Annotated in this window: 47 protein-coding genes (1 of these 47 running past the window's edge); 26 read left to right on the forward strand and 21 right to left on the reverse strand. The window is 68.0% G+C overall.

The features are described from left to right. Positions 1 to 336, forward strand: a 336-nt coding sequence (locus BLT64_RS18555; RefSeq protein WP_217633919.1) for a phosphate acyltransferase, incomplete at its 5' end; no start/stop codon positions are given. Here BLT64_RS18555 and pdxR read toward each other — a convergent pair. Both pdxR and tpa read right to left on the reverse strand, forming a co-directional pair. Continuing rightward, positions 320 to 1,819 (reverse strand): MocR-like pyridoxine biosynthesis transcription factor PdxR, encoded by a 1,500-nt coding sequence (pdxR, locus tag BLT64_RS18560; RefSeq protein ID WP_011750503.1) that lies wholly within the window; start codon positions 1,817 to 1,819, stop codon positions 320 to 322. The two genes, BLT64_RS18555 and pdxR, sit on opposite strands and share 17 nt — an antisense overlap. A 62-nt stretch (positions 1,820 to 1,881) precedes the next feature. Then, positions 1,882 to 3,261 (reverse strand): hypotaurine--pyruvate aminotransferase Tpa, encoded by a 1,380-nt coding sequence (gene tpa / locus BLT64_RS18565; protein ID WP_011750502.1) that lies wholly within the window; start codon positions 3,259 to 3,261, stop codon positions 1,882 to 1,884. A gap of 334 nt (positions 3,262 to 3,595) precedes the next feature. On the opposite strand from tpa, the gene BLT64_RS18570 reads away from it, so the two are divergent. From BLT64_RS18570 to BLT64_RS18625, 12 genes are all read left to right on the forward strand, one after another. Continuing rightward, complete coding sequence (locus BLT64_RS18570) at positions 3,596 to 4,807, forward strand: ABC transporter substrate-binding protein (RefSeq protein ID WP_011750501.1); 1,212 nt, start codon at positions 3,596 to 3,598, stop codon at positions 4,805 to 4,807. 64 nt (positions 4,808 to 4,871) lie between these two features. Then, the gene (locus tag BLT64_RS18575; RefSeq protein WP_041530460.1) at positions 4,872 to 5,726 is read left to right on the forward strand and encodes a branched-chain amino acid ABC transporter permease; all 855 of its coding nucleotides are present in this window, start codon (positions 4,872 to 4,874) and stop codon (positions 5,724 to 5,726) included. 2 nt (positions 5,727 to 5,728) lie between these two features. Beyond that, positions 5,729 to 6,700 (forward strand): branched-chain amino acid ABC transporter permease, encoded by a 972-nt coding sequence (locus BLT64_RS18580; protein ID WP_232290580.1) that lies wholly within the window; start codon positions 5,729 to 5,731, stop codon positions 6,698 to 6,700. A 1-nt stretch (position 6,701) separates the two neighbouring features. Then, the gene (locus BLT64_RS18585; protein ID WP_011750498.1) at positions 6,702 to 7,469 is read left to right on the forward strand and encodes an ABC transporter ATP-binding protein; all 768 of its coding nucleotides are present in this window, start codon (positions 6,702 to 6,704) and stop codon (positions 7,467 to 7,469) included. Beyond that, positions 7,466 to 8,170, forward strand: a complete 705-nt coding sequence (locus BLT64_RS18590) for an ABC transporter ATP-binding protein (protein ID WP_011750497.1) — start codon at positions 7,466 to 7,468, stop codon at positions 8,168 to 8,170. The genes BLT64_RS18585 and BLT64_RS18590 overlap by 4 nt, the downstream gene beginning before the upstream one ends. Before the next feature lie 11 nt (positions 8,171 to 8,181). Continuing rightward, entirely contained in the window at positions 8,182 to 9,441 is a 1,260-nt protein-coding gene (locus BLT64_RS18595; protein WP_041530667.1) for a Zn-dependent hydrolase, read from the forward strand. After that, positions 9,438 to 10,922, forward strand: a complete 1,485-nt coding sequence (locus tag BLT64_RS18600; RefSeq protein ID WP_011750495.1) for a M81 family metallopeptidase — start codon at positions 9,438 to 9,440, stop codon at positions 10,920 to 10,922. Before BLT64_RS18595 ends, BLT64_RS18600 begins: the two co-directional genes overlap by 4 nt. 8 nt (positions 10,923 to 10,930) lie before the next feature. Beyond that, positions 10,931 to 11,701: a FadR/GntR family transcriptional regulator gene (locus BLT64_RS18605; RefSeq protein ID WP_011750494.1), complete on the forward strand. Its 771-nt coding sequence runs from the start codon at positions 10,931 to 10,933 to the stop codon at positions 11,699 to 11,701. A gap of 139 nt (positions 11,702 to 11,840) precedes the next feature. Continuing rightward, positions 11,841 to 13,646, forward strand: a complete 1,806-nt coding sequence (locus tag BLT64_RS18610) for a sigma-54-dependent Fis family transcriptional regulator (protein WP_496559548.1) — start codon at positions 11,841 to 11,843, stop codon at positions 13,644 to 13,646. Positions 13,647 to 13,784: 138 nt separating this feature from the next. Beyond that, positions 13,785 to 15,938: a hydantoinase/oxoprolinase family protein gene (locus tag BLT64_RS18615; RefSeq protein WP_041530459.1), complete on the forward strand. Its 2,154-nt coding sequence runs from the start codon at positions 13,785 to 13,787 to the stop codon at positions 15,936 to 15,938. Positions 15,939 to 15,962: 24 nt separating this feature from the next. Continuing rightward, positions 15,963 to 18,278 (forward strand): hydantoinase B/oxoprolinase family protein, encoded by a 2,316-nt coding sequence (locus BLT64_RS18620; RefSeq protein ID WP_011750491.1) that lies wholly within the window; start codon positions 15,963 to 15,965, stop codon positions 18,276 to 18,278. 64 nt (positions 18,279 to 18,342) lie between these two features. After that, positions 18,343 to 18,843, forward strand: a complete 501-nt coding sequence (locus BLT64_RS18625) for an acetone carboxylase subunit gamma (protein WP_011750490.1) — start codon at positions 18,343 to 18,345, stop codon at positions 18,841 to 18,843. Between the two features lie 187 nt (positions 18,844 to 19,030). Here BLT64_RS18625 and guaD read toward each other — a convergent pair whose 3' ends face one another. Genes guaD through xdhA form a run of 4 tightly spaced genes read right to left on the reverse strand, consistent with a single transcriptional unit; the run spans position 19,031 to position 24,790 of the window. Continuing rightward, complete coding sequence (guaD, locus tag BLT64_RS18630) at positions 19,031 to 20,308, reverse strand: guanine deaminase (protein WP_011750489.1); 1,278 nt, start codon at positions 20,306 to 20,308, stop codon at positions 19,031 to 19,033. Continuing rightward, complete coding sequence (gene xdhC, locus BLT64_RS18635) at positions 20,296 to 21,039, reverse strand: xanthine dehydrogenase accessory protein XdhC (protein WP_011750488.1); 744 nt, start codon at positions 21,037 to 21,039, stop codon at positions 20,296 to 20,298. Before xdhC ends, guaD begins: the two co-directional genes overlap by 13 nt. Continuing rightward, positions 21,036 to 23,348: a xanthine dehydrogenase molybdopterin binding subunit gene (gene xdhB / locus BLT64_RS18640; RefSeq protein ID WP_011750487.1), complete on the reverse strand. Its 2,313-nt coding sequence runs from the start codon at positions 23,346 to 23,348 to the stop codon at positions 21,036 to 21,038. Before xdhB ends, xdhC begins: the two co-directional genes overlap by 4 nt. Next, complete coding sequence (gene xdhA, locus BLT64_RS18645) at positions 23,345 to 24,790, reverse strand: xanthine dehydrogenase small subunit (RefSeq protein ID WP_011750486.1); 1,446 nt, start codon at positions 24,788 to 24,790, stop codon at positions 23,345 to 23,347. The genes xdhB and xdhA overlap by 4 nt, the downstream gene beginning before the upstream one ends. 117 nt (positions 24,791 to 24,907) lie before the next feature. Here xdhA and BLT64_RS18650 point away from each other — a divergent pair, with 117 nt between their 5' ends. After that, a complete protein-coding gene (locus tag BLT64_RS18650) occupies positions 24,908 to 25,804 on the forward strand; it encodes a LysR family transcriptional regulator (RefSeq protein ID WP_011750485.1) in 897 nt (298 codons plus the stop codon). Between the two features lie 63 nt (positions 25,805 to 25,867). On the opposite strand, the gene BLT64_RS18655 is transcribed toward BLT64_RS18650, so the two are convergent. The 6 genes from BLT64_RS18655 to BLT64_RS18680 form a co-directional block, all read right to left on the reverse strand. Then, complete coding sequence (locus tag BLT64_RS18655) at positions 25,868 to 27,106, reverse strand: Hsp70 family protein (protein WP_011750484.1); 1,239 nt, start codon at positions 27,104 to 27,106, stop codon at positions 25,868 to 25,870. 63 nt (positions 27,107 to 27,169) lie between these two features. Then, positions 27,170 to 27,907 (reverse strand): sulfite exporter TauE/SafE family protein, encoded by a 738-nt coding sequence (locus BLT64_RS18660; protein WP_011750483.1) that lies wholly within the window; start codon positions 27,905 to 27,907, stop codon positions 27,170 to 27,172. A 164-nt stretch (positions 27,908 to 28,071) separates the two neighbouring features. After that, positions 28,072 to 28,497: a GlcG/HbpS family heme-binding protein gene (locus BLT64_RS18665; protein ID WP_011750482.1), complete on the reverse strand. Its 426-nt coding sequence runs from the start codon at positions 28,495 to 28,497 to the stop codon at positions 28,072 to 28,074. Between the two features lie 28 nt (positions 28,498 to 28,525). Then, on the reverse strand, positions 28,526 to 29,743 hold the full coding sequence (locus tag BLT64_RS18670; RefSeq protein ID WP_011750481.1) for a cyanate transporter: 1,218 nt from the start codon (positions 29,741 to 29,743) through the stop codon (positions 28,526 to 28,528). Then, on the reverse strand, positions 29,740 to 30,213 hold the full coding sequence (locus BLT64_RS18675; protein WP_011750480.1) for a nucleoside deaminase: 474 nt from the start codon (positions 30,211 to 30,213) through the stop codon (positions 29,740 to 29,742). The genes BLT64_RS18670 and BLT64_RS18675 overlap by 4 nt, the downstream gene beginning before the upstream one ends. 11 nt (positions 30,214 to 30,224) lie before the next feature. Next, positions 30,225 to 30,893, reverse strand: coding sequence for an ankyrin repeat domain-containing protein (locus tag BLT64_RS18680; protein WP_049792410.1), 669 nt, complete (start codon positions 30,891 to 30,893; stop codon positions 30,225 to 30,227). A gap of 296 nt (positions 30,894 to 31,189) precedes the next feature. On the opposite strand from BLT64_RS18680, the gene BLT64_RS18685 reads away from it, so the two are divergent. Next, entirely contained in the window at positions 31,190 to 32,578 is a 1,389-nt protein-coding gene (locus BLT64_RS18685; protein WP_011750478.1) for an L-cystine transporter, read from the forward strand. An 85-nt stretch (positions 32,579 to 32,663) separates the two neighbouring features. Here the strand turns inward: BLT64_RS18685 and BLT64_RS18690 are convergent, their stop codons facing one another. Continuing rightward, the gene (locus BLT64_RS18690) at positions 32,664 to 33,617 is read right to left on the reverse strand and encodes a LysR family transcriptional regulator (protein ID WP_011750477.1); all 954 of its coding nucleotides are present in this window, start codon (positions 33,615 to 33,617) and stop codon (positions 32,664 to 32,666) included. Positions 33,618 to 33,768: 151 nt separating this feature from the next. Between BLT64_RS18690 and araD1 the strand changes: the two genes are divergently transcribed. From araD1 to BLT64_RS18705, 3 genes are read left to right on the forward strand one after another with little or no spacing between them, the layout of a single operon-like run. Then, positions 33,769 to 34,752 carry an AraD1 family protein gene (gene araD1, locus BLT64_RS18695; protein ID WP_011750476.1) on the forward strand — a complete coding sequence of 328 codons (984 nt, stop codon included), beginning with the start codon at positions 33,769 to 33,771 and terminating at the stop codon, positions 34,750 to 34,752. Then, entirely contained in the window at positions 34,752 to 36,500 is a 1,749-nt protein-coding gene (gene araD, locus BLT64_RS18700) for an L-arabinonate dehydratase (protein ID WP_011750475.1), read from the forward strand. The genes araD1 and araD overlap by 1 nt, the downstream gene beginning before the upstream one ends. After that, positions 36,500 to 37,411 carry a Gfo/Idh/MocA family protein gene (locus BLT64_RS18705; RefSeq protein WP_011750474.1) on the forward strand — a complete coding sequence of 304 codons (912 nt, stop codon included), beginning with the start codon at positions 36,500 to 36,502 and terminating at the stop codon, positions 37,409 to 37,411. The genes araD and BLT64_RS18705 overlap by 1 nt, the downstream gene beginning before the upstream one ends. 39 nt (positions 37,412 to 37,450) lie before the next feature. On the opposite strand, the gene BLT64_RS18710 is transcribed toward BLT64_RS18705, so the two are convergent. The 3 genes from BLT64_RS18710 to BLT64_RS27750 form a co-directional block, all read right to left on the reverse strand. After that, the gene (locus tag BLT64_RS18710) at positions 37,451 to 38,434 is read right to left on the reverse strand and encodes an asparaginase (protein ID WP_011750473.1); all 984 of its coding nucleotides are present in this window, start codon (positions 38,432 to 38,434) and stop codon (positions 37,451 to 37,453) included. A 181-nt stretch (positions 38,435 to 38,615) separates the two neighbouring features. Continuing rightward, positions 38,616 to 39,143: a FadR/GntR family transcriptional regulator gene (locus tag BLT64_RS18715; protein WP_011750472.1), complete on the reverse strand. Its 528-nt coding sequence runs from the start codon at positions 39,141 to 39,143 to the stop codon at positions 38,616 to 38,618. 30 nt (positions 39,144 to 39,173) lie between these two features. Beyond that, complete coding sequence (locus tag BLT64_RS27750) at positions 39,174 to 39,308, reverse strand: GntR family transcriptional regulator (protein ID WP_232290567.1); 135 nt, start codon at positions 39,306 to 39,308, stop codon at positions 39,174 to 39,176. A gap of 394 nt (positions 39,309 to 39,702) precedes the next feature. Here BLT64_RS27750 and BLT64_RS18720 point away from each other — a divergent pair, with 394 nt between their 5' ends. Then, positions 39,703 to 40,893 (forward strand): multidrug effflux MFS transporter, encoded by a 1,191-nt coding sequence (locus tag BLT64_RS18720; RefSeq protein ID WP_011750470.1) that lies wholly within the window; start codon positions 39,703 to 39,705, stop codon positions 40,891 to 40,893. 4 nt (positions 40,894 to 40,897) lie between these two features. On the opposite strand, the gene BLT64_RS18725 is transcribed toward BLT64_RS18720, so the two are convergent. The 3 genes from BLT64_RS18725 to BLT64_RS18735 all read right to left on the reverse strand — a co-directional run bounded on the left by BLT64_RS18725 (position 40,898) and on the right by BLT64_RS18735 (position 43,805). Continuing rightward, positions 40,898 to 41,875: a siderophore-interacting protein gene (locus tag BLT64_RS18725; protein ID WP_011750469.1), complete on the reverse strand. Its 978-nt coding sequence runs from the start codon at positions 41,873 to 41,875 to the stop codon at positions 40,898 to 40,900. Positions 41,876 to 41,945: 70 nt separating this feature from the next. Further along, positions 41,946 to 43,007 carry a bifunctional DNA-binding transcriptional regulator/O6-methylguanine-DNA methyltransferase Ada gene (gene ada, locus BLT64_RS18730; protein ID WP_011750468.1) on the reverse strand — a complete coding sequence of 354 codons (1,062 nt, stop codon included), beginning with the start codon at positions 43,005 to 43,007 and terminating at the stop codon, positions 41,946 to 41,948. 93 nt (positions 43,008 to 43,100) lie between these two features. Further along, a complete protein-coding gene (locus tag BLT64_RS18735) occupies positions 43,101 to 43,805 on the reverse strand; it encodes a helix-turn-helix domain-containing protein (protein WP_011750467.1) in 705 nt (234 codons plus the stop codon). A 273-nt stretch (positions 43,806 to 44,078) separates the two neighbouring features. Between BLT64_RS18735 and BLT64_RS18740 the strand changes: the two genes are divergently transcribed. Genes BLT64_RS18740 through BLT64_RS18770 form a run of 7 tightly spaced genes read left to right on the forward strand, consistent with a single transcriptional unit; the run spans position 44,079 to position 54,812 of the window. Further along, on the forward strand, positions 44,079 to 46,796 hold the full coding sequence (locus BLT64_RS18740; RefSeq protein ID WP_011750466.1) for a nitrate/nitrite transporter: 2,718 nt from the start codon (positions 44,079 to 44,081) through the stop codon (positions 46,794 to 46,796). 14 nt (positions 46,797 to 46,810) lie between these two features. Then, positions 46,811 to 50,575: a nitrate reductase subunit alpha gene (locus tag BLT64_RS18745; protein ID WP_011750465.1), complete on the forward strand. Its 3,765-nt coding sequence runs from the start codon at positions 46,811 to 46,813 to the stop codon at positions 50,573 to 50,575. Further along, positions 50,572 to 52,089 (forward strand): nitrate reductase subunit beta, encoded by a 1,518-nt coding sequence (gene narH, locus BLT64_RS18750; RefSeq protein ID WP_011750464.1) that lies wholly within the window; start codon positions 50,572 to 50,574, stop codon positions 52,087 to 52,089. The genes BLT64_RS18745 and narH overlap by 4 nt, the downstream gene beginning before the upstream one ends. Continuing rightward, positions 52,086 to 52,775, forward strand: a complete 690-nt coding sequence (gene narJ / locus BLT64_RS18755) for a nitrate reductase molybdenum cofactor assembly chaperone (protein ID WP_011750463.1) — start codon at positions 52,086 to 52,088, stop codon at positions 52,773 to 52,775. The genes narH and narJ overlap by 4 nt, the downstream gene beginning before the upstream one ends. A 14-nt stretch (positions 52,776 to 52,789) precedes the next feature. After that, positions 52,790 to 53,491 (forward strand): respiratory nitrate reductase subunit gamma, encoded by a 702-nt coding sequence (narI, locus tag BLT64_RS18760; protein ID WP_011750462.1) that lies wholly within the window; start codon positions 52,790 to 52,792, stop codon positions 53,489 to 53,491. Between the two features lie 11 nt (positions 53,492 to 53,502). After that, a complete protein-coding gene (locus BLT64_RS18765; RefSeq protein ID WP_232290556.1) occupies positions 53,503 to 54,300 on the forward strand; it encodes a peptidylprolyl isomerase in 798 nt (265 codons plus the stop codon). After that, the gene (locus tag BLT64_RS18770; RefSeq protein WP_011750460.1) at positions 54,300 to 54,812 is read left to right on the forward strand and encodes a DUF2478 domain-containing protein; all 513 of its coding nucleotides are present in this window, start codon (positions 54,300 to 54,302) and stop codon (positions 54,810 to 54,812) included. The genes BLT64_RS18765 and BLT64_RS18770 overlap by 1 nt, the downstream gene beginning before the upstream one ends. Positions 54,813 to 54,871: 59 nt before the next feature. Here BLT64_RS18770 and BLT64_RS18775 read toward each other — a convergent pair whose 3' ends face one another. Both BLT64_RS18775 and ubiV read right to left on the reverse strand, forming a co-directional pair. Next, positions 54,872 to 56,086: an NnrS family protein gene (locus BLT64_RS18775; protein ID WP_011750459.1), complete on the reverse strand. Its 1,215-nt coding sequence runs from the start codon at positions 56,084 to 56,086 to the stop codon at positions 54,872 to 54,874. Between the two features lie 23 nt (positions 56,087 to 56,109). After that, positions 56,110 to 56,915, reverse strand: the 3' portion of a protein-coding gene (gene ubiV, locus BLT64_RS18780) for a ubiquinone anaerobic biosynthesis protein UbiV (protein ID WP_011750458.1). Its footprint extends 85 nt past the window's final position; 806 of the gene's 891 nt are visible here — the last part of the coding sequence; its start codon lies beyond the right edge, outside the window; its stop codon occupies positions 56,110 to 56,112.

Raw genomic sequence — 56,915 nt, forward strand, 5'->3', positions numbered from 1 at the left:
AGCCTCGGCCGCATCCGCGAGGCCCTGGCCTTGATCCGCGCCGCCGCACCGGGTCTCGAGGTCGACGGCGAGATGCAGTTCGACGCCGCGCTCGACGAGGCGATCCGGGCCAGGAAGGCCCCGGAAAGCCCGCTGACCGGACGGCCCAACGTCTTCGTCTTCCCCGACCTCGCCGCCGGCAATATCGGCTACAAGATCGCCGAGCGCCTCGCAGGCCTCACCGCCATCGGACCCATCCTGCAAGGCCTCGCAAAACCCGCAAACGACCTCTCGCGCGCCTGCTCGGTCAAGGACATCGTAAACGCAACAGCAATAACCGCTATGCAGACGAAATAGACACAAAAGCTCCAGAATGGGCCGACAACTCGCGCATCGCAGCCCCGATCCGGCCGATCCCTGCAGCAATCCGGTCCGCGGGGACCGACGAGTAGGCAAGACGGAAAAAACCGCCGCCCCGCGAAGGTGCGGCGAAGAATGCCGCGCCCGGCTCGATCAGTACGTCGCGCGTCTTGAGCAGGGCTGCGAGTTCGGCGGAATCCACCCCCTCGGGCGTCGCCAGCCAGAAGCTGGAACCGCCGGTCGCCTCGGGCGAGGCAAGCCGCAGCCCCTCATGCGCGATGGCGGCCAGCATCACCTCGCGCCGCTGCGCATAGGCGCGGCGCATCCGGTTCGCCTGCGCGTCGTAATGGCCGAGCGACAGGAAATGCGCCAGCGTCCGCTGCATATGGCCGGGCGGATGGCGCAGCACCATGCCGCGCAGCGCCCGCGCCTCGGCGATGAAGCGCGGATCGGCCACGACATAGCCCAGCCGCACGCCCGGAAAGACCGATTTCGAGAACGAGCCGATATAGATCACCGCCCCGGCCCGGTCGATGGCCTTGAGCGCGGGCGAGGGTGCGCCGGCGAAGGACATCTCGAATTCGTAATCGTCCTCGACCACCGCGAAGCCCTGGGCCTGGGCGCGGGCCAGCAATTCCTTGCGCCGGGCCAGCGGCATGGTGGAATTGGTCGGGCATTGGTGGCTGGCCGTGGTGAAGACTGCCGAGATGCCGGGCGGGATGGCGTGAGGCGGCAGGCCGCGGGCATCGACCGGGACCGGCAGGATGCGGGCGCGGCTGGCGGTCAGGATCTCGCGCTGGCCGGGATAGGAGGGGTCCTCGACCGCGCAGGAGGCGCCGGGGCGCAACAGCAGCTGCGCCACCAGCCACAGCGCGTTCTGCGCCCCCATGGTCAGCAGGATCTCGTCCCGCCCGGCGCTGATGCCGCGCCGGGGCAGGATCTGGCGGGCGATATGGTCGACCAGTTCCGGGTCGTCGGCGTCGTAGAGGTCGCCGGTGAGGCTGTCGAATTCGCGCCGCCCCAGCGCGCGCATGGCGCAGTCGCGCCAGGCGGCATGGTCGACCAGCGCCGGGTCGGCCTGGCCATAGACGAAGGGATAGGCGAAGCGGCGCCAGTCGCGCTCGCGATCCCGGCGCTGCGCCCGGCCGAAACGGCCTTCGAGCTGGCTGTCCCAGTCGAAGCGCGGCGCGTCGGGGGCCGGGGGCTCGGCCTCGAGCCGCCGCTCGATGCTGTCCGAGATGTAATGGCCGGATCGGTCGCGGCTGGTCAGGTAATCGGTCGAGACGAGCTCGGCGAAGGCCTGCGCCACCGTCACCCGCGCCACGCCCAAATGCAGGGCCAGCGCGCGGGTCGATGGCAGCTTTTCGCCCGGCCGAAAGCGGCCTGCCGTCACCGACGCGATGATCTGGCGCCGCAGCTGGACCTGCAGGGGCAGGCCGGCGGCATGGTCCAGGAAAAAGGCGTCGGGGGGAATCGGCATGGAGTGATCCGCGGCGGCTGACGGAGCTTATCAGTCCCCCGAATGCCGCCGCGGATCAAGGGTCAGGCAAAAACCTTGGTCAGGGCGTTGTCGATGGCATCGGTGATGCGGTCGATGTTGTCGGCCGTGGCGATCAGCGCCGGCGACAGGCAGAGCGTGTTGTTGAAGCCCGGCAACGACCGGTTGGTCGCGCCGATGATGACGCCCTGCGCAAGGCAATCCGCCACGACGGCCTGCACCTTCTTTTCGTCCATCGGCTCCTTGCTGGCGCGGTCCGCGACCAGCTCGGCGCCGCAGAACAGGCCCTTGCCGCGCACGTCGCCGATGACCTTGTGCTTCTCCATCAGCGCGTTGAGGTTCGCCAGCGTGCGCTCGCCCATGGCGACGGTGTTGTCGAGCAGCCCCTCGTCCTCGATGATGCGCATGTTCTCGATCGCCGCCACCGGCCCCGAGGTGCAGCCGCCGAAGGTCGAGATGTCGCGGAAGAAGCTCATGCCGTCCTCGGGCGCGTCCTTGAACATCTCGAAGACGCGCTCGGTGGTGACGGTGCAGGAGATCGCCGCATAGCCCGAGGCGACGCCCTTGGCCATGGTGACGAAATCAGGCTCGATGCCGTATTGCTGATAGCCGAACCAGGTGCCGGTGCGGCCAAGCCCGCAGACCACCTCGTCGATATGCAGCAGGATGTCGTATTTGCGGCAGATCTCCTGCACGCGCTGCCAATAGCCCTCGGGGGGCGTGATGACGCCGCCGCCGGCCGTCACCGGCTCCAGCACGATGGCGCCGACGGTATCGGGGCCTTCGCGCAGGATCACCTCCTCGATGGCGTCGGCGGCGCGCTCGCCGTAGTTTTCCACGTCCCATTGCTTGCGGTATTCAAGGCAATGCGGCACGCGCACGAAGCCGTCGGGGAAGGGGCCGTAGGCGATGGCGCGCTGGTCCTGGCCGCTGGTCGCCAGCGTGGCGATGGTGGTGCCGTGATAGTCGCGGTCGCGATAGAGGATCTTCCATTTCTTGCCGCCATGGTGGCGCGCCGCGATCTGGCGCACCATCTTGTAGACCTTCTCGTTCGCCTCGGAGCCCGAGTTCGAGTAATAGACCCGGGTCATACCCGGCATCTTTTCGATCAGCTTCTGCGCAAAGATCGCGCCCGGCACGGTGCCCGCCGCGCCGGCGTAATAGTTCAGCTTGACCAACTGGTCGCGGATCGCATCGGCGATGCTTTCGCGGCCATAGCCCACGTTGACGGTCCAGACGCCGCCCGAGACGGCATCGAGGAACTCGCGCCCGGTGGCGTCCCACAGCCGCATGCCCTTGCCCTCGACAAAGACACGCGGGTCGATGGTCTCATACTGCTTGTGCTGGCTCAGGTGGTGCCAGACATGGGCGCGGTCGGCCGCGACCACATGGGACATGTCGTTGGGGTTCAGATCGAGCGTCATGGCCGGACTCCTGCGGGTGAAGGGCGTTTCTCTCTGACTGCGCCCGAACGCGGCAAAGGGATAGAGCCAGATTGGGCGAATAGATGGAGCCAGTTTCTCATGGGCAGGGCCGAATCGGGTGGGGATTCGGGCCGGAAGCGCGCATTTTCCCGCTGCCGTTTCTGCGAGCGCGAAAGCATCGCTGCGCTGCAAAAACAATTAATCAATTGTTTTCACTGTGAAATATTCATGGCTGCGCGCGAAGCTGCTTATAGACAGATAATCCTATCTATCCGTATAGTTTGGAAAGTTGCCTCCCCAAGAACCAATGCAACGCCAACAACAGGGTTTCCTCATGCTCAATCGTCGTCGTTTCCTGACCACATCCACGCTGGCCGCCGCCTCGCTTGCCGCGCCGGGCCTTGTCACCCGCGCGCTTGCCCAGGGCGAGGCGCTGAAGATCGGCGTGCCGGTGCCGATCTCGGGCGCCTTCGCCGCCAACGGCAAATTCGCCACCATCGGCGCGCTTCTGGCCGCCGAAGAGGTCGCGGCCGCGCATGGCGTGCAGGTCTCGACCCTTGACCTCGATACCGAGGGCAAGCCCGCAACCGCCGTGCGCAAGGTGCAGGACGCGCTGGCGCAGGACGGGGTCAAGCTGTTCGCGGGCGGGATCCTGTCGTCGGAATCGCTGGCCATGGGCAAGGAGGTCGAGCGCGGCGGCGGCGCCTTCATGACCACCGCCGGCGCCGACGAGATCACCGGCGTCGATTGCAACAGGGCCACCTTCCGCTGGTCGGTGCCGACCTATGGCGCCATCAACGAGACGGTGCGCCCGATCATCGACGCGCTGCCCGACGCGAAGAAGTGGTATACGATCACCCCGCAATATGTCTTTGGCGACGGGCTTCTGAACGCTGCCAAGGACGTGTTTCAGGAAAAGGGCATCGAGCATGTCGGCAACAGCTATCATTCGCTGACCGACAAGGAATTCTCGGGCTACCTGACCAATGCCATCGCCGCCCAGCCCGACGTGCTGTTGCTGCTGAACTTCGGCGCGCAAAGCTCGGACACGCTGCGGCAGGCGGTCAGCTTCGGCCTCAAGCAACGCATGACCATCGTCGTCGCCTGGGCCTCGGGGCTGGAGCAGTTCGAGGCGCTGGGGCCGGATATCTGCGAGGGCGTCTATTTCGGCGCGCAATACTGGCACGGCGCCGACTCGGCGCTGAACCGCGAACTGGTCGCCAAGGTGCAGGAAAAGCACGGCTTCAACCCGAACTATTCCTTTGCCGGCAGCTATATCTGCTCGAAACTGCTGCTGGAGGCGGCGGTCAAGGCCGGCTCGCCGGACGGCGCGGGCATCGCCGCGGCGCTGAACGGGCTGAAATACCAGGGCCTGACCGGCGAGGAAGAGATCCGCGCCGCCGACCACCAGGTCATCAAGGACTATTACCTGCTCAAGGGCAAGGCCAAGGCCGACATGGCCGACAAGGACGATTACGCCGAGATCATCAGCGCCGGCAAATCGTTCCTGTCGCCCGAGGATGCCGGCTGCGCCATGCCTGCCTGATCCCCCGCCTCCCCGCGCGATCCCTGTCGCGCGGGGCCTTTTCGCCCGGTTTCAGGAGAAGCCCGTGATCTACCTTTTCCAGGTTCTGAACGGCATCGGTCTGGGGATGCTGTATTTCCTGCTTGCGGTCGGCCTCAGCGTCATCTTCGGCCTCTTGCAGTTCGTGAACTTCGCCCATGGCGCCTTCTACCTGCTGGGCGCCTATCTGACCTATGACCTGACCATGCGCGGCTTCAGCTTCTGGGCCGCCATGCCGCTGGCCACGCTGATCGTCGCCGGCATCGCCGCGCTGATCGAGGCGCTGCTGCTGCATCGCATCTACAAGCTGCCGCATACCTTCCACATCCTGGTGACGGTCGGCCTGGCGCTGGTCGTGCAGGAACTGGTGATCATCGCCTGGGGGCCGCTGGGCGGCTCGGTGCCCGCGCCCGAGGGGTTGCAGGGCGTCGTCATCCTGGGCGATTTCATCTATCCGCAATATCGGCTGTTCACCATCGGCTTCACAGCCGTCCTGGCCGGGCTGCTGTGGTGGCTTCTGGAGGGCACGCGGCTGGGCGCCATCGTGCGCGGCGGGTCCGAGTTGCCCTCGAACATGGCACTGCTGGGCTACAACACGCTGCGCATCAACACCGCCGTCTTCGGGTTCGGCGCCGGGCTTGCGGGGCTGGCCGGTGCGCTGGCCGCGCCGATCCGCGGCGTCGAGCCCTTCATGGGGATCGAGGCGCTGTCGGTGGCCTTCGTCGTCGTCGTGATCGGCGGCATGGGCAGCTATACCGGCGCGCTGGTCGCGGGCCTGCTGGTCGGCGTGGTGCAAAGCGTCATGACCACGCTGTGGCCCGAGGGTGCGCGGCTGATGATCTATGTCGGCATGGCGCTGGTCATCGCGCTGATGCCCCGCGGCCTGTTGGGGAGGGCATGAGCATGAACCCGCTCGACAAACCCTATGCACAGCTGGCGCTGGCGGTGCTGGCCGTGCTGGTGCTGCCGCTGTTCCTGAAATCCGGCATCCTCGCGACCGAAATCCTGATCTTTGCCATGGTCGTCGCCGCCTGCAACCTGCTTCTGGGCTATACCGGCCTGCTGTCCTTCGGCCAGGGCATCTTCTTCGGCATCGGCACCTATGCGGCGGGCATCTGCCTGACGCGCTGGCAGATCCCGGTGCCGGTGGTGCTGGCCAGCGCGGCGGTGCTTGGCGCGGCCACGGCGACGCTGGTCGGCTGGCTGTCGATCCGCCGGCAGGGGGTCTATTTCGTCATGCTGACGCTGGCCTTTTCACAGCTGTTCTATTTCGTCGCCTATACGTTCAGCGGCGTGACCGGCGGCGACAACGGCCTGTTGGGCGTGCCGCGTCCCTCGGTCGGCGGCACGGCGCTGAATGCGCCCTGGTCCTATTACACCTATGTCGCGGTCTGTTTCGTGGCGGTCTTCGCGATCCTGGTCATGGTCACGCAATCGACCTTTGGCCGCACCCTGCTGGCGATCCGCGAGAACGAGGGGCGCGCGGCCGCCATCGGCTTTCCCACCAAGCTGTTCAAGCTTGAGGCCTTCGCCATCTCGGGCGCGGTCACGGCCTTCGGCGGCGCGCTCCATGCCATGCTGATCGGCGTCGCGCCCTTGTCGAACATCGAATACCACACCAGCGAGCTGATCCTGATCATGACCATCATCGGCGGCAGCTCCAGCCTGTTCGGCTCGGTGCTGGGGGCGGGGTTCTACCTGCTTCTGGCCGATGCGCTTTCGACCGTCTGGCCGCGCTGGCTGTTGCTGCTGGGCCTGGTGCTGGTCACCGTGGCGCTGTTTCTGCAACGCGGGCTCTGGGGGCTGGTCGAGCGGGGCTACGACCTGGTCTTCCGCCGCGAACGGGCGCCCGAAACCCCGGCCGAGGAGCATTGAGATGACCGACATCGCATTGCAGACCCGCGGCCTTGGGGTAAAATACGGCAACTTCCACGCGCTGGCCGAGGTGGACCTGCAGATCCGCCGCAACTCGGTCCATTCGATCATCGGGCCGAACGGGGCGTGCAAGACCACGCTGTTCCACGCGCTGACCGGGCGGGTGCGGGCATCCTCGGGCCGGATCGAGCTGGACGGGCGCGACATCACCGACACCTCGGACGACGACCGGGTGCGGCTGGGCATCGCGCGCTCGTTCCAGGTGACCAGCCTGTTCCCGAACCTGGCCCTGCGCGAGAACCTGCGCCTTGCCGCCCAGGGCCGCACGCCGTGGCAGGCGCTCGCGCCCTGGCGGCGGGCCGAGGCCAATGCCGAGGCGCTGGCCATCGCCGACGAGGTGATCGAGCGGCTGGCGCTTGCCCCCGTGTCGAACCGGCTGGCGGGCGAGCTGTCGCATGGCCAGCAGCGGCGGCTGGAGGTCGGCATGGCCATGGCCGCGCGGCCGCGCGTCATCCTGCTGGACGAGCCGACATCCGGCATGGGCATCGACGACATCGAGGCGATGAAGCAGCTGATCCGCGACCTGGGCCGCGACCATACCGTGCTGTTCATCGAGCATAACATGGGCATCGTCATGAACATCTCGGACATGGTCACGGTGATGCGGCTGGGCCGCAAGCTGGTCGAGGGGCCACCGGCGCAGGTCCGCGACGACCCCGAGGTGCAGCGCGCCTATCTGGGCAACATGATCACGGGGGACATCGCATGACGCCGGCTTTGCGACTGACCGATCTGCACAGCTATTACGGCAAGAGCCACATCCTGCAAGGCGTCACGCTGGAGGTCGGGCAGGGCGAGATCGTCACCCTGCTGGGCCGCAACGGCGCCGGAAAAAGCACGACGCTGAAGACCGCCGTGGGGCTGATCACGCCCCGGCAGGGCCGCGTCGAACTGGCCGGCCGCGACATGACCGGCCAGCCGGCGCATCGCATCGCCGCCGCCGGGCTGTCGCTGGTGCCCGAGGATCGCGGCATCTTCCAGCTGCTGACCGTCGAGGAGAACCTGCGCATCGCCGAAAAGCGCGGCTCGCCATGGTCGCTTGGCGACATCTACCGCATCTTCCCGCGACTGGAAGAGCGCAGGAAGAACGGCGGCGGCCAGCTTTCGGGGGGCGAGCAGCAGATGCTTTCCATCGCCCGGGCGCTGCTGAACGGTCCCAAGGTGCTGATGCTCGACGAGCCGGTCGAGGGCCTGGCCCCGATCATCGTCGAGGAGATCGTCGCCCAGATCCGCCTGATCCGCGAGGCCGGCGTCCCGATCCTGCTGGTCGAGCAGAACCTGGCCGTCTGCAGCCAGCTTGCCGACCGGCATTACATCCTGGAACTGGGCCGCATCATGCATTGCGCCAGTGCCGACGAGTTCCGCAGCGACCCGGACACCATCGACCGCTACCTGGGCGTGAAGGCATGAAGGAAAACACCATGTCCAACCTGACAATCGACGCCGAAAGGCTGTGGGACAGCCTGATGGAAACGGCGCGGATCGGGGCCACGCCCGACGGCGGCATCGCCCGGCTGACGCTGTCCGAGGACGACCGCCGCGTGCGCGACTGGCTGCGCGCCCGATGCGACGCGCTGGGGCTGAGCATGACCGTGGACGAGGCCGGCAACATGTTCGCCACCCGTCCCGGCGCCCGTCCCGACCTGCCCGCCATCGCCATGGGCAGCCATCTGGACACCCAGCCCACCGGGGGCAAGTTCGACGGCGTGCTGGGGGTGCTGGCGGGGCTCGAGGTGCTGCGCACGCTCGACGCCGCCGGCTACCGGACCGAGGCGCCCTTGATGCTGGTCAACTGGACCAACGAGGAGGGCTCGCGCTTTTCGCCGGCCATGCTCGGCTCGGGCATCTGGGCCGGGGTCTATAGCCGCGAATACGGCGACGGGCGGGCAGATGCCCGCGGCGACACGTTCGGCGCCAGCCTCGACCGCATCGGCTATCGCGGCGAGGCCAGGGCGGGCGCGGTCCGCTTTGGCGCGATGTTCGAGCTGCATATCGAGCAGGGCCCGATCCTGGAAGCCGAGGGGGTCGAGATCGGCGTGGTGCAGGGCATTCAGGGCATGCGCTGGTTCGACCTGACCATGACCGGCACCGCGGCGCATACCGGCTCGACCCCGATGGGGATGCGTCGCAACGCGCTGCTGGGCATGGCGCGGGTGATCGAGGGTATCGACCGCATCGCCAAGGCGCATCCCGACGCGGTGGGCACCATCGGCTTTCTGGAGATCGGCCCGAACTCGCATAACGTGATCCCCGGCGAGGTGCGCGCCACCATCGACCTGCGCCACCCTTCAGACGCGGTGCTGGACCGGATGCAGGCCGAGGTCGAGGAACTGGTGCGCGATGCCGCCGAAGCGGTCGGGCTCACGCACCGGCTGGAGCAGATCTCGCGCACCGCGCCGGTGGTTTTCGATGCCGAATGCATCGCCTCGGTGCGGACGGGAGCGCGGGCGGCGGGCTATTCGACGCGCGACATCATCTCGGGCGCCGGCCATGACGCGGCCCATGCGGCGGCCGTGGCGCCGACGACGATGATCTTCGTGCCCTGCAAGGACGGGCTGAGCCACAACCCCGCCGAATCGACCGAGCCCGCGGAATGCGCCGCCGGCGCGCAGGTGCTGCTGGAGGCGGTGCTGGACTACGACCGCCGCATGGCCGAGGCCCGCAAGGGGGCGGCCGCATGACCCGCCTTGTCCTGGCCCGGCTGAACCACGAGACCAACACCTTCTCGCCGGTCAAGACCCCGCTGGCCGCCTTTGCCCCGAGATGGGGCGAGGATGCGCTGGCCGCGGCCGAGAGCTATCCCGCCGCCATCGGCGCCTTCCACGCCTTCGCCCGTCGCATCGGCGCCGAGGTCGAGGTGCCAGTGCTGGCCCATGCCATGCCCTCGGGGCCCGTTGAGGACGATGCCTTCGAGGCCATGGCACAGGCCATCCTGGCGGCGGTCGAAAGGGGCTGCGACGGCATCCTGCTGGACCTGCATGGCGCCATGGTCACCCGCAGCCATGGCGATGGCGAGGGCGAGTTGTTGCGCCGCATCCGCGCCGCCGCGCCGGGCGTGCCCATCGGCGTGGCGCTGGACCTGCATGGCAACATCACCGGAGGCATGCTGGAGCATTGCGACGTGATTGTCGGCTTCAAGACCTATCCGCATGTGGACATGGTCGAAACCGGAGAACATGTCCTGCGCCTGTTCGAACCGCTGCTTTCCGGCGCCCCGCGTCCGGCCATGGCGCTGTGCCATCCGCCGATGCTGGCGGCGACGCTGTGCATGAACACCACCACCGATTGCGCCATGACCGACCTGATCGCGCTGGCGCGGCAGGCCGAGGCGCGGCCGGGCGTGCAGGCGGCGACGGTCTTCGGCGGCTTTCCCATCGCCGACCTGGCCGAGACCGGCCTGTCCATCGTCACTGTCGCCGACACGCCGGAGCTTGCGCGCGAGGTGGCCCGGGAACTGGGCCGCGAGGCATGGCAGCGACGCGCCGAATACGTCTATGCCGAGGAGCCCTTGGTCCGATCCATCGCCCGCGCCGCCGCGCTGGCCGACGGTTCGGCGCCGGTGCTGCTTCTGGACCACGGCGACAACTGCATGTCGGGTGGCAGCTGCGACGTGATGGACGTACTGGAGGAGCTGATGGCCGCCGGGCAACAGGGCATCCTTGTCGGTCCCGTTGCCGATCCCGAAACCGTGGCCCGGCTTTTCGCGGCGGGCGAGGGGGCCGAGGCCGAGATCGCGCTTGGCAACAAGACCCCGGCCGAGGGCCTGCCCGCGCCCCGCCCGCCGCTGCGGCTGAAGGGTCGCGTGACGGCGCTGTCCGACGGGCACTATCGTGTCGCCGGGCCGATCTACAACGGGCAGGAGCTTTGCATGGGCCGTGCCGCCGCATTCGACACCGGCGCCGCGCGCATCGTGATCTGCGAGGAACCGCATGAGCCGCTGGACCTGGGCGTGTTCGCCAGCCTCGGCCTCGATGCCGCCAGCGCGCGCTTCCTGCACCTGAAATCGCGCATGTATTGCCGCCCGGTCTTCGAGCCGCTTGCGAAAGCCGTGGTGGAATGCGCAAGCTCGGGCGTAACCGCCTCGGATTACGATCTCTTTGCTTTCAAAAAATTGGCCCGGCCCATATATCCGCTGGACCCCGGGACAATCTGGCAAGACTGAAGGACCGCATGGATCAGGACGCACCGGCAGGCAGGGAACGCAGGCTGACCCGCATCAAGCTGTCGGATCAGGTGGCCGAGGACATCCGCCGCCGCATCGCCCGCGACGGGTTGCGCCCCGGCGACCGGCTGCCGCATGAGCGTGCGCTGATGGAGCATTACGGCTGCTCGAAAGGCACCATCCGCGAGGCGCTGAAAGCGCTGGAGGTCGAGGGGCTGGTGCGCATGCTCTCGGGTCCGAACGGCGGCCCCGAGATCCAGCCAGCCTCGATCGACATCGTCACCCAGCAGCTGCGACAATACCTGCATTTCCAGAAGATCGACTTCGCCCAGGTCTATGAGCTGCGCCAGTCGCTGGAGGTCAGCCTGGCGCGCAACGTCATCGGCAAGCTGGCGCCCGCGCATTTCCGCCGGCTGGAAGAGAACGTCCGCATCTGCGAAGAGGCGAACGCGGCGCAGGATCGCGCCCTGGTGCGCCGGGCCGAGACCGAGTTCCACGACATCCTCTGCGAAGCCTCGGACAACGTGATCCTGGTCTTCATGTGCCGCTTCCTGAACAGCATGCTGCGGGATCTGGTCAGCTATCGCAGCGAAAGCATGCGCGAGCACGAGATCTTCGGCGAGGCGAATATCGAAAGCCACAGGCAGCTTCTGGCCGCGTTTCGCGCCGAGGACGGCGATGCCGCCGCCCGCATCATGCACGAACACATGTGCTGCGCGGAAAGCTACATGCGCCGGCTGGACGCCTCGTTCCGCTCGGACCTTCTGAGCCGGTTCTGAACGCCAGAACGCGGCGGTGAGGCCGCGCATCCGTGGCGGACCCCGCCTGCGCAAGACCAGCACGGCGGCGCAACTGTTTTCTTGACATCACCGGGGTGCGGTCCCTTATCTTCCCCTACCTCACCAGAGGGCGCAGATGATGGCGGAAAGCATCCAGAAGGAGGACTGGGAACGCTTTCGTGCCTTGGGGAGCGTGCCCCCAAGCGTTCGAGAAGTCGTGCTCAGATCCTGGGTTCGGTCAAAGGAGGGCGCGAGGCTGCATGCGTTGCGGCAGGCGCCGTCATTGGGTCAGGACGAACTGAACAATCTTCGGTCCAGAAACACGCGCCTGCGCGAAGCCGCGAAACTCGCCGTCCGGCGCACCGGCTACATGCTCGATGACGCGGGCGCCATGCTGCTGCTCTGCGACCAGAAGGGCGTCGTGCTCGAGGCGGCGGGGGATGCGCGCGTGCTGTCGCGCGGCGCCGAGAACCACCTCCAGCCCGGCGGGCGGTGGGACGAGGCCGCCATCGGCACCAATGCGATCGGCACGGCGCTGCATCTGGGCAAGCCGGTCAGCATCACCGGGGTCGAGCATTTCTGCGAAGCGATCCACCACTGGTCCTGCGCCGCGGCACCGATCCACGACCCCGTGACGGGCAAGATGCTTGGCGTGGTGGATATTTCGGCCCCCGCCCAGGAACGGATGCGCCGGGGCGCGGCGCTTTCGGTCAGCCTGGCGCTGCAGATCGAAGAGGCGCTGCGCGCGCTGGAGTTGCAAGAGCGCGAGGCATTGATCGGCCATCTGCTTTCCTCCGGCATGGGCGCGGGTCGCGGGGGCGACATGGCCGTCTTCGACCGCTATGGCCGGCAGGTCTGGGCATCGGGCGCCTCCGAACGGCTCAGCACCAAGCTCGGGCCGGCGACCGCCGGTCTGGCCGAGGCCCCTGCGTTCGAGGGCGATCCGCACCTGCTGGCCGAGCGGTTCAGCGCCGCCTTGCCCGAAGCGGGCGTCGATCTGATCCTCAGCCGTGGCGAGGCGCTGGGGCTGGTCGTCAGCTTCCCGATCAGGCGCCGCGGCGAACGCAAGGACCGCATCGACCTGCCGGCCATTGCCGGCATAGGGTCGATGATGGCGCCGATCTGCGACGAGGCCGCGAAGCTTGTCGAAAGCGGCGTCCCCCTGGTGATCAAGGGGCAGGCGGGCAGCGGCAAGGAAACCCTGGCACGGGCGCTGCACGAGGCCGGCCCGCAGGCCCGGATGCCGTTGGAACTGGTGGATTGCAGCCTGCTGGAGCCCGCGATGCTGCGCGGCGCGCCGGGCGGCGAATGGCTGGCGCGGCTGTCCGACGGCGGCGGCACGCTGATTCTGGACGAGCCGGTGGAAACGCCCCTGCCGGTCCAGGTCGCGCTGGCGCAGTCGCTGGCACAGCTTCAGCGGGCCGCGCCGGTGCAGGTGATCAGCCTGTCTTCGGTGCCGCTTTCGGAACGCCTGGCGGCCGAGCGCCTGCGGGCCGATCTGCATTTCCGGCTCTCGGGCGCCGTGCTGCGGCTGCCTTCGCTCGCGGAGCGGCGCGCGGACCTGCCGGACCTGGTCAGGCATTTCTCGGAAACCTGTTCGGACCGACGGAAGGGCGTCGTCCGCTTCACGCCGGCCGCCATGCTGCGACTGCAAGCCTATGACTGGCCGGGAAACCTGCGCGAATTGCGCAATCTTGTCGAGGCGCTTTCAGCCACGTCCTTCAGCCGGCTCGTCGATGCGGCGGACCTGCCCCCGGCCATCGCGCGGGGCAGGCGACCGGGCCGCGAGGAGACGTTGCGCGACCGCGAGAGGGTCGAGATCCTCGATGCGGTGGCCGCATGCGGCGGCAACATGACCGAAACGGCGCGGCGCCTGGGGATCTCGCGCTCGACGCTTTACCTCAAGCTGGAACAATACGGGGTGCCGCGCGCCCGCAAGCACTGACGGCGCTTTCCGCACCGCGTCATTGCGTCCGCAGCATGTCCGGCACGATGTCCGAAAACCGGACAACACCCGCAGCCGCAGCGGCTGCATCCTTTCCATACGCCACGGGAAGGTGGCGCAATGGGAGGAGGAAAAACCATGCCATTGGACAAGGAATCGCATCGAAAGGTGCAGGTGCTGGGCATCGACGCCGGCGGCACCATGACCGACACGTTCTTCGTCGACAGCGACGGGGACTTCGTGGTCGGCAAGGCCCAGTCGACACCGCAGAACGAGGCGCTCGGCCTGATCGCCAGCTCGAAGGAGGGGCTGGAGCATTGGGGGCTGACGCTGGACGAGGCGCTGTCGGAAATCCAGACCGGAGTCTATTCCGGCACCGCGATGCTGAATCGCGTGGTGCAGCGCAAGGGGCTGCGCTGCGGGCTGATCGTCAATGCGGGGATGGAGGACTTCCACCGCATGGGCCGCGCGATCCAGGCCTATCTGGGCTTTGCCTATGAGGACCGGATCCACCTGAACACGCATTATTATGACGAGCCGCTGGTGCCGCGTCACCTGACCCGCGGCGTGATGGAGCGGGTGGACATGTCCGGCACCGTGGTCATCCCGCTGCGCGAGGAAACCGCCCGCCAGGCGGCGCGCGAACTGATCGCCCAGGATGTCGAGGGCATCGTGATCTCGCTTCTGCACAGCTATCGCAACCCCGCCCATGAGCGCCGGGTGCGCGACATCGTGCTGGAGGAGGTCGAGAAATCGGGCAAGGCGATCCCGGTCTTTGCCTCGACCGACTATTACCCGGTGCGCAAGGAGACCCATCGCACCAACACCACGATCCTGGAGGCCTATGCCGCCGAGCCTTCGCGGCAGACGCTGAACAAGATCTCTTCGGCCTTCAAGGAGAACGGCTCGAAATTCGACTTCCGGGTGATGGCGACCCATGGCGGCACCATCAGCTGGAAGGCCAAGGAACTGGCGCGCACCATCGTCTCGGGGCCCATCGGCGGGGTGATCGGCGCCAAATACCTGGGCGAGGTGCTGGGCTATTCCAACATCGCCTGTTCGGATATCGGCGGTACCTCGTTCGACGTGGCGCTGATCACCCAGAACGAGCTGACGATCCGCAACGACCCGGACATGGCGCGGCTGGTGCTGTCGCTGCCGCTGGTCGCGATGGATTCGGTCGGCGCGGGGGCGGGCAGCTTCATCCGGCTGGACCCCTATACCAAGGCGATCAAGCTGGGGCCGGATTCGGCGGGCTACCGGGTCGGCGTCTGCTGGGCCGAATCGGGGATCGAGACCGTCACCATCTCGGACTGCCACGTCATCCTGGGCTATCTGAACCCCGACAACTTCCTGGGCGGCCAGGTCAAGCTGGACCGCGAGCGCGCCTGGAACGCGATGAAGGAACAGATCGCCGATCCGCTGGGCCTGTCGGTCGAGGATGCGGCGGCGGGCGTCATCGAATTGCTGGACAGCGACCTGCGCGACTATCTGCGCTCGATGATCTCGGGCAAGGGTTCGACGCCGGGCAACTTCGTCTGCTTCAGCTATGGCGGCGCGGGTCCGGTCCATACCTACGGCTATACCGAGGGGCTGGGCTTCGAGGACGTGATCGTGCCGGCCTGGGCTGCGGGCTTCTCGGCCTTCGGCTGCGCGGCGGCGGATTTCGAATACCGCTATGACAAGTCGCTGGACATCAACATCGCCCCCGATGCCCCCGATGCGCTGAAGACCACGCAGGCCGAGACGCTGCAGGCCGCCTGGGAAGAGCTGAAGGAACGCGTCCTCGAAGAGTTCGAGATCAACGGCTACAGCCCCGACAAGGTGCAACTGCAACCGGGCTTCCGCATGCAATATCGCGGCCAGCTGAACGACCTGGAGATCGAAAGCCCGATCATGGAGGCGCGTTCGGCCGAGGACTGGGACCGGCTGGTCGAGGCGTTCAACGACACCTATGGCCGCGTCTACGCCGCCTCGGCGCGCTCGCCCGAACTTGGCTATTCGGTCACGGGCGCGATCATGCGCGGTACGGTGCCGATCCCCAAGCCGCGGATCCCGAAAGAGGAATTGCAGGGCGAAGCGCCGCCCGAAGAATCGAAGCTGGGCACCCGCAAGTTCTATCGCCACAAGAAATGGGTGAACGCGCAGCTTTACCAGATGGAGAAACTGCGCCCCGGCAACCGCATCACCGGCCCCGCGATCATCGAATCCGACGCCACGACCTTTGTCGTGCCGGGCGGCTTCGAGACCTGGCTCGACGGGCACCGGCTTTTCCACCTCAAGGAAATCTGACGGTCTCAGGGAGGAGATGAAGTCATGAACATTCAATCCAAGGTCGAGAACCGCGGCATCGTGCGCGGCGGCGAGACCCTGAAGGAACATCGCGACCGGCTGATGGAGGCCACGAAGCGGACCAGGCATTACGCCGGCCTGCAGCAGACGGAGCTGCGCGACAGCGACCCGATCAAATACAACAAGCTGTTCTCGCGGCTGCGTGCCGGGGTGGTGGACGCGCGCGAGACCGCCAAGAAGATCGCCGCCTCGCCCATCGTCGAGCAAGAGGGGGAACTGTGCTTCACCCTCTACAACGCGGCGGGCGATTCGATCCTGACCTCGACCGGCATCATCATCCATGTCGGCACCATGGGCGCGGCGATCAAGTACATGATCGAGAACGGCTGGGAGGATAACCCCGGCATCCGCGACAAGGACATCTTCTGCAACAACGACAGCCTGATCGGCAACGTCCATCCCTGCGACATCCACACCATCGTGCCGATCTTTCACGAGGGCGAGCTGATCGGCTGGGTCGGCGGCGTCACCCATGTGATCGACACCGGCTCGGTCGGGCCGGGCTCGATGTCCACCGGGCAGGTGCAGCGGTTCGGCGACGGCTATTCGATCACCTGCCGCAAGATCGGCGAGAACGACACGCTGTTCCGCGACTGGCTGCATGAAAGCCAGCGCATGGTGCGCACCACGCGCTACTGGATGCTGGACGAACGCACCCGCGTCGCCGGCTGCCACATGATCCGCGACCTGGTGCAGGAGGTCATCGCCGACGAGGGCATCGAGTCCTATTGGAAATTCGCCTATGAGGCGGTCGAGCACGGCCGGGTCGGCCTTCAGGCCCGCATCAAGGCGATGACCATTCCCGGCAAGTATCGCCAAGTCGGCTTCGTCGACGTGCCCTATGCGCATGAAGACGTGCGGGTTCCGTCCGACTTTGCCAAGGTCGACACGATCATGCACACGCCGTCCGAGATCACCATCCGCGGCGACGGCACCTGGCGGCTGGACTTCGAGGGCTCGTCCCGCTGGGGCTGGCATACCTACAACGCCCATCAGGTCAGCTTCACCTCCGGCATCTGGGTGATGATGACGCAATCGCTGATCCCGACCGAGATGATCAACGACGGCGCCGCCTACGGGACAGAGTTCCGCCTGCCCAAGGGCACCTGGATGAACCCGGACGACCGGCGCGTGGCCTTCAGCTATTCCTGGCACTTCCTCGTCAGCTCATGGACGGCGCTGTGGCGGGGTCTCAGCCGGGCCTATTTCGGCCGCGGCTACCTGGAAGAGGTGAACGTCGGCAACGCCAATACCTCGAACTGGCTGCAGGGCGGCGGCTTCAACCAGTATGACGAGATCCATGCCGTCAACTCGTTCGAATGCGCGGCGAACGGGGTCGGGGCCAGCGCGCATATGGACGGCATCAGCCATGCCGCCGCAGTGTGGAACCCGGAAGGCGACATGGGCGACATGGAGATCTGGGAACTGGCCGAGCCGCTGGTCTATCTGGGCCGGCAGATCAAGGCGAGTTCCGGCGGCGCCGGCAAGTATCGCGGCGGCTGCGGCTTTGAAAGCCTGCGCATGGTATGGAACGCCAAGGACTGGACGATGTTCTTCATGGGCAACGGCCATATCAGCTCGGACTGGGGGCTGATGGGCGGCTATCCGGCGGCCTCGGGCTATCGCTTCGAAGCGCATGACACCCGGCTCAAGGAGATCATCGCCGAGGGCGGCGCCATCCCGCATGGCGGCGACACCGACCCCGAGAACCCGACCTGGGAGGCGATGCTGCCCGATGCGCGGATCAAGCGCGACAAGCAGGCCATCACCACCGAGGCGATGTTCAAGGACTACGACCTGTATCTGAACTACATGCGGGGCGGTCCGGGTTTCGGCGATCCGCTGGACCGCGAGCCGCAGAAGGTGGCCGACGACGTGAACGGCGGCTACCTGCTGCCCCGCTTTGCCGAAAGCGTCTATGGCGTGATCCTTGCCCAGGCCGGCGACGGCATGCAGGGCGTCGATCAGGCCGCGACCGAGGCGAAGCGCAAGGCGATCCGCAAGGCACGGCTGGAGGAATCCGTCCCCACCCGGCAGTGGATGGAATCCGAGCGCGAGAAGATCCTCGCCAAGGATGCCGGCACCCATGTCCAGCAGATGTTCGCCGCATCCTTCAAGCTGGGCCCGCGCTTCGAGCAGCAGTTCCGCAGCTTCTGGAACCTGCCCGCCGACTGGAAGCTCATGGAGGCCGACCTGCCGATCCCGTCCTATGGGCGCGAATACTCCATGGACATCTCGGAACTGCCGGACGTGAAGACCGTCCAGTTCGTCGAGGAATGAACCGTCCCGGCGGCGTCTCCTGCGACGCCGCCGCCCCCGGAAGGCCAGTCAGACGGAGGTTCCCATGGCCTATACCAAGACCAAGATCAAAGACCTGGTGGACGGCAAGATCGACCGCGATACGCTGCACACCATGCTCTCCACCCCCAAGGACAAGGAGAGGTTCCAGACCTATATCGAGATCCTGCAGGAGCAGGTGGAATGGGACGATCCCATCATCCTGCCGCTTGGCCCCAAGCTGTATATCGTCCAGCGCAAGTCGGACAGGAAATGGATGATCCGCAGCCAGGCCGGCCACGATTTCTGCGAATGGGATCAGAACTGGAAGCTGCATGCCCGGATCCGCGTGCGCGAGACCGCCGAAAAGATGGAGGAGCTTTATCCCCGCCTGATGGCACCTTCGCCGGACTGGCAGGTGATCCGCGAATATTTCTGCCCGATCTCGGGCGACCTGCTGGATGTCGAGGCCCCCACGCCCTGGTATCCGGTGATCCATGATTTCGAGCCGGATATCGACACCTTCTACAAGGATTGGCTTGGCATGGCGGTTCCTGAACGGGCCTGAGACGTCCCCCGAACTCAGTCCCCGGAGTGGGGCGCCCGGAAATCGGGCGCCCCACTGTTTGCGTTCCCGCTGACCCCGGCCGAGGCACCCGCCGCCCCCCACGGGAACCATGAAGGCGCCTGTCGTAAACGGCTGGGATTGCGGGATCTGCGACGACCCGGCCGATGTCCCGGCCCATGGACCCGGTTCAGCCGAGCATGGGTTTCCCCGCGACATAGGTCTGCGCGATGGCGCGGTCGTCGCCGAGGATCTGCAGGATGAACAGCTCTTCGGCCAGGGTTTCGGCGCGGTCCATGCGCAGCGCCATCGCCGGCGTGGCGCGGCTGTCCAGCACCACCAGGTCGGCATCGCTGCCGGGGTCCAGCGTGCCGATCCGCTCGGCCATGCCGAGCGCCAGCGCATTGCCGCGCGTGACCCAATGGAAGGCGGCGAATGGATGCAGCTTCTGGCCGCGCAGTTGCAGGATCTTGTAGCCCTCGTTCAGGGTTTGCAGCATGGAATAGCTGGTGCCGCCGCCGACATCGGTGGCGATGCCGCTGACCACGCCCGCCGCGCGCAAGCCCGCCTCGTCGAAAAGCCCCGAGCCGAGGAACAGGTTCGAGGTCGGGCAGAACACCGCCCGGCTGCCGGTCTCGGCCATGCGGGCGATCTCGCGCGGCTCCAGGTGGATGGAATGGCCGAGCAGCAGCTTGTCCGACAGGAGCCCGTAGGTCTCGTAGATGTCGAGATAGTCGCGCGCCTGCGGATAGAGGCTGAGGGTGAAGGCGATCTCGTCGCGGTTCTCGGACAGATGCGTCTGGATGTGGCAGTCGGGATGTTCGCGCACCAGTTGCCCGGTCATCCGCATCTGTTCGGGCGTCGAGGTGATGGCGAAGCGCGGGGTGATGGCATAGCGCTGGCGGCCCCGGCCGTGCCATTTCTCGATGAGCCGCTTGCTGTCGTCATAGCCCTGCTGCGGCGTGTCCAGCACCGCCTCGGGGGCGTTGCGGTCCATCATCACCTTGCCGGCGATCATCGCCATGCCCCGCGCCTCGGCGGCCGAGAACAGCGCCTCGGCCGATTGCGGATGCACCGAGCAGAAGGCGACGGCGGTGGTCGTGCCGTGCTGGAGGAGCAGGTCGAGGAACTTTTCGGCCATCAGCGGCGCATGGCCCTGTTGGGCAAAGCGCGATTCCTCGGGGAAGGTATAGGTGTTGAGCCAGTCGAGAAGCTGCGCCCCCCAGCTGGCGATCACCTGCACCTGCGGGAAATGGATATGGGTGTCGATGAAGCCCGGCAGGATCAGGTGCGGCCGGTGGTCGATTTCCGGCAGGCCCGGCTCGTGCAGCGCGGCATAGTCGCCGATGGCGACGATCTTGCCGTCTTGGGTGATGATGGCGCCGTCCTCGTGATAGGTGAAGGCGTTCTCGACCTCGACCGGGTCGGCGTGGAAGGAGAGCGTGCGCCCCCGGATCAGCTGTCGCATGAGTATTTTTCGAACGGTGAAACGGTTTCGGTCAGCCGGCCGATGATCTCGGCGGCGGTGAAGGCGGCGATGACCTCGGGGCGCTTGTCGCGCGACCAGCCGGCGCCGATGGGGCAGGTCAGCCGGTCGGTGTCGAGCCCCTGGGCGCGGGCGAAGCGGCGGAACTGCACCAGCTTCGTCTTGCTGCCGATCATGCCGATATAGGGCGCGTCCATGCGGCGCAGAGCCTCGGCGGCAAGCAGGAAGTCCAGCGCATGGTCATGGGTGACGATGATATGGCTGGTGCCGAAGGGCGCTTGCCGGATCTCGGCCTCGGGCAGCGGCGTCAGGCGGGTCTCGCCGGTCGCTTGCGCCAGTTCGCCGGCGCGCTGGTCGATCAGGACCGGGCGCAAGGGCAGCAATGCCAGCGCCTTGGCAAGCGCCCGGCCGACATGGCCGGCGCCGAAGATCAGCACCTGCGGATGCTCGGGGCCGGCGGGGGCCTCGGCCACGCGGGTCAGGGTAAGCTCGACCCGGCCCCCGCAGCATTGGCCGATCTCGGGGCCCAGCGGCACGTCCATCATGGCCTGCGCCTCGCCGCGCGCCAGCATCTGCCGGGCGCGGTCGATGGCCATGTATTCCAGCTGGCCGCCGCCGATGGTGCCGCTGAGCCCCTCGGGGGCGACGAACATCGCCGCCCCCTTTTCGCGCGGGGAGGAGCCGCGCGTGCGGGTGATCTCGACCCGGATCATGGCCGCAGCCGCTCGATGGCCATCAGCACGCGCTCGGGTGTGGCGGGCGCGTCGATGCGCGGGTTCTCGGCATAGCCGTTGAACGACGCGACGGCCATGTTCAGCGCCTGGAAGACCGAGATGCCCAGCATGAAGGGCGGCTCGCCCACGGCCTTGGAGCGCTTGATCGTCGCCTCGCGGTTCACCGACCAGTCGGCCAGGTCGACGTTGAAGACCTTGGGCCGGTCGGAGGCCAGCGGGATCTTGTAGGTCGAGGGCGCATGGGTGCGCAGCCGGCCCTTGTCGTCCCACCACAGTTCCTCGCTGGTCAGCCAGCCGGTGCCCTGCACGAAGGCGCCCTCGACCTGGCCCTTGTCCAGCGCCGGGTTCAGGCTGCGGCCCACGTCATGCAGCACGTCGGCGCGCTCGATGACATATTCGCCGGTCAGCGTGTCGACCGAGACCTCGGAGCAGGCGGCGCCATAGGCGAAGTAATAGAACGGCCGGCCCTGCCCGGTATCGCGGTTCCAGTGGATCTTGGGCGTCTTGTAGAAGCCGGCGGCCGACAGCTGGATGCGTGCCAGATAGGCGGTCTTGACGAAATCCTCGAAGGGCATTTCCTCGGTGCCGATCTGCACCGTCTCGCCGATGTTGACCAGTTCCGGCGGCACGCCCCTGGCTTCTGCGGCGAATGCGGTCAGCCGCTCGATCAATTGCCGGCAGGCGTCCAGCGCCGCCATGCCGTTCAGGTCCGAGCCCGACGAGGCCGCGGTGGCCGAGGTGTTCGGCACCTTCTCGGTCGTGGTCTTGGTGATCTTGATGCGGTCGATGCTGACCCCCAGCGCCTCGGCCACCACTTGCGCGACCTTGGTGTTCAGGCCCTGGCCCATCTCGGTGCCGCCGTGGTTCAGGTGGATCGAGCCGTCCGAATAGATGTGGATCAGCGCACCGGCCTGGTTGTACCAGGTCGCGGTAAAGCTGATGCCGAACTTGACTGGGGTAAGCGCGATGCCCTTGCGGATCGCGCCGCCCTGTTCCTTCGCACGGGCGTTCCAGTCCAGCACGGCCTGGCGGCGGGCGTGGTAGTCGCTGCTGGCCTCCAGCTCCTCGAAGATGCGGGGCAGGATCTGGTCCTCGACCTCCTGGTGATAGGGGGTGAGCTGGCCGTTTTCGTAAAGGTTCAGCTTGCGGATCTCCAGCGGGTCGCGGCCAAGGGCATAGGCGATGTCCTCGACGATGCGCTCGGCCATGACCACGCCCTGCGGGCCGCCGAAGCCGCGGAAGGCGGTATTCGAGCAGGTGTTGGTCTTCATCGGATGGCTGCGCAGCTCGACCGCCGGGTAGTAATAGGCATTGTCGGCGTGGAACAGCGCCCGATCCGTCACCGGGCCCGAGAGATCCGAGGAAAAGCCGCAGCGGGCATAGAAATCGGCATCGACGGCGTGGATCTTGCCGGTTTCGTCATAGCCCGCCCGATAGTCGATGACGAAGTCGTGGCGCTTGCCGGTGATCGAGAAATCGTCGTCGCGGTCGGGGCGCAGCTTGACGGCGCGCTTGAGCTTCTTGGCCGCCAGCGCCGAGATGCAGGCGAACGGGTTCATCTGCGATTCCTTGCCGCCGAAGCCGCCGCCCATGCGCCGCACGTTCACCACCACGGCGTTCGAGGGCACGCCCAGCACATGGGCGACCATGTGCTGCACTTCGCTGGGATGCTGGGTCGAGACGTTGACGACGACCTCGTCGTCCTCGCCCGGGATCGAGAAGGCGATCTGGCTTTCCAGGTAGAAATGTTCCTGCCCGCCGACGGTCAGCCGGCCTTCGATGCGCCGGGGCGCGCGGTCCATTTCAGCCATGTCGCCGCGCTTGAGCTTCAGGGGCTTCGTCACATAGCCCATGCCGGCGTCGCGGGCCGAGATTGCATCGATGGCAAAGGGCAGTTCCTCGTATTCCACGCGGGCCAGCTGGCAGGCGCGGCGGGCCTGGTCGCGGGTCTCGGCCACCACGGCAAAGATCGGCTGGCCGTGGAACTGCACCTCGTCCTGGGCCAGCAGCGGCTCGTCGTGCAGTCCGGTGGGCGAGATGTCGTTATGGCCGGGAATGTCCGCGGCGGTCAGCACCAGATGCACGCCGGGGGCCTTGCGCACCGCGTCGAGGTCCATCCCGACGATGCGGCCATGCGCCACGGTCGAAAGCCCCAGATAGGCGTGCAGCGTGCCGACCGGCTCCAGCAGGTCGTCGGTATAGTCGGCCAGGCCGGTGACATGTTTCACGGCCGAATCGTGGATGATGGGCGTATGGGCGGCGCCCTTGACGAAAACGTCCTGTTTCATTCGACCCTCCTCAGGCGGTGGTCTGCGCCCTGCTGTTCAAGCCAGAAGCGGCGGAAGAAGTTGGCGGCGAGTTGCTGGCGATATTCCTTGCTGGCCCGCCAGTCGCTGAGCGGCTGGAAGTCGTTTGCGACCGCACGCGCGGCGGCCTCGAAGGTCTCGGCGGTGAAGGGCTGGCCCTTCAGCGCCGCCTCGGCCTGGGTGGCGCGTTTCGGTGTCGCGGCCATGCCGCCGAATGCCACGCGCGCGTCGATGATCGTGGCGCCGTCGGTTTCCACCCGGAAGGCGGCGGCCGAGGCGGTGATATCGGCGTGATGGCGCTTGGAGACCTTGTAGGCGGCGATCCTGGCCTCGCCTTTCAGCGGCACGGTGATCGATTCCACGAACTCGCCGGGGCGGCGGTCCTGCTTGCCGTATTCGATGAAGTAGTCCTCGATGGGCAGTTCGCGTGCGCCCTCGGCGCTGCGCAGCCGCAGGCTCGCGCCAAGCGCGATCAGCAGCGGCGGGGTCTCGCCGATGGGCGAGCCGTTCGCCACGTTGCCGCCGATGGTGCCGGCGTTCCTGACCTGCCAGCCGCCGATGCGCAGCCAGTAATCCACCGCCTCGGGGAAATGCTCGCGCAGGAAGGGCTCGAACTCGGAATAGGTCACGCCGGCGCCGATGGTGATGTGGCCGGGGGCGATCTCGATCCTCTTGAGATCCTGCAGATGGCCGATGAACACGGCCGGAGAGATGTTGCGCAGGAATTTCGTCACCCACAGGCCCACGTCGGTCGCGCCCGCGACGATGGTGGCCTTGGGGTTCTCGGCCAGGACCTGCGCCAGGTCGGCGGCATCGGCCGGCAGGATGGCACGATCCTCGCCGCGCGCCACCTCGACGCGTTCGCGCGGAATGGCATCGAGCGCGGCGGTGATGCGGTCGCGCTCGACCGTCAGCGCATCCATGTGTTGCCCGCCCGCCTCGCTGGCCGCGAAGGCCGCCTTCACGATCGGCTCGTAGCCGGTGCAGCGGCACAGGTTGCCTTGCAGCGCGGTCTCGATCGCCAGCATGTCGGGATGCGGATCGGACATCCACAGCCCGTAAAGCGCCATGACGAAGCCCGGCGTGCAAAAGCCGCACTGGCTGCCGTGATGCTCGACCATGGCGGCCTGGACCGGGTGCAGCCCGCCATCAGCGCCGCGCAGATGCTCGACGGTGACGACATGGCAGCCGTGGCACGAGGCCAGGAAGCGGATGCAGGCGTTGATCGGCTCGTAATGCAGCCGGCCCTGGTGCAACCGGCCGACCAGCACGGTGCAGGCGCCGCAATCGCCCTCGGCGCAGCCCTCCTTGGTGCCGGTCAGGCGGCGATTGAGCCGCAGGAAGTCCAGAAGTGTGTCGCGCGAGCCCGCCTCGGTCAGGCTGATCTCGGTGTCGTTCAGAAGAAAGCGCAATTCGTGGCCCATTCGGTCCTCGCTCGCATGGCTGGGTATGGGAAAAGCCTAGATGCGAATTGCTCTTTGCGAAATCTCGGATTGAGCATAAGACTTTCAGCGATTCCTTGAAAGAGGCGGGTTGAAGCCATGCCATATCTTGAAAGTCTGCGGGTTTTCGTCCGCGTGGTCGAGCTGGGCTCGATCACCGCCGGCGGTCGCGACCTGCGCATGTCGCCGGCGGTCGCCTCGAACCGGATCAAGGATCTGGAGACGCGATACGGGGTACGGCTGCTCAATCGCACCACGCGCAAGCTGGTGCCGACCGAGGTGGGGCGCGCCTTCTACGACAATGCTCGCCGGGTGATCGAGACGCTGGACGAGGCCGAGGCGGTGGTCTCGGGCTTTTCCGGCATGCCGCATGGCGCCTTGCGGGTGACGGCGCCGCTGGGCCTGGGGCGGCGGCTGATCGCGCCGCTGGTGCCGAAGTTCTGCGACGAATATCCGGGGGTCGAGGTGCGGCTGCGGCTATCGGACCGCAACGTGGACATCATCGCGGACGGGATCGACCTGGCCTTCTTCCTGGGCGAGCCGCAGGATTCGGCGCTGAAATGGCGGCGGATCGCGGAATGCCGGCGGGTGCTGGTGGCGACCCCGGCCTATCTGGAGCAGCACGGCCGCCCCGAGCGTCCCGAGGACCTGACCGCGCATAACTGCCTGCTGCTGCGCTATCCGCGCAGCCCGGAATATTACTGGGTGCTGCAAACCCCCGAGGGGCCGCAGAAAATGCTGGTGAACGGCAAGTTCGACGCCGATGACGGCGACGTGCTCAGCGCCTGGGCGCTGGGGGGCAGGGGGATCGTCAACCGCCCGCGCTACGAGGTGGCCGAACATCTCGCCTCGGGGCGGCTGGTCGAGGTGCTGCCGGAATACCCGCCGACCCCTTCGCAATTCGGGGTGCTGACGCCGCATCGGCGCCTGCAGGATCCCAAGGTGCGGCTGTTTGCGGATTTCATCGCCCGCGAGGTGCGGGGGATGTTCGCCTGAGGAGCGGCAGGCCGGCCACGGCGGGGGTGAGGCCGTTCCCCGATCCCCGCAGGGCGGGTGCCGTCAGCGTGCCGTCGCCAGCGCCAGCCCGTCCACCACGGCGGTAAAGGCTTCCGAGCGGCGCAGCTGCGCGCCGGGGCAAAGCCGCAGCGCCTCTTCGGCGACCAGGCCCATCAGGCTGGAGCCGCCGACCAGGATCACGCTGCCGACCTGGGCCGGCGCGATCCCGGCCAGCCGCAGCGTCTCGGCGGCGGCCTCGCGCAGATCGGCGCGATAGCCCGACAGCGCCGCGTCCAGCGATGCGGGCGAGATCGGCGGCGCCAGCCCCGGCTCGACGAAGCCCATGGCGATCCGTGCGCCCTCGCCGGCATTGGCGGCGATCTTGCCGCGCTCGACGGCAAAGGCCAGCTCATGGCCCAACTCTTCGTCCAGCACCGTGACAAGGCGCACCATCGCGGCGCGGTCCACCGCCATGCGGGCCATGTCGGCGGCCATGCGCCGCGTCTCGGGGACGTACAGAAAGGGGATCTTCGCCCAGGTCGCCAGATCGACATAGATCGCATTCGGCACCGGCAAGAGCCCCGTGCCCATCGCGCGCCGCAGTTCCCCGCCATGGCCCAGCACCGGCATGGCATGGCTCAGCGAGACCTGCTGGTCGAAATCCGTGCCGCCCAGCCGGATGCCGTGATTGGCCAGGATCTGCAAGCCGTCGCCCCGGCTGCGGAAGGCCGAGAAATCCGAGGTGCCGCCGCCGATATCGACAATCAACCCGATCTCGCCCGCCCGGCCAAGGCCGTGGCTGGCCAGCGCCGCCGCCTCGGGCTCGGGCAGGAAGGCGACCTCGTCGAAGCCCGCCGCCAGATAGCAGCCGCGCAGGTCGGCCTGGGCCTGCGCGTCGCGCCCGGGGTCGTTCGAGTGGAAATGCACCGGCCGGCCGGAAAGCGCGCCGCGAAAGCCTTGGCCCGTCGCCGCCTCGGCCCGCTCGCGCAGGGTGGTAAGGAAGGCGGCGACGATCTCGGCCAGCGTGCGGCGCTTGCCGGCGATCAGCCGCGATTCGTGGAAAAGCGCAGTGCCCAGCACGCTTTTCAGCGCCCGCATGTAGCGGCCCTCGGCCCCTTCGGTCAGTGCCTCGGCCGCCGCTGTGCCGATGCGCATGGCGCCGCCGCGCGCCGGAAAGAACACGGCGGTCGGCAGGGTCTCGGTTCCCGGCTCGATGGCGATGCGCCGCACCCGACCGTCCTGCAGGATCGCGGCGGCCGAGTTCGAGGTTCCGAAATCGATGGCGAGCATGTCGTTGCGCATTTCCGTGCCCCTGTCCGCAAAGGCCGGGCTGGTAGCCCTTTGCGCGGCAGGGTGCAAGCGGGGTCAGAGCATCCCGACCAGCGCCCGCGCGCCGGCAAGCCCGGCCGCCAGCGCCATGACGCCAAGCGCCAGGCCGCGATAATGCCGCGCCTCCAGCCGCAGAAACAGCCGCCCGCCGACCCATGTGCCCGAGACCAGCAGGGGCAAAAGCGCGAGGCTGAGCCCCAGCGTGGCGAGGTCCACCGCCCCGGCGACCGCCAGTCCCGGCAGGGTGATGAGCGCCGAGACGAAGAAGAAGATCATCATCGAGGCGCGGGCGCGGGCGACCGGGGTGCCGCTGGCGACGAAATAGGCCACCGTGGGCGGGCCGGGCATCGCGGCAAGGCTGCCGAACAGGCCCGACAGCACCCCGGCGGCCAGCGTCACGCCGGGGCCCGGCGCCACGCGGCGCTGCGGCTGGCGCAGCATCATGCCAAGTCCGGCCAGCGAGATCGCCGCGATGGCGAGCCGCCCGGCATCGGGGTCGAACAGCGCCAGCGCTGCGATGCCGAAGGGCATCCCCAGCATCGAGCCCAGCGACAGCCGCAGCACGGCTGCGCGGTCATAGCTGCCGTGCAGGTGCAGCAGGTCGTGAAAGCCGATCATCACCTGCAGCAGGATGGTGCTGGCCACCGCCATGCGGGGCTCGATGATCAGCGACATCAGCGGCACCGCCGCCAGCGCGAAGCCAAAGCCGGTCAGGCCGCGCAGGATGGCTGCGCCGAAGACGGCCGCGGCGATGGGCAGGAACCAGAGCAGCATGTTCTCTTGCAGGCAGGTAAGGCGATCCCGCGCCTTGGGACACGGGAGAACGCGCCTGCCTTAGCCGGCGTGCCGGCCGGCGTCCAGACCGGGTCCGGCCGGCGGCCCGCATGGTGTGGCCCGATGGGAACGGGCCGGTCCTGCCCGGCCCCGTCCCTCGGCGATCAGGCGCGATGCGCCCGCCAATGGTCGATGCCGGCCTGCGCCACCGCCTGGTCCTGGGCCGGCGTGCCGGACGAGACGCCGATGCCGCCGACGGTCTGGCCGTCGTGATCGACCGGCAACCCGCCGCCCACCACCATCAGCCGCCCGCCGATGGCCGAGGAGATGCCCCAGGCCGGCGCGCCCGGCTGGCTGGCGGCGCCGTATTCATGCGTGGCCTTGCGCGCGGCCGCGGCGGTGAACGCCTTGTCGACGGCGATGGTGGCCGATGTCACCTTGCCGCCATCCATGCGCGAAAAGGCCAGAAGCTGGCCGCTTTCGTCGGTGACGGCGATGCACATGGGCACGCCGATCTCGCGGGCATGGGCCTCGGCGCCGGCGATCAGCAGGCGCGCATCCGCCTGGTCCAGTCGGGTGATGGTCAGCATGGTTCTTCCTCCTCCTAGTCGAAATCGTTCACTCGGCCGGTGCTGCGCCCGGGCCGGCGCCTTGCGGGTCGGGTTGGCGCAGGGCACCGCGATAGCTGGCCGGCGACAGGCGCAGCGCCAGGACGCAGACCGCCAGCACGGCGGCAAGATGCATCGTCCAGCCGGGGGTGAAGCTGCCGGTCAGGTCGTGCAGCAGCGCCAGAAGCCAGGGCGGGATCGCGGCCAGCAGGAAGCCTCCGCCCTGCATCAGCGCCGCCAGCGCCCCGGCCTGCGCCGGATCGGGCAGGTGGTCCAGCGCCACGATCATCATCAGCGAAAAGCAGCCGCCAAGCCCGGCGCCCAGCAGGAAGGCGATGGGATAGGGTGCGGCCTCGGGGCGCAGGACCAGCATGGCGAAGCCCAGCGCCTGCATCGCAAGGCAGATCCCCAGCCACGGCCGCCGGTCGCTGCCGCGGCTGGCCAGGACCGGCGTGACCAGCGCCGAGACGGCTTGTCCCACCGCCAGCACCGCCAGCAGCCCGCCGCTGGCGCCCGCCGACCAGCCCAGGTCCTGGAATGCGGGCGCAAGCCAGGCGACGGACGAGGAATAGCCGCCGTTGATCAACCCGAAGCAGGCCATCAGCAGCCAGACCCGCGGCAGGCGCAGCCAGCGCCACAGTCCTTGCCCGCTGCCCTGCGGCTTGCGCGGCTCGCGCGGCAGGGCCAGCGCGACCAGCAGCGCGGTCAGTGCGGCGGGCAGGGCCAGCCAGCCAAGCGCCAGCCGCCAGCTTCCCGACCAGGCGGCGATCAGCGGCGCGGCCTGCGCGCCGAAGGCGCCGCCGCCCATCATCATCGCGGCGTAAAGCCCCATGGCCAGGTTGATGCCGCGCGGGAACTCGCGCTTGATGATGGTGGGAAACACCGCCTGCACCACCGCCGCGCCCACGCCTAGCAGCACGGCCGAGCCCAGCATGTCCAGCGCCGAATGCGCCCCGAGCCGCAGGCCCGAGCCCAGGCTCAGCACCAGCAGCGCCAGCACGGCGGCGCGTTTCGCGCCCAGCCGCGCCTGGATCGCCGGCCCGAGAAAGGCCCCGGCCCCCATCAGCAGGATCGGCAGCAGCGTCAGGGCCGACAGGCCCTGCATGGAAAGGCCGGTTTCGGCCGAGATCGGCGTCGCGACGGGGCCGACCCCGGTCAGGAACGGCCGCAGCGCCAGCCCGACCATGGCCACCACGGCCAGCATCAGCGGCTGCCTGTTCGCCTTCACGCCCGCTCCTGCCGTGCTTTCCAGTCGGCATAAAGATCGCCGGCGCCCTCGGGCCGCACGGGCAGGTGGCGGATGGCGATGGATTGCTGGTCGAGGGGCCTGGCCAGTTCTTCGTAAAGCGCGGCCGTGGACAGGCCGTAGGGTGCGCCGTCCTGGTTCGAATAGGCGTAATGCACCTTGGTCACGCCGGCCAGCCGCATGGCCGCCAGGCACATGGGGCAGGGCTGGCCGCTGGCATGGACCACGCAGGCCGAAAGATCGGGCGAGCCCAGCCGCAGCGCGGCGGCACGCAGCGCCACCAGTTCGGCATGGGCGGTCGGGTCATGGGTGGCGACGGTTTCGTTGACGCCGGTGGCCAGCACCTCGCCGTCCCGCACCACCACCGCGCCAAAGGGCCGGCCGCCAGCCTGCACGTTGCGATGCGCCAGCATCACCGCCTGCTCCAGATAGTGCTTCGCCTGATCGGACATCGCCCCTCACTTCACCTTGCGCCGGCGGCGACCAGCCGCGCCGCGATCGCGTCGAACCCCATGCGGCGGGCATGGGCCAGCGGCGAGACCCCCTCGCCATCGGGCAGGTTCACATCGGCGCCCCCTGCGATCAGCAGATCGACGATCTGCTGCTGGCGTGGGCCACCGTCGCTCAGGATGATCGCCTCCAGCAGCGCGGTCCAGCCCAGCCGGTTGACGTGATCGACATCGACGCCGGCTTCGATCAGGCGGCGGACGGTCTCGACATGGCCGCGCTCGGCCGCCGGGATCAGCGCCGTGCCGCCGAAGCGGTTGGTGCTGGCCAGATCGGCGCCATGCGCCAGCGACAGTTCAAGGATTTCCAGATGCCCACGCGCCCCGGCATAGAGATAGGGGCTGTCGTGGATGGCATCCCTGGCGTTCACGTCGGCACCGGCCTCGATCAGCGCCCGCGCCGCCTCGACCCGGTCGGCATGGGTCGCCACCAGCAGCGGCGTGCGCCCCTTTGCGTCGCGCAGGTCCACGGGCGCTCCACGCGCCAGAAGCGTGCGGATGGCCGAGGCATCGCCATCGGCGGCGGCGGTGAACAGGGCGGTCTCGTGCATGGTCTGCGCCTGGCCGGGCAAGGGGCCGGACAAGCCCAGGAAGAATGCGAAAAGGATCGCCGATAGCCTGCGCATGACCTGCCTTGCTGCTGCGATCCGGCCCGGCGGCGCGACCCGCACACCAGGGAAAGGATCGGTCCGACGCAGGCTATCGCGGCAATGCGGCAAAAATAATCCACGATATTTATATACTGTTTCAATACTTCATATGGTAATATGCGCAAAACCGGGGCGGAGGGCTTGCAGGACGCCGCCTGCTCCCTTATCGGCGGATGGCCGCGGATATGCGCGGCCTCCCCGCAGGCCATGGACTATACGCCGGACGCGCATTGTGGCTTGATGGATCAATCTGAAATTGCCGGAGACGCGCGATGGCATCCGTTCTCATCAACCTTCTGATCTTTGCCGCGCTGATTGTCGTGCTGGTCCGCCTCCAGGGCGGGCAGCTCTCGCTGTCGGTGCGGGTCTTCATCGCCCTGATCCTGGGCACGCTGTTCGGGATCGGGCTGCAACTCGTCCATGGCAACGGCTCGCCGGTGCTGCAGACCACGATCGACTGGATCAACGTGGCCGGCAACGGCTATGTGCAGCTGCTGCAGATGGTGGTGATGCCGCTGGTCTTCGCGGCGATCCTCAGCGCGGTGGCGCGGCTGCACGACGCTTCGGCGCTTGGCCGGATCTCGGTGCTGACGCTGGGCACGCTGCTCATCACCACCGCCATAGCGGCCTTCGTGGGCGTGGTGATGTCGCTGGCCTTCGGCCTGACCGCCGAGGGACTGGCCCAGGGCGCGGCCGAGACCGCCCGGCTGACCACGCTGGAGACCAGCTATGCCCCCCGGGTCGCCGACCTGACGGTGCCGCAGCTGCTCTTGTCCTTCATCCCGAAGAACCCCTTCGCCGACCTGACCGGGGCCAACCCGACCTCGATCATCGCGGTGGTGGTCTTTGCCGCCTTCCTGGGTGTCGCGGCCATCCGCCTGCTGCGCCGCGATCCCGAAAAGGGCCGCAGCCTGCTGGGCCTGATCGACATCCTGCAAGCCTGGATCAGCCAACTGGTGCGGCTGATCATGGTGCTGACCCCCTATGGCGTCATGGCGCTGATGACCAAGATGGCGGCGACCTCGAACGCGGCCGACATCCTGAACCTGGGCAAGTTCGTCGTCGCCTCCTATCTGGGGCTGGCGATCATGTTCGTGGTCCATGCCGTGCTGCTGAGCCTGACCGGGGTGAACCCGCTGACCTTCTTCCGCAAGATCGTCCCGGCGCTGACCTTCGCCTTCTCCAGCCGCTCCAGCGCCGCGACCATCCCGCTCAATGTCGAGATCCAGACCCGCCGGCTGGGCGTGCCGCAGACCATCGCCTCGTTCTCGGCCTCCTTCGGGGCGACCATCGGCCAGAACGGCTGTGCCGGGCTCTATCCGGCGATGCTGGCGGTGATGGTGGCGCCGACGGTCGGCATCAACCCGCTGGACCCGGCCTGGATCATGACGCTCTTGGCCATCGTCACGCTGTCCTCGGCCGGGGTCGCGGGCGTGGGCGGGGGCGCGACCATGGCGGCGCTGATCGTGCTGCCGGCCATGGGCCTGCCGGTGACGCTGGTGGCGCTGCTGATCTCGGTCGAGCCGCTGATCGACATGGGCCGCACGGCGCTGAACGTCTCGGGCTCGATGACGGCGGGCACCGTCACCTCGCAGATCCTCGGCCAGACCGACAAGGCGGTCCTGCAAAGCCGCGAAGAGCGCAGCCTGCAAAACGCCTGACGACGCGCCCGGCGCCGCCCGTCCCGCGCGGCGCCGGCTTCTTCGTTCCCCAAATACTCATGCGGCGGCGCGCCCTGTCGCCGCCTCAGCCGAATGCGTCCCGCACCGGGCTTTGCGACAGTGCCACCAGCTTCTCGCGAAGTCGCATCGCCAAGGGCGACAAGGGCCGGCGCTTCAGGTCCAGCAGGTAATAGGGCGAGACGCGGATCTCATGCGGCACTTGCAGCACGGCGAAACCCGCCCCGACCGGCGGCCGGATCAGCAGTTCCGCCACCTCCTCGGACATCGGCGCCACGGCATCGCCCTGCGCCAGATAGGCGATGGTCAGAAGCAGCGAGGGGCTGTTGACGATGTTTCTCGGCTCGGACAGCCCGACATCGGCAAAGGCCGCCAGCGCCGCCTCGCGGATCGGGGCGCCGCGTTGCTGCATGATCCATTCCTGGCCGGCAAGCTCGGTCAGCGTGACCGAGGGCGAGCGGCTCAGCGGATGGCTGGCCCGCACCAGGAAGGCCACCTTCTCGTCCCGCATCGGCAGGATGTTGAAATCCCGGCTGTCGAATTCCGGCAAGATGCGGGCCAGCACGAAATCCATCTCTTCGGCCGCCAGGTGCAGCAGCAATTCGCGCGAAGGCATGACATCGACGGTGATGTCGGCCTCGGGCGCGCCCTGCTTGATCTCGCGGATGGCCGAGACGAGGTAGCTGACCGCCGGCCCGGTCACCGCGCCCACGCGCAGCGCGCCGCCGAACCCCTCGCGCAGCGCCTGCACGTCCGAGGCCATGCTGGACATCTCGCGCAGGATGACGCGGGCGCGGCGCAGCACGGTGCGGCCGATCTCGGTCGGCTCCATGCCCTTGGGCTGGCGCAGGAACAGTTGCGCGCCGATCTGGTTCTCGATCTCGGCCAGCATGCGCGAGGCGGCGGGCTGGGTCATGCCGATCCGCTCGGCCGCCAGTTGCAGCTGGCCGGTTTCGGCGATCTGCTGGATCAGCCGCAATTGGGCGGGTTTCAGCATCAGGCGGGCGGGCGGGAATGGCATGACGATTCCGATATGCAAATTGCAAGCGATGTAATTTTACCATCATGTCCTTTCATGGCTAGATCAAGCCCGACCGTCAGGAGGGGACGGGGATGCGGCCGCGCCGCGGGCCCATTCCCCGCGTCCTGACCGATCGCTGAGGGGGGCTGCCATGTTTCTGTCGCAATTGCTTTTGCCGGATGGCGGCCGTGCGGTGGCCTTGCGTGACGGCGATGCCGCGCATCTGGTTCCGGGCGTGGACAGCACCCGCGCCCTGGCGCTGGCCGCCATCGCCGCCGGGCGCGGGCTGGCCGACGAGGCTGCGCACCGCGGCCAAGGCGCGGCGGTGGACCTGGCCGCCGCGCTTGCCGAGGGGCGGGTTCTGCCGCCCGTGGACCATCCCGACCCGGCGCATCTGCATCTGACCGGCACCGGGCTCACGCATCTGGGCTCGGCCGCGACACGGGACGCGATGCATGGCGCGCCCGATGCGGGCGAGCTGACCGACAGCATGAAGATGTTCCGCATGGGGCTGGAGGGCGGCAAGCCGCGCCCGGGCGAGGTGGGCGTGCAGCCGGAATGGTTCTACAAGGGTAACGGCCATGCGGTGGCGGCGCCGGGCGCGGCGCTGGCCTCGCCCGACTTCGCGCTGGACGCGGGCGAGGAGCCCGAGATCGCCGGGCTCTACCTGATCGGCCCGGACGGCACGCCCTTTCGCCTGGGCTTTGCGCTTGGCAACGAGTTCTCGGACCATGTGACCGAGCGCGGCAACTACCTGTGGCTCGCGCATTCCAAGCTGCGGCCGGCCAGCTTCGGCCCCGAGATGCTGCTGGGCGATCTGCCGCAGCATGTCGAGGGCACCAGCCGCATCCTGCGCGACGGGGCGGTGCTTTGGGAAAGGCCCTTCCTGTCGGGCGAGGCGAACATGAGCCACAGCATCGCCAACCTGGAGCACCACCATTTCAAATATCCGCTGTTCCGGCAGCCGGGCGACATGCATGTGCATTTCTTCGGCACCGCCACGCTGTCCTTTGCCGACGGCATCCGCTGCCGGCCGGGCGACGTGTTCCAGGTCGAGGCGCCCGCGCTGGGCCTGCCGCTGCAAAACCCGCTGGCGGCCGGGGCCGACCTGCCGGCCCGCATCGAGGTGCTGTGATGACGCGACCCTTCACCCCCGCGCCCTGGCCGCGCAAGCTGCGCTCGCAGCATTGGTATGGCGGCAATTCGCGGGACACGATCTATCATCGAGGATGGTTGAAGAATCAGGGCTATCCCCATGATCTGTTTGACGGAAGGCCGGTGATCGGCATCCTGAACACCTGGTCGGACCTGACGCCCTGCAACGGCCATCTGCGCGAACTGGCCGAGAAGGTGAAGGCGGGCGTCTGGGAGGCCGGAGGCTTTCCGCTGGAGGTGCCGGTGTTTTCGGCCAGCGAGAACAGCTATCGCCCGACCGCGATGATGTATCGCAACCTTGCCGCCATGGCGGTCGAGGAGGCGATGCGCGGCCAGCCCATCGACGGCGCCGTGCTGCTGGTCGGCTGCGACAAGACCACGCCCAGCCTGCTGATGGGGGCGGCCTCGACCGACATCCCCTCGATCGTCGTTACCGGCGGGCCGATGCTGAACGGCTGGTTCCGGGGCGAGCGCATCGGCTCGGGCACGCATCTGTGGAAATTCTCTGAAGCCGTGAAGGCGGGAGAGATGACGCAGGCCGAGTTCCTCGAGGCCGAGGCGAGCATGTCGCGGTCCTCGGGCACCTGCAACACCATGGGCACCGCCTCGACCATGGCCAGCATGGCCGAGGCGCTGGGGATGGCGCTGTCGGGCAATGCCGCGATCCCGGCGGTCGACTCGCGCCGCCGCGTCATGGCGCAGTTGACCGGCCGGCGCATCGTGCAGATGGTCAAGGACGACCTGAAGCCCAGCGACATCCTGACCCGCGCCGCCTTCGAGAATGCGATCCGCACCAACGGCGCCATCGGCGGCTCGACCAATGCGGTGATCCACCTGCTGGCCCTGGCGGGCCGGGTCGGGATCGACCTGACGCTGGACGACTGGGACCGGTTGGGCCGCGACGTGCCGACCATCGTGAACCTGATGCCCTCGGGCCGGTACCTGATGGAAGAATTCTTCTATGCCGGTGGATTGCCGGCGGTTCTTCAGAGATTGGGAGAAGCCGGGCTGCTCGATCGCGAGGCGCTGACCGTCTCGGGCCGCACGATCTGGGAAGAGGTGCGCGAGGCCCGGAACTGGAACGAGGACGTCATCCTGCCCGCCGACCGGCCGCTGACCGAACAGGGCGGCATCGCGGTGCTGCGCGGCAACCTGGCGCCGGGCGGGGCGGTGCTGAAGCCCTCGGCCGCCAGCCCGCATCTGCTGGTGCATCGCGGCCGCGCGGTGGTCTTCGAGGATATCGACGATTACAAGGCCCGCATCGAGGACGAGGCGCTGGACATCGACGAGACCTGCATCATGGTGCTGAAGATGTGCGGCCCGCGCGGCTATCCGGGCATGGCCGAGGTCGGCAACATGGGCCTGCCGCCCAAGGTGCTGAGGAAGGGCATCACCGACATGGTGCGCATCTCGGACGCGCGCATGTCGGGCACCGCCTATGGCACCGTGGTGCTGCATGCCTCGCCCGAGGCGGCGCGGGGCGGGCCGCTGGCCGTGGTGCGCGACGGCGACATGATCGAGCTGGACGTGCCGAACCGGCGGCTGCACCTGGACGTGCCGGAGACCGAGATCGCCCGCCGCCTCGCCGATTGGCGGAACCCGGCGCCAAGGCCGCCCGGCGGCTATGCGCAACTGTTCCACGACCATGTCGAGGGGGCCGAGACCGGGGCGGATTTCGACTTCCTGCGCGGCTGCCGCGGCCGCGAGGTCGGAAAGGACAGCCACTGATGCGGATCGCGCTTGCCGGTATCGGAAAGATCGCGCTGGACCAGCATGTTCCGGCCATTTCCTCATCCCCGGACTGGGCGCTTGCGGCCACCGTCTCGCGCCATGGCGGTCTCGAGGGCGTGGAGAACTTTGCCCGTATCGACCAGATGCTGGCGGCCCGGCCCGACATTTCCGTGGTCTCGCTCTGCCTGCCGCCGGTGCCGCGTTTCGCCATGGCCCAGGCGGCGCTGCGGGCGGGCCGCCATGTTATGCTGGAAAAGCCGCCCGGTGCAACGCTGGCCGAGGTGCATGTCCTGCGCGATCTGGCGCGCGCGCAGGGGGTCAGCCTCTATGCCACCTGGCATTCGCGCGAGGCGCAGGCGGTGGCGGCCGCCAGGGCGTGGCTGGCCGGCCGCGTGATCCACGAGGGTCGCATCACCTGGCGCGAGGACGTGCGGGTCTGGCATCCCGGCCAGGATTGGATCTTCGAGGCCGGTGGCATGGGCGTCTTCGATCCCGGCATCAACGCGCTGTCGATCCTGACCCATATCCTGCCCGAGCCGGTGCATGTCACCGAGGCCGAGCTGGATTTCCCCGAGAACCGCCAGGCCCCCATCGCCGCGCGCCTGGCGCTGTCGGGAAACATCGCCGCCGATTTCGACTTCCGCCAGCAGGGCCCGCAGACCTGGGACATGGAATTCGTCACCGACGCCGGCCGCCTCGCGCTGCGCCTGGGCGGCAATGTGCTGGAGATCGACGGCCGGCCCGCGGGCGGCGCGGGCACGATCATGGGCGAATATCCCGCGCTTTACGCGCGTATGGCGGATCTGGTGCGCAAGGGTGCATCCGACGTCGACCTAGCCCCCATGGTGCTGGTCGCCGACGCCTTCACCCGCGGGCGGCGGAATCTCGTGGAAAAATTCGAGTTTTGATTCGCATCGCGGATCGCCTTGGCTTCCGTGCGGGCGGCTTCACGCCGGCACGGTCTCGGGCGCGGTTTCGAAGGCGCGGGCGATCTCGGCCTCGGAGCAGCCATTGGCCAGCATTGCCGCTAGCAGGATGCGCGCCTGCCCGGGCCGCAGCAGCCGGGCATGGATGGCGCCCGCGCGCCGCATGTCATGGCCGCCCCCGCCGCCGCCATAGATCGGCGACAGCAGGCCTTCGGGCACGCGGCTGGACACCACCACCATCACCCCTTGCGCCCGGGCGCGCGAGATGGCTGCGACCAGTTCGGGCGTGGCATTGCCCGAACCCAGGGCCGAGACCACGATGCCCTGCGCGCCGGCGGCAAGGCTGGCCTCGAGATGCAGCCCGTCGCTGCCGGGATGGGTGGCGACGATGTCGACGCGCAAGCCGTCGACCGGGGCCGGCAGCGGACGGGTGACGGTCGCGCCCTCGTCGGCCACGCGGCGGAAGGCGTCGGGCGCGTCCGAGGTGAACTTGTAAAGCCCCCAGACCGGCAGCACCCGGCCGCCGAAGGCCAGCGTCACGCCCCCCGGGCGCGGCGGCTGCAATGCGGTGCGGACGGCATCCGTCAGGTTGCGCGCCCCGTCCGAGCGCGGATGGTCCGAGGCGAATTGCGCCCCCGTGAACACCACCGGCTTGCGCGGCGCATGCTGCAATTGCACCAGCAGCGCGGTCTCTTCCATCGCATCGGTGCCGTGCAACGCGACGATGCCGGCGATGCGGGGATCGGCCAGTTCGGTCGCCACCGCATCGCTGATGCGCTGCATGTCGGCCAGCGTCAGGCTGGCGGAGTCCTTGGCCAGCACCTCCTGCGGACGCAAATCGACCGCCATGGACGGCAGCAGCGCCAAAAGATCCTCGGCCCTCAGGCTGGGGCTTGCGGCGCCGTCCGCGCCGCGGCTGCTGGCGATGGTGCCGCCGGTGGCGAGCACCGCCAGCAGCGGGATCTGTCCGGTCCCGGTCACGACATGAGCCGCATGGTTCAGCAATCCCTCCCTTGCAGATCCTTGGCCGGACGGGCGCGCCCGCCTTGCCGCAATCTGTCTGACAGCTCGCGATAACCACAGCCGGCGACGGGGTCAAGCCGTCCCGCGCCCGCGCATGCATGATCTTGCGCACCGGGGCCGAAAGACGATGCTTCATTGCCGGGGCGGGGGCGAAACCGGAAGATCAGGAATTGGCGGGGCGCTGGCTGATGATCCAGGTCATCGCTTGCTCCACCTCGTGCAGGTGGTCGCGCATGGCGGTCCGCGCCTCGGTCTCGGAGCCGGCGGCGATGGCCTCGGCGATGCGGCGATGTTCGTGATTCGAGGTCACGCGGCGATCCGCCATCAGGTTCACCAGTTCGGACTGGCGCATCAGCGAGTCGCGGGAATCGGTGACGATGCGGGCGAACAGCCGGTTGCGGGCGGCCTCGGCGATCAGGCAGTGGAAATCGGAATCCAGCCGCACCCATTTCAGCGCATCCTCCTGCCGCTCCATGCTGTCGCAGAGCTGCAGGAGCCGGGCCATGTCCTCTTCGCTGCGGCGCAGGGCGGCCCAGCCGGCGGCGGGGATCTCGATGAAGGGGCGGGCCTCGATCAACTCGCGCGCCGAGTAGTTGCCATAGGCGAGTTCCGGCGCCTGCCGGTCCGAGATCACGAAGCTGCCGCTGCCGCTGCGGCTGCGCGTCAGACCCAGCGTCTGCAGCGAGCGCATGGCCTCGCGGATGATCGGGCGGCTGACGCCTTAATGCTCGGCCAGCTTGGCCTCGGAAGGCAGCCGGATGCCGACCGGCAAGCGGCCGGCCAATATCGCGCCTCGCAGATCCTCGAACACCGTCTCGGCGGCGTTTTTCCGACTGACCGGGCTCTTTTGGGACAACCAATCAGCCACCTTGTTCATGGCGCCAATGTTGCATGTCAGGCGCACCTGTCAAGCCATGCCTTCGGAGGCTGCGATTTTTACCAATACAGGATGGCCGCGCCGAGCAGTCCCAGCAGTCCGGCGACCTGCGCCATGAAAATCAGGTGATAGATCCTCATCCGCGTGCTCCGCGTTCAGAATCCGGGGGAAATCGCCTTTCATCCTGCCGGCGGCTGCGTGGCTTGGGAAGCCTGATTCCGGGCAGGCTGAACATTTATCAAGTCCCGGCCTTGCGGCCGCGCGGGGTTGCGCCCGTCCTTGCGGTATGGCAGTCAGGGTCGGCGGCGGCGAACGACCCTTGGCGCGATTCTGCGCCCAAACTCCCCATATCTGACACATCACAGGTTTTCCGATGCGTGATCCCCTGTTCCGCATGGCCCTGCTTCTTGGCCTGCTTTCCGCTGTCGGTCCGTTCGCGATCGACATGTATCTGCCCGCGCTGCCGCAGGTGGCCAGCGACCTGCACACCTCCGAGGCGGGCGCGGCATTGACGCTGACCTCGTATTTCATCGTCTTCGGCATTGCGCAGATGATCTATGGCCCGATGTCCGATGCGGTCGGGCGCAAGAGGCCGCTGGTGATCGGCGTGGCGATCTTTCTGGTTGCCACCGTGGCAGCGAGCCTGGCACCGACCATCGGCTGGCTGATCGCCGCTCGCGCCGTGCAGGGCCTGGGTGCCGCGACGCTGATGGCGGTGCCGCGCGCGGTGATTCGCGACATGGCGACCGGCCCCGCGGCGGCGAAGATGATGGCGGCGATCATGATCGTGATCTCGGTCTCGCCCATGCTGGCGCCGCTGACCGGCTCGGCGGTGATGGCCTGGGGCGGCTGGCGCGAGATCTTCGCCGTGCTCGCCGCCGCCGCGTTGCTGAGCCTGGCGCTGATCCTGTTCGTGCTGCCCGAGACCCTGCCGGCCGAGCGGCGCCGGCCCGTGCGGCTTGCCGCCATGGCGGCGGGGGCGCGGCGGCTGCTGACCGACCGCCGCTTTCTGGGCCTGACCATGATCGGCGGCTTCGGCATGGCCAGCTTCTTCGTGTTCCTGGCTTCGGCGAGCTTCGTCTATACGCGGCAATACGGGCTTAGCCCGACCGGGTTCTCGCTGGCCTTCGCGGTGAATGCGGTGGGCTTCTTCTCGGCCTCGCAATTCGCCGGCCGGCTGGCGGAGCGCTTTGGCATGGAGCGGGTGATCTCGCTGGCGATCACCGGCTTTGCCGGGCTGGCGCTGGTCCTGTCGCTGGTGGTGCTGGCGGGTTTCGACGGGCTGCCCGTGGTCATCGCCGGGCTGTTTCTGGCCAATGCCTGCCTGGGGCTGGTCATGCCGACGGCCATGGTCATGTCGCTGGACCCGCATCCCGACATCGCCGGGCTTGCCTCGTCGCTGGGCGGCACGATCCAGATGCTGACCGGCGGGCTGATGATCGCCGTGACCGGGCCGTTCCTGAACAACACCGCGGCGACCATGGTGCCGGCGATCGCGCTTTGCGCGGCGCTTGCCTGGGGGGCTGCGGCGGCCTCGCTGCCGCGGCTGCGCATCCTGGCCTGAGGGTTCAGCCCCAATAGGCGGCGGCGGTGAATTCGCGGCGGGACAGGCCGCGCGCGGCAAGCCGCCGCCGCGCCTCGCGGGCTTCATGCGCGGGGCCGGCGAACCAGACATGACGGTCCTGCGCCGCATCGAAGCCGGCGGCGTCCAGCGCGGCCAGCAGGTCGTCGCAGCGGCTGACGCGCGGGTCGCGGGCCAGTTCGGCCAGATCCGCGGGCGCGGCGCGCAGGACGGCCTGCACCTCGCCCCGCGCCTGGTCCAGCATCCGCGCGATGGCGGGCAGGGCGGTCTCGTCGCCAAAGAGCCACAGCCGGCCGGCTTCGGGGCAACCGCCGCCGCCGGGGCCGATCAGCCCGACCGGATCGCCGGGCCGGGCGCGATCCGCCCAGTCGCAGGTCGGGCTGTCCGCATGGCGGAAGATGTCGAAATCCACCCAGTCCCCGCGCTGCGCGGCGACGGTATAGACGGCGCGATGCGGCGCATCCGGCCCCTCGGGCCAGACGGTGCGGCCGCTGGCGGCGATGCGCGGCCAATGCGGCTTGCGCCCGGCCGGCGGCAGCAGCAGGCGGAAATGCAGCGAGCCTTCGCCGAAGCGGGCGGCATCCTCGCCCGAGACGCGGACGCGCAGGAAGCCGGGGGTGCGCGCCGCGACCCCGACCACCCGCATCAGCGACAGGCCGGGGGCCAGCGCGCCCTCGTCGACATTGTCCCAGCGGATGCTCAGGCCCTGCTCCTCGAACAGCGTGGTGGCGGTGTCCTGCAAATTGCCGATCAGCCGCCGCTCGGGCGCGCTGAGTTCAAGCCGGGCCGAGGCCCCGTCACGCACCAGCGCCAGCTCGCAGCCCCAAAGATGCAGCGCCAGGCTGTCGGGGGTCTCGATCAGGTCGATCTCCCATTCCGCGGCGCGGGCCTTGAGCGCGGCCGCCGCCGCCCCCGAGGCCGAGCCGAGGATCCCGGTGCTGCGATAGGGTCTGATCGGGAACATGGCAGGTCTTTCCGGCAGCCAGCATCGCGGCCGGATATATACCCAAGCGAAACTCTCGGCAATACGGTGCCTATGCCGCCCCCTCGCGGTCGAGCAAGGCGCGCTTGCGCGCCACGCCCCAGCGATAGCCCGACAGCGCGCCGTCGCTGCGCACGACGCGGTGGCAGGGGATGGCGACGGCGATCGGGTTCGCGGCGCAGGCTTGCGCCACGGCGCGGCTGGCCTGCGGCTCGCCGATGCGGCGGGCGATCTCGGCATAGCTGGCGGTGGTGCCGGGCGGAATCTGGCGCAGGGCCTGCCAGACGCGCTGCTGGAAGGCGGTGCCGCGGATGTCCAGCGGCAGGTCCAGCCCGATGCCCGGCGCCTCGATGAAGCCGACGATGCGGGCGACCAGCGCCTCGAATTCCGCGTCGCCGCCGATCAGGGTGGCTGCCGGAAAGCGGTCCTGGAAGTCGCGCAACAGCGCCTCGGGGTCGTCGCCAAGCGCGATGGCGCAGATGCCGCGGCGGCTTTGCGCGACCAGGATGGCGCCAAGCGCGCATTGTCCCAGCGCAAAGCGGATCTCGGCCCCCGCGCCGCCCTTGCGCCAGGCCGAGGGCGTCATGCCCAGCATCCCGTCGGCGCCTTCATAGAAGCGGCTGCTCGAGTTGAAGCCCGCCTCGTAGATCGCGCCGGTGACGCTGGCGCCTTGGGCCAGGCGGGCGCGCAGACGGCCGGCGCGATGTGCGGCGGCATAGGCGCGGGGCGTCAGCCCGATAATCGCCTTGAACTGGCGGTGAAAGTGGAACGGGCTCAGCCCCGCTGCCTCGGCCAGCGCCTGAAGGGTGGGCGGCGTCTCGGCCTGCTCGATCAGGCGACAGGCGGCGGCGACCAGCGCGGCATTGGCCTCGGCGGCCGATGCACCCCTGGGGTTGCAGCGCCGGCAGGGGCGAAAGCCCGCCGCCTCGGCCTGATCGGGCGAGGCGTAGAGGGTCACGTTCTGCGGCTTTGCCCGCCGCGACGGGCAGGAGGGGCGGCAATAGACCCCGGTGGTGCGCACGGCATAGACGAAGCTGCCGTCGGCCGCCGCGTCGCGCGCCAGCACCCGCTGCCAGCGCGGGTCGCTTTCGGTCGGGATCGGGGTGTGGTCCATGGCAGGAACCTTTCTGCTGCGTCATTCCTGCTATCATATCTAGGGCCGGCCGACGACCGCCGCACTCCGCCGCTTGCGGTCAAATCCGCGCTTTCAGGGGATGTTCAGCGCCGTATCCAGCAGGGTGTTGGGCTGGACCAGCGCCGCCAGCGCGGCGGGGTCGGTAATGGTGACGCGCATGCCGTCGATATGCACGCCATGGTCGCGCAGCGCCTTGAAGGCGCGCGACAGGCTTTCCGGCGTCATCCCCAGATACGAGGCCAGCAGCCGCTTTTCCTGCGGCAGCACGAAGCCCTGCGCGCCGCCGGTATCGAGCGATCTTTGCCACAGATAGGCGCCCAGCCTTTCGCGGGCGTTGCGCAGCTTGAGGTTCTTGGCATGGCGGACGAAGTTGCGATAGCCCTCGGAAAGCTCCTGCACCGTGGCCAGGGCAAAGCCGTGGTCGCGGGCAAAGGCGGCGCGCACGTCCACCGCCGGGATCAGCACGATGCGAGAGCGCCGCAAGGTGCGCGCCGACATCAGATAGGGCGCGTCGCGCATGCAGGCGGCCAGGATGAAGGTGGCGACCGGCTGGACCACGGCCATGGTGGTGTCGCGGTCCTGCCAGTTGGCGTAAAGCTCGACCGCGCCTTCCAGCACCACATGCAGGAAATTCGCGACCTCGCCCTGACGGATCAGTTCCAGTTGCGCGGGAAAGACCTGGTCATAGGCCGCATGCATCAGCGCGTCGAAGGCCGGGCTGGTCATGTTGCGAAACAGCGGCAGGTTGCGGATGTCGTTGCGGTCCTCTTCGCGCATATGGGTCGTCCTGCGTGGTGTTTGTGGAATCGGCGTCACGCTTGCAAAAATCTTGATTTAAGTCAATCATCAAATCAATATTTGTCACGAACAGTGGCGGCATATGCAGGCTGACGATTTGAGAAGTCACCAGATCGGACAGTGCAGAATCCAAATCCGGTCGGTTTTCCCGGGCCGGCCGGACAAAGTTGATCCAGATCAAACCTCGCGAAAGGGGCCCGTGCTGGGTGAGCGTCGAAACAGCGCGCGAAAGTCCCAATCGGAGCATCCGCCATGCCGGACCCAAGTTCCTTTCCCCCGATGCAGCAGCAAAAGGCGCTGTGGCTCAGCACCACCGCCTTCACGCTGTGCTTCGCCGTCTGGACGATCTTTTCCATCATCGGCATCACCATCAAGGAAGAGCTCGGCCTGACCGAGTTCGAATACGGTGTGCTGATCGCCACGCCCATCCTGACCGGCTCGCTGGTGCGGCTGATCCTGGGTGTCTGGACCGAACGCTATGGCGGGCGGCTGGTGTTTTCGCTGCAGATGCTGTTCACCGGCATCGCCACCTGGGCGCTGACCTGGGCCGAGAGCTATGCCGGCTTCCTGCTGGCCGCGCTGGGCGTGGGCATGGCGGGCGGCTCGTTCATCATCGGCGTCGCCTATGTCTCGAAATGGTTCCCGGCCCAGCGGCAGGGCACCGCGCTCGGCATCTTCGGCATGGGCAACGTGGGCGCGGCGGTGACCAAGTTCATCGCGCCCTTCATCCTGGTCGCCTGGGGCTGGCAGGCCGTGGCGCAGATCTGGGCGGTGGGCATCGCGCTGATGGGCGTGGTCTTCCTGCTGGTCGCCCGCGACGATCCCGATTTCGAGGCCCGCCGCGCCCAGGGCATCGCCGCGCCGACGCTGGCCGAGCAATTCGCGCCGCTGAAGAGGCTGCAGGTCTGGCGCTTCGCGCTTTACTATTTCTTCGTATTCGGCGGTTTCGTCGCCCTGGCGCTGTGGCTGCCGCATTACCTGACGCAGGTCTATGGCGTCGACCTGCGGGTCGCGGGCATGGCGGCGGCGGCCTTCAGCCTGTCGGCCAGCATCTTCCGCGCCTATGGCGGCGTGCTGTCGGACCGTTTCGGCGCGCGCACGGTGATGTATTGGACCTTCGGCTTCAGCGCCCTGTTCCTGTTCATGCTGTCCTATCCGCCGACCGACTATACCATCCGCGGCAAGGACGGGCTGATCTCGTTCTCGACCGAGATGGGGCTCTGGCCCTTCGTGGTCACGCTGTTCGCGCTGGGCTTCTTCATGAGCCTGGGCAAGGCTGCGATCTTCAAGCATATCCCGGTCTATTACCCGAACCATGTCGGGGCGGTCGGCGGGCTTGTCGGCATGATCGGCGGCCTGGGCGGCTTCATCCTGCCCATCGTCTTTGGCGCGCTTCTGGACCTGACCGGGATCTGGACCTCCAGCTTTGCGCTGCTGTTCCTGGTGGTCGTCGTCTCGATGGCCTGGATGCATCTGTCGATCCGCGCCATGGAGCGCCGCGCGCAGGGCCGGGCCCTGGACCGGCTGCCGAACTTTCCCGAACTGGCCGAGGTGCATGACCCCGAGCGCACGGTGATGCCGCGCGTGCTGGACGACTGGCGCCCCGAGAACCCGACCTTCTGGGCCGAGCAGGGCCGCAAGATCGCCAGGCGCAACCTGTGGATCTCGATCCCCGCCCTGACGCTGGCCTTCGCGGTCTGGATGGTCTGGTCGGTGGTGGTGGCCAAGCTGCCGCTGATCGGCTTCGACTTCACCCAGGACCAGCTGTTCTGGCTGGCGGCGCTGCCGGCGCTGTCCGGCGCCACGCTGCGCATCTTCTACAGCTTCATGGTGCCGATCTTTGGCGGGCGGCTGTGGACCACGCTGTCCACCGCCTCGCTGCTGATCCCGGCCATGGGCATCGGCTATGCGGTGCAGGATCCCTCGACGCCCTATCTGATCTTCGTGGTGCTGGCGCTGCTTTGCGGGCTGGGCGGCGCGAACTTCGCCTCGTCCATGGCCAATATCAGCTTCTTCTTCCCCAAGGCCGAAAAGGGCAACGCGCTGGGGCTGAACGCGGGCCTGGGCAACCTGGGCGTATCGCTGATGCAGTTCCTGGTGCCCATCGTCATCACCGCCGGCGTTTTCGGCGCCATGGGCGGCGCCCCGCAAGAGCTTTCGGACGGCGGGCGGCTGTGGATGCAGAACGCGGGCTTCGTCTGGGTGCCCTTCATCATCGCCTCGACCATCGCGGCATGGCTGGGCATGAACGACATCACCGATGCCCGCGCCAGCTTCCGCGAGCAGGCGGTGATCTTCACCCGCAAGCACAACTGGGTGATGTGCCTGCTCTATATCGGCACCTTCGGCAGCTTCATCGGCTATTCGGCGGGCTTTCCGCTGCTGACCGGCCTGGCCTTCCCGGACGTGAACGCGCTGCAATTCGTCTTTCTCGGCCCGCTGGTCGGTGCGCTCAGCCGCGCAGGAACGGGCTGGCTGTCCGACCGGGTCGGCGGCGGGCGGGTGACCTTCTGGGTCTTTGCCGGCATGATCGCCTCGGTGGGGCTGGTCATCGTCTCGCTGCAGGCGCTGTCCTTCTGGGGCTTCTTCGCGGGCTTCATGGCGCTGTTCTTCTTTACCGGGGTCGGCAATTCCTCGACCTTCCAGATGATCCCGGTGATCATGCGCAAGGAAGTCGCGCGGCTCGAGCCGCAGCTTTCGCCCGAGGATCGTCGCCGCCAGTCCGACCGCGAATCCGCCGCGATCATCGCCTTCACCAGCGCGATCGGCGCCTATGGCGGGTTCTTCATCCCCAAGGCTTACGGCAGCTCGATCGCCCTGACCGGATCGGCGCTTGGCGCGCTCTGGGCCTTCCTGGGCTTCTATGTGCTGTGCCTTGCCGTGACCTGGGTGTTCTACACCCGTCCGGGCGGCCTTCTGCACGACATCGAACGCGGCCGCGCCCCTTCCGGCGCCGCCACCCCCGCCTGACATAGGAGACAGCCATGAGCCATCTGCTGGACCGCCTGAACTTCCTGAAACCCACGCGCAAGGACGTGTTTTCGGAAGGGCATGGCCAGACCACGACCGAGAACCGCGACTGGGAGGACACCTATCGCTCGCGCTGGCGGCACGACAAGATCGTGCGCTCGACCCATGGGGTGAACTGCACGGGCTCATGCTCGTGGAAGATCTATGTCAAGTCCGGCATCGTCACCTGGGAAACGCAGCAGACCGACTATCCCCGCACAAGGCCGGACCTGCCCAACCACGAGCCGCGCGGCTGCGCGCGCGGCGCCTCATACAGCTGGTATCTTTACTCCGCGAACCGGGTAAAGACGCCGCTGATCCGCGGCCGGCTGATGAAGCTGTGGCGCGAAAAGCGCAAGACCATGACGCCCATCCAGGCATGGACCGCGATCCAGAACGACCCGCAGGCCCGCGAAAGCTATACCCGCATCCGCGGCAAGGGCGGCTTCGTGCGCGCGACCTGGGACGAGGCGACCGAGATCACCGCCGCCGCCAACGCCTATACCGCCCGGACATACGGCCCCGACCGGGTCTTCGGCTTTTCGCCGATCCCGGCCATGTCGATGATCTCCTATGCGGCGGGCACGCGCTACCTGTCGCTTCTGGGCGGCACCTGCATGTCCTTTTACGACTGGTATTGCGACCTGCCGCCGGCCAGCCCGCAGACCTGGGGCGAACAGACCGACGTGCCGGAATCGGCGGACTGGTATAATGCGGGCTACCTGCTGCTCTGGGGCTCGAACGTGCCGCAGACCCGCACGCCCGACGCGCATTTCTATACCGAGGCGCGCTATCGCGGCACCAAGTCGGCGGTGATCTGCCCCGACTATTCCGAGGCGGCGAAGTTCGGCGACATCTGGCTGAACGCCAAGCAGGGCACCGATGCGGCGCTTGGCATGGCCTTTGGCCATGTCATCCTGCGCGAATTCCACCTGGACCGGCAGGCCGAGTATTTCGAGGATTACTGCCGGCGCTATTCCGACATGCCGATGCTGGTGCGGCTGGACGAGCGTGACGGCCGCCTGATCCCCGGCCGCCAGCTGCGCGCCAGCGATTTCGACGGCGCGCTGGGACAGTCGAACAACCCGGAATGGAAGACGGTGGCCATCGACGAGGCCACGGATCGCATCGTGGTCCCGAACGGCTCGGTCGGTTTCCGCTGGGGCGAAGAGGGGCGCTGGAACCTGGAGCAGAAGGCCGGCGAGGACGAGGTCCGGCTGAAGATGAGCCTGATCCTGGACGAGGACCGCGACGACGTGCTTGGCGTCGACTTCCCCTATTTCGGCGGAGCCGCGACCAACGGCTTCGCGGTGGACGACCGCGGCGGGGTGCTGACTCGCAACGTGCCGGTCAAGCGCCTGACCCTGGCCAATGGCGAGGAGGCGCTGGTCGCCACGGTCTTCGACCTGTTCTGCGCCAATTACAGCCTGGACCGGGGCCTGGGCGGCGAGAACGTTGCCCGCGACTACGACGCCGACGTGCCGTTCACCCCCGCCTGGGCCGAGCGCATCACCGGCGTGCGTCGCGACAAGATCATCCAGGTCGCCCGCGAATTCGCCGCCAATGCCGAAAAGACCAACGGGCGGTCGATGATCATCATCGGCGCGGCGATGAACCACTGGTTCCACATGGACATGAACTATCGCGCCGTCATCAACATGCTGGTGATGTGCGGCTGCGTCGGCCAGTCGGGCGGCGGCTGGGCGCATTACGTCGGCCAGGAAAAGCTGCGCCCGCAGACCGGCTGGACGGCGCTGGCCTTTGCGCTGGACTGGGCACGGCCGCCGCGGCACATGAACTCGACCTCGGCCTGGTATGCCCATACCGACCAGTGGCGCTATGAGACGGTGAGCACGCAGGAAATCCTGTCGCCCACAGCGCCGGCGGGCGATTGGAGCCGGCTCAGCCTGATCGACTACAACATCCGGGCCGAGCGCATGGGCTGGCTGCCCTCGGCCCCGCAACTGCGTACCAACCCGCTGGAGGTCGGCCATGCGGCAAAGGCCGAAGGCATCCCCGCCAGGGACTATGTTGCGCGCGAGCTGAAATCCGGCGCGTTGCAGATGTCCTGCGAGGACCCGGATGCGCCTGAGAACTGGCCGCGCAACCTGTTCGTCTGGCGCTCGAACCTGCTGGGTTCCTCGGGCAAGGGGCATGAATATTTCCTCAAGCACCTGCTCGGCACCGATCACGGCGTGCAGGGCAAGGATCTGGGCGAGGAGGGGCGCCAGAAGCCGGTCGAGGCGGTCTGGCACGACCAGGCGCCGCAAGGCAAGCTGGACCTGCTGGTCACCATCGACTTCCGCATGTCCACCACCGCCGTCTATGCCGACATCGTCCTGCCGACCGCCAGCTGGTATGAAAAGGACGACATGAACACCTCGGACATGCATCCGTTCATCCACCCGCTGCAAGCGGCGGTGGACCCGGCATACGAGTCCAGGAGCGACTGGGAGATCTTCAAGTCCATCGCCCGCAAGTTCTCGGAAATCGCGCCCGAAGTGCTGGGGGTCGAGACCGACGTGGTCCAGCTTCCCCTGCAGCACGACAGCGCCGGCGAGATCGCCCAGCCCTTCGTGCAGGACTGGAAGCAGGGCGAATGCGAGTTGATCCCCGGCAAGACCGCGCCCGCCTATATCGAGATCGAGCGAGACTATCCGAACCTCTACAAACGCTTCACCGCGCTGGGCCCGTTGATGGAAAAGCTGGGCAATGGCGGCAAGGGCATCTCCTGGGACACCAGGGACGAGGTGCATCACCTGCAGGCGCTGAACGGCCGCGTGACCGAAGAGGGCGCGACCAAGGGCATGGCGCGGATCGAGACGGCGATCGACGCCGCCGAAGTGGTGCTGATGCTGGCGCCCGAAACCAATGGCGAGGTGGCGGTCAAGGCATGGGACGCGCTGTCCCGCGCCACGGGACGCGAGCACAGGCACCTGGCCGAGGTCAAGGAGGATGAGAAGATCCGCTTCCGCGACATCGCCGCCCAGCCACGGAAGATCATCTCGTCCCCCACCTGGTCGGGCATCGAAAGCGAGGAGGTCTGCTACAACGCCGGCTGGACCAACGTGCATGAGCTGATCCCGTGGCGCACCGTCTCGGGCCGCCAGCAGCTTTACCAGGACCACGAATGGATGCGCGCCTTTGGCGAGGGCTTCGTGACCTGGCGCCCGCCGGTCGACCTCAAGACCGTGGGTGCGGATGCGAGGAAATCGCTGGCCGCGGGCGAAAAGCACGTGGTGCTGAACTTCCTGACCCCGCACCAGAAATGGGGCATCCACTCGACCTATACCGACAACCTCTTGATGCTGACGCTGAACCGCGGCGGCCCGGTGGTGTGGATCTCGGAAATCGACGCCAGGAAAGCCGGGCTGGTCGACAACGACTGGGTCGAGGTCTTCAACAGCAATGGCGTCATCACTGCCCGCGCGGTGGTCAGCCAGCGCATGAAGGAAGGCAGCATGTTCATGTATCACGCCCAGGAAAAGATCGTGAACACGCCCGGCAGCCAGATCACCAACCTGCGCGGCGGCATCCACAACTCGGTGACGCGCATCGTGCCCAAGCCCACCCACATGATCGGCGGCTATGCCCAGTTGGCCTATGGCTTCAACTATTACGGCACCGTGGGCGCGAACCGGGACGAATTCGTCATCGTCCGCAAGATGAACAAGGTCGACTGGCTTGACCGACCCCTGGAAACGGGCCCCGCAACCCAAGGTATGGAGGCAGCGGAATGAAAGTGCGTGCGCAAATCGGCATGGTGCTGAACCTGGACAAGTGTATCGGCTGCCATACCTGCTCGGTGACCTGCAAGAACGTCTGGACCTCGCGCGAGGGCGTCGAATACGCCTGGTTCAACAATGTCGAGACCAAGCCCGGCATCGGCTATCCCAAGGATTGGGAGAACCAGAAGCGCTGGAACGGCGGCTGGGTGCGGACCCGCTCGGGGCATTTGCAACCCAAGCAGGGCGGCAAGTGGCGGATCCTGGCGAATATCTTCGCCAACCCCGACCTGCCCGAGATCGACGATTTCTACGAGCCCTTCGATTTCGACTACGACCACCTGAAATCGGCGCCCGAGATGCAGGCTTTCCCGACCGCCCGGCCGCGATCCAAGATCTCGGGCGAGCGGATGGAAAAGATCGAATGGGGCCCGAACTGGGAGGAAATCCTGGGCGGCGAGTTCGAGAAACGCAGCAAGGACTATAACTTCGAGGGCATCCAGAAGGACATCTACGGCGAATACGAAAACACCTTCATGATGTATCTGCCGAGGCTTTGCGAGCATTGCCTCAACCCGGCCTGCGTCGCCTCGTGCCCCTCGGGCGCGATCTACAAGCGCGAAGAGGACGGGGTGGTGCTGATCGACCAGGACAAGTGCCGGGGCTGGCGGATGTGCGTATCGGGCTGCCCCTACAAGAAGATCTATTACAACTGGTCCACCGGAAAATCGGAAAAATGCATCCTGTGCTATCCGCGCCTTGAATCGGGCCAGCCCACGGTCTGCTCGGAAACCTGCGTCGGCCGCATCCGTTATCTGGGCGTGATGCTTTACGACGCGGACAAGATCGCCGAGGCCGCCGCGGCGGAATCGGAGATGGATCTTTACGACGCGCAGCTCGGCGTCTTCCTGGACCCCAACGACCCCGAGGTGGTCGCCGCCGCCCGCGCCGAGGGCGTACCCGAGGACTGGATCAAGGGCGCGCAGAAATCGCCGATCTGGAAGATGGCGATGGAATGGAAGATCGCCTTCCCGCTGCACCCGGAATACCGCACCCTGCCGATGGTCTGGTATGTGCCGCCGCTGTCGCCGATCCAGAACGCCGCCGAGGCGGGCAAGATCGCCGCCCAGGACGACATGCCCGACGTGCGCAGCCTGCGCATCCCGCTGCGCTATCTGGCGAACATGCTGACCGCGGGGGACGAGGCGCCCGTCGCCGCCGCGCTGGAGCGGATGCTGGCCATGCGCAGCTACATGCGCTCGAAAACGCTGGACGGGGTGGTCAACCTGGGCGTCGCCAAGCGCGTCGGCCTGACGCCGCAGCAGATCGACGAGATGTATCATCTGCTCGCCATCGCCAATTACGAGGATCGCTTCGTCATCCCGACCACGCATCGCGAGATCGTCGAGGATGCCTATGACCTGCGCGGGGGCTGCGGCTTCACCGACGGGCATGGCTGCTCGTCGGGCGACAGCCCCTCGCTCTTCGGCGGCAAGAAGTTTCGCAGCCCGCAGGAGTTCATCGCATGAAAAGCTTCCGAGCCCTTTCCGCGCTGCTCAGCTATCCCAGCGAGGATCTGATCGCCGCACTGCCCGAAATCGACGCAATCCTGCAGGCCGAGGGGCTGTTCGGCCCCAAGCGCATGGAGGAAATCCGCCGCCTGCTGCATGAACTGCGGCAGGGCGACCTCTACGATCTTCAGGAGCGCTATGTGCTGCTGTTCGACCGCTCGCGCAGCCTGTCGCTGAACCTGTTCGAGCATGTGCATGGCGAAAGCCGCGACCGCGGCGGCGCCATGGTGGACCTGCTGGAGACCTATCGCGCCGGCGGCTTCGACCTGGTCGGGTCGGAACTGCCCGACCACCTGCCGGTGCTGCTGGAATACCTCTCGACCCGGCCCCTGCCCGAGGCAGAGGCGCTCCTGGCCGATGCGTCCCATATCCTCGTCGCGCTGGCCGAACGGCTGACGCGGCGCGAGACGGCCTATGCCGGCGTGCTCAGCGCGTTGGTGACGCTGGTCGTGACCGAGCCGGCCGCGCTGCCCGAGGAACTGGCCGCCGTCCCCGACGACGACCCCGAGGACCTGGCGGCGCTGGATGCCGTCTGGGAAGAGGCGCAGGTCACCTTCGGCCCCGATCCCAATGCCGGCTGCCCGGTCAGCCGCGACATCCTTGCCCGCATGGACGCCCCGCGCGTCGCCAACCCGGCGCAATGAACGAGGAGGCTCAGATGAACAATTTCCTTTTCGGCATCTACCCCTATATCGCCATCACGGTGATGATCCTCGGTTCGGTCATCCGCTACGACCAGGACCCGTTCAGCTGGAAATCGAAGTCCAGCCAGATCCTGCGGCGGCGGCAATTCGTCATCGGCTCGGTCCTGTTCCATGTCGGCGTGCTGGTGATCCTTGGCGGCCATCTGGTCGGGTTGCTGACGCCGGTCGCCGTATTCGACGGCTTGGGCATCAGCCATGGCGCCAAGCAGGTGCTGGCGATGACCGCGGGCGGCATCGCCGGGGTCATGGCGCTGGTGGGCGGCGGGATGCTGCTGCATCGTCGGCTTTACGACCCGCGGGTGCGCGCCCATACCACCCTGGCCGATACCGGCATCCTGGCCTTGCTGATCGCGCAGCTGGTGCTGGGGCTGATGACCATCCTGGTCTCGATGCAGCATCTGGACGGGCACGAGATGGTGCTGCTGATGTCCTGGGCGCAAGGGATCGTCTATTTCCGCGCCGGCGCGGCCGAGCATCTGGCCCATGTGCATTGGCTCTTCAAGCTGCATATCCTGCTGGGGCTGACCATCTTCCTGCTGTTCCCGTTCACGCGGCTTGTCCACATGATCTCGGCCCCCGTGCGCTATCTGTGGCGGCCGGGCTACCAGATCGTGCGGACCAAGCGTCAACCGGCCAAGCGCTATCCGGCGGAGTAAGGGCGATGCAGATGAAACCGCTGCTGCCGCCGGTCGTCGTGAACGGCGTGACCATCGACCCCGGCCGCATCGCGGCCGAGGCGCAGAACCATCCCGCGCCCAAGGGCAAGCCCGGCCATGCCTGGCGGGCCGCGGCCCGGGCGCTGGCGGTGCGCGAGCTTCTGCTGCAAGAGGCGCGCTCGCGGGGCATCGCCGCCGAGCCGGCCGAGCTTGCCCCCGGCCAATGGGAGACCGAGGACGAGGCCGCGATCCGCGCCCTGCTGGACCTGGCGATCCGGCCCGCGCCCGCCGACGAGGCGGCGCTGGCCGCGCATTACGCCGCGCATCCCGAACAGTTCCGTGCCCCCTCGCTTTACGAGGCGGCGCATATCCTGTTCGCCGCCGCGCCCGAGGATACCTCGGCTCGCACCGAGGCGCGGGCGCGGGCCGAGGCGGTGCTGGCCGAACTCCGGGCCGAGCCGCGGCGGTTTGCCGAACTGGCCGCGCGTTACAGCGCCTGCTCGTCCAAAACCGCCGGCGGGATGCTGGGGCAACTGACCTCGGGCGATACCGTGCCCGAGTTCGATGCCGTGCTGGCCACCATGGAGGAGGGCGCGCTGGCCCTGGCCGAGACGCGCTACGGCCTGCATGTCATCCGGCTGGATGCCCGGGCGCGGGGCGAGGTCCTGCCATTCGAGTCCGTGCTGCCGCAATTGCGGCAGGCGCATGACAAGGCGGCCTGGCTGCGCGCCAGCCGCGACTACCTGGACGGGCTGGTCGCCGGGGCCGAGATCTCGGGCATTTCCTTCGACCAGCAGGGGCGCGCGTGATGCATCTGGCCTATGTCAGCCTGCCCGGCCGCGGGGCGAACGACCGCTTCCTTGCCGCCATTGCCGAACGGGCGCAGGCGGCGGGGTTGCGGCTGGCCGGGACCGTGCAGGTCAATATCCAGCGCGAGGGGCGCATCAAATGCGACATGGACCTGCGCGTGCTGCCCGGCGGCCCGGTGCTGCGCATCAGCGAGGACCGCGGCAACGGCGCGCGCGGCTGCCGGCTGGATGCGGGCGTGCTGGAGGCGGCGGTGCTGGGCGTCACGGCGGCGCTGCCCGGTGCCGACCTGCTGCTGGTCAACAAGTTCGGCAAGCAGGAGGCCGATGGCCGCGGCTTCGCGCCCCTGATCGCCGAGGCCCTGTCGCGCGGCATCCCGGTCCTGGCCGGGGTGAACGGGCTGAACCTGCCTGCATTCCAGGCGTTCGCCGACGGGCTTGCTGCGCCGCTTGCCGCCGATCAGGCGCTGGTCATGGACTGGTGTCGGCGGGTCTGCAGGCTGCAACCGGCCTGAGGCGCAGACCCTGCAAGAAAAAGGCCCGGTCGCATGGCCGGGCCTTTTCGCATTGTGGCTCAGGCCGCGTGCCTTGCGCCCGAAAGCGGCTTTTTCGCGACGCGCGGCCGGGCCAGCACCGGCAGGTAAAGCAGCGCGAAGCCGCCGAAGGCCAGAAGCCAGAGCGTGCCCGACAGGTGCAGCAGCCAGACCTGTGCCGGAAGCAAGCCGGCCAGCAGCCGCAGCACCACCGAGCCGATGAGCGCCAGATATAGCGCCGTGGTGCCGGGTCCGGCATGCAGCGCCCGGCCGCTATGGCCAAGGCTCGCCCGGCTCATCACCGCCAGCGTCATCAGGCCGATGGCGCCGGCCAGCCAGACATGCCGCGCCGGTGCCGCCGCGATCAGGTCCAGGCCCGCCGCCGCCTCGGCCCAGAAACCCAATGCCAGCAGCGCATAGGCCAGGTGCAGCACCCAAAGCAACGGCTCGGCCCCGGTCCGCAAGCCTTGCCAGCGCGCCAGCCGCCACAGATGCGCCGCGCCGCAGGCCAGCATCAGCCAGGGCATGGCCGGCGCCTCGGGCACGGCGACGAAGCCCGCCAGGGTGACGACCGTCAGGCCCAGCACCAGCCCGTCGCCGCGGCCGAAGGGCGCAGGCAGGTGTTTCGCGCCCCGCGCCGCCAGCCAGTTGCGGGTAAAGCTGGGGATGATCCGCCCGCCGATCAGCGCGATCAGGATCAGCGCCGCGGCCAGTCCCAGCCGCATGCCCATGCCCTCAAAGGCCGGGTCGCCGCGGGCGGCCTCGATGTGGAACAGCGCGTTGCCGGCGGTGAACAGCGCCAGCAGCGCCAGCACCGGCAGGTTGCGCCAGTTCCGGCCGCGCAGGATCTCGCGTGCCAGGAAGGCGGCCAGCGACAGGACCCAGGCCAGGTCGATCAGCATGACCAGCCGCCAGTCGACCAGCGCCGAGACGGCGACGGCAACCCGGCCCAGAAGCCACAGCCCGACCAGCCCGGCCAGGGGCATGCCCATCACCGGCAGCCGCCCGGTCCAGTTCGGCACCGCGGTCAGCAGGAAGCCGGCGATGACCCCGCCCAGATAGCCGAAAAGGAACTCATGCGCGTGCCAGCTGAACGGATCGAAGGCCAGGGGCAGGATCTCGGCCCCGCCGAGCATGGCCACCCAGATCGCCATGGCCAGCGCGGCCCAAAGCGCCGAGATGAGGAAGAAGGCCCGGAAGCCGTGGCTCAGCAGCACCGGCCCGTGATAGTTGCGCATGCGCTCCGAGGTGGACATCGCGCGTCTCCGTCAGAAATGGATCAGGGGCAGGGGGCGGCGCCGGGGCGCGCCTCGAGGAACCCTTGGGCAAAGATGGCGCCGGGCTGGATGCGCCGCAAGTCGGCCAAAGCGTCGCGGGGGGAAAGCCCGCTTTCCAGCAGGCACGCGTAAAGCCGGGCCACGGCCGCGAAGTCGCCCGGCTGCGGCGACAGCCGCAACGCGCCGACGCCGGCCTCGCGCAGGGGGTCGACCTGTCCCGCCACGCTCATATGGGTATAGCTCAGCGTCTGCACGCCGTTCACGGTCAGGAAGGGCTGGCCCTCCAGCGTCTCGACCGTGCGGCCGTCGGGATCTTCGGCGCAGACGAACTGGCAGCTGTCCTTGGCGCGGTCGTGCAGCCGCGCGTGATAGCAGCGCCCCGAGATCGCCAGCGGCGCCCGGCCATGGCCCCAGACCTCGACCGCGACGCCCGCCTGCTGTCCGGCGCGGGCCAGTTGCGCGACCGATTCCAGCGGCAGCTCCGGCGGCAGGCAGATGCGCCGCGCGCCCCGCGCCGCCAGCCATTCCAGCGTGCCCTCGTTATAGACGTTGACCGTCGGGCCGACCCAGAAGGGCGCGCCTTCGGGCAGGTGCTTCAGCGCGCTGAGATCGGCGATCTCGACCGGCAGGCCGGATGCGAACAGCTCGGCCGTCTGCCGGCGCTCGCGCTTGAGCGTGATCAGCGTCAGCGTTGACAGCGCCACCTCCTTGCCGGCGGCCAGCAGCACCTCGACCGCGGCGGGGATTTCGTGCTGCCAGAAGGGCAGGCGCTTCGAGCAGACCCATTCGCCGATCACCACCCGCTGAA

The organism is Paracoccus denitrificans (assembly GCF_900100045.1).
Lineage (GTDB): Bacteria > Pseudomonadota > Alphaproteobacteria > Rhodobacterales > Rhodobacteraceae > Paracoccus > Paracoccus denitrificans.

What these genes read in the sequence shown, in the direction of transcription:
- pdxR (WP_011750503.1), bottom strand. Translation starts at nt 1,819, where the DNA reads ATGCCGATTCCCCCCGACGCCTTTTTCCTGGACCATGCCGCCGGCCTG.
- tpa (WP_011750502.1), bottom strand. Translation starts at nt 3,261, where the DNA reads ATGACGCTCGATCTGAACCCCAACGACATGTCCCATGTGGTCGCGGCC.
- BLT64_RS18570 (WP_011750501.1), top strand. Translation starts at nt 3,596, where the DNA reads ATGCTCAATCGTCGTCGTTTCCTGACCACATCCACGCTGGCCGCCGCC.
- BLT64_RS18580 (WP_232290580.1), top strand. Translation starts at nt 5,729, where the DNA reads ATGAACCCGCTCGACAAACCCTATGCACAGCTGGCGCTGGCGGTGCTG.
- BLT64_RS18585 (WP_011750498.1), top strand. Translation starts at nt 6,702, where the DNA reads ATGACCGACATCGCATTGCAGACCCGCGGCCTTGGGGTAAAATACGGC.
- BLT64_RS18590 (WP_011750497.1), top strand. Translation starts at nt 7,466, where the DNA reads ATGACGCCGGCTTTGCGACTGACCGATCTGCACAGCTATTACGGCAAG.
- BLT64_RS18595 (WP_041530667.1), top strand. Translation starts at nt 8,182, where the DNA reads ATGTCCAACCTGACAATCGACGCCGAAAGGCTGTGGGACAGCCTGATG.
- BLT64_RS18600 (WP_011750495.1), top strand. Translation starts at nt 9,438, where the DNA reads ATGACCCGCCTTGTCCTGGCCCGGCTGAACCACGAGACCAACACCTTC.
- BLT64_RS18605 (WP_011750494.1), top strand. Translation starts at nt 10,931, where the DNA reads ATGGATCAGGACGCACCGGCAGGCAGGGAACGCAGGCTGACCCGCATC.
- BLT64_RS18610 (WP_496559548.1), top strand. Translation starts at nt 11,841, where the DNA reads ATGGCGGAAAGCATCCAGAAGGAGGACTGGGAACGCTTTCGTGCCTTG.
- BLT64_RS18615 (WP_041530459.1), top strand. Translation starts at nt 13,785, where the DNA reads ATGCCATTGGACAAGGAATCGCATCGAAAGGTGCAGGTGCTGGGCATC.
- BLT64_RS18620 (WP_011750491.1), top strand. Translation starts at nt 15,963, where the DNA reads ATGAACATTCAATCCAAGGTCGAGAACCGCGGCATCGTGCGCGGCGGC.
- BLT64_RS18625 (WP_011750490.1), top strand. Translation starts at nt 18,343, where the DNA reads ATGGCCTATACCAAGACCAAGATCAAAGACCTGGTGGACGGCAAGATC.
- guaD (WP_011750489.1), bottom strand. Translation starts at nt 20,308, where the DNA reads ATGCGACAGCTGATCCGGGGGCGCACGCTCTCCTTCCACGCCGACCCG.
- xdhC (WP_011750488.1), bottom strand. Translation starts at nt 21,039, where the DNA reads ATGATCCGGGTCGAGATCACCCGCACGCGCGGCTCCTCCCCGCGCGAA.
- xdhB (WP_011750487.1), bottom strand. Translation starts at nt 23,348, where the DNA reads ATGAAACAGGACGTTTTCGTCAAGGGCGCCGCCCATACGCCCATCATC.
- xdhA (WP_011750486.1), bottom strand. Translation starts at nt 24,790, where the DNA reads ATGGGCCACGAATTGCGCTTTCTTCTGAACGACACCGAGATCAGCCTG.
- BLT64_RS18650 (WP_011750485.1), top strand. Translation starts at nt 24,908, where the DNA reads ATGCCATATCTTGAAAGTCTGCGGGTTTTCGTCCGCGTGGTCGAGCTG.
- BLT64_RS18655 (WP_011750484.1), bottom strand. Translation starts at nt 27,106, where the DNA reads ATGCGCAACGACATGCTCGCCATCGATTTCGGAACCTCGAACTCGGCC.
- BLT64_RS18660 (WP_011750483.1), bottom strand. Translation starts at nt 27,907, where the DNA reads ATGCTGCTCTGGTTCCTGCCCATCGCCGCGGCCGTCTTCGGCGCAGCC.
- BLT64_RS18665 (WP_011750482.1), bottom strand. Translation starts at nt 28,497, where the DNA reads ATGCTGACCATCACCCGACTGGACCAGGCGGATGCGCGCCTGCTGATC.
- BLT64_RS18675 (WP_011750480.1), bottom strand. Translation starts at nt 30,213, where the DNA reads ATGTCCGATCAGGCGAAGCACTATCTGGAGCAGGCGGTGATGCTGGCG.
- BLT64_RS18680 (WP_049792410.1), bottom strand. Translation starts at nt 30,893, where the DNA reads ATGCGCAGGCTATCGGCGATCCTTTTCGCATTCTTCCTGGGCTTGTCC.
- BLT64_RS18685 (WP_011750478.1), top strand. Translation starts at nt 31,190, where the DNA reads ATGGCATCCGTTCTCATCAACCTTCTGATCTTTGCCGCGCTGATTGTC.
- BLT64_RS18690 (WP_011750477.1), bottom strand. Translation starts at nt 33,617, where the DNA reads ATGCCATTCCCGCCCGCCCGCCTGATGCTGAAACCCGCCCAATTGCGG.
- araD1 (WP_011750476.1), top strand. Translation starts at nt 33,769, where the DNA reads ATGTTTCTGTCGCAATTGCTTTTGCCGGATGGCGGCCGTGCGGTGGCC.
- araD (WP_011750475.1), top strand. Translation starts at nt 34,752, where the DNA reads ATGACGCGACCCTTCACCCCCGCGCCCTGGCCGCGCAAGCTGCGCTCG.
- BLT64_RS18705 (WP_011750474.1), top strand. Translation starts at nt 36,500, where the DNA reads ATGCGGATCGCGCTTGCCGGTATCGGAAAGATCGCGCTGGACCAGCAT.
- BLT64_RS18715 (WP_011750472.1), bottom strand. Translation starts at nt 39,143, where the DNA reads ATGCGCTCGCTGCAGACGCTGGGTCTGACGCGCAGCCGCAGCGGCAGC.
- BLT64_RS18720 (WP_011750470.1), top strand. Translation starts at nt 39,703, where the DNA reads ATGCGTGATCCCCTGTTCCGCATGGCCCTGCTTCTTGGCCTGCTTTCC.
- BLT64_RS18725 (WP_011750469.1), bottom strand. Translation starts at nt 41,875, where the DNA reads ATGTTCCCGATCAGACCCTATCGCAGCACCGGGATCCTCGGCTCGGCC.
- ada (WP_011750468.1), bottom strand. Translation starts at nt 43,007, where the DNA reads ATGGACCACACCCCGATCCCGACCGAAAGCGACCCGCGCTGGCAGCGG.
- BLT64_RS18735 (WP_011750467.1), bottom strand. Translation starts at nt 43,805, where the DNA reads ATGCGCGAAGAGGACCGCAACGACATCCGCAACCTGCCGCTGTTTCGC.
- BLT64_RS18740 (WP_011750466.1), top strand. Translation starts at nt 44,079, where the DNA reads ATGCCGGACCCAAGTTCCTTTCCCCCGATGCAGCAGCAAAAGGCGCTG.
- BLT64_RS18745 (WP_011750465.1), top strand. Translation starts at nt 46,811, where the DNA reads ATGAGCCATCTGCTGGACCGCCTGAACTTCCTGAAACCCACGCGCAAG.
- narH (WP_011750464.1), top strand. Translation starts at nt 50,572, where the DNA reads ATGAAAGTGCGTGCGCAAATCGGCATGGTGCTGAACCTGGACAAGTGT.
- narJ (WP_011750463.1), top strand. Translation starts at nt 52,086, where the DNA reads ATGAAAAGCTTCCGAGCCCTTTCCGCGCTGCTCAGCTATCCCAGCGAG.
- narI (WP_011750462.1), top strand. Translation starts at nt 52,790, where the DNA reads ATGAACAATTTCCTTTTCGGCATCTACCCCTATATCGCCATCACGGTG.
- BLT64_RS18765 (WP_232290556.1), top strand. Translation starts at nt 53,503, where the DNA reads ATGAAACCGCTGCTGCCGCCGGTCGTCGTGAACGGCGTGACCATCGAC.
- BLT64_RS18770 (WP_011750460.1), top strand. Translation starts at nt 54,300, where the DNA reads ATGCATCTGGCCTATGTCAGCCTGCCCGGCCGCGGGGCGAACGACCGC.
- BLT64_RS18775 (WP_011750459.1), bottom strand. Translation starts at nt 56,086, where the DNA reads ATGTCCACCTCGGAGCGCATGCGCAACTATCACGGGCCGGTGCTGCTG.